Source organism: Paraburkholderia sp. EB58 (genome assembly GCF_050436665.1).
Classification (GTDB): domain Bacteria; phylum Pseudomonadota; class Gammaproteobacteria; order Burkholderiales; family Burkholderiaceae; genus Paraburkholderia.
This window is the reverse complement of the sequence record NZ_JBNDMQ010000009.1, coordinates 56737-111893: the sequence shown is the minus strand read 5'-3', so window position 1 is coordinate 111893 and position 55157 is coordinate 56737. Positions and strand designations below refer to the sequence as shown.

Annotated in this window: 58 protein-coding genes and 1 pseudogene (2 of these 59 only partly in view); 26 read left to right on the top strand and 33 right to left on the bottom strand. The window is 62.2% G+C overall.

Annotated elements, in window-relative coordinates:
- The 3 genes from P3T40_RS15325 to rhaM form a co-directional block, all read right to left on the bottom strand.
- Positions 1 to 923 carry the 5' portion of a sugar ABC transporter ATP-binding protein gene (locus P3T40_RS15325; protein WP_429268564.1) on the bottom strand. It extends 607 nt beyond the left edge of the window, so 923 of the gene's 1530 nt are visible here — the first part of the coding sequence; the start codon lies at positions 921 to 923; the stop codon falls past the left edge of the window.
- A 78-nt stretch (positions 924 to 1001) separates the two neighbouring features.
- Entirely contained in the window at positions 1002 to 1895 is an 894-nt protein-coding gene (locus P3T40_RS15320) for an amidohydrolase family protein (RefSeq protein WP_429268563.1), read from the bottom strand.
- Between the two features lie 64 nt (positions 1896 to 1959).
- The gene (rhaM, locus tag P3T40_RS15315) at positions 1960 to 2283 is read right to left on the bottom strand and encodes an L-rhamnose mutarotase (protein ID WP_429268562.1); all 324 of its coding nucleotides are present in this window, start codon (positions 2281 to 2283) and stop codon (positions 1960 to 1962) included.
- Between the two features lie 196 nt (positions 2284 to 2479).
- Here rhaM and P3T40_RS15310 point away from each other — a divergent pair, with 196 nt between their 5' ends.
- Complete coding sequence (locus tag P3T40_RS15310; protein ID WP_429268561.1) at positions 2480 to 3484, top strand: LysR family transcriptional regulator; 1005 nt, start codon at positions 2480 to 2482, stop codon at positions 3482 to 3484.
- Between the two features lie 11 nt (positions 3485 to 3495).
- On the opposite strand, the gene P3T40_RS15305 is transcribed toward P3T40_RS15310, so the two are convergent.
- From P3T40_RS15305 to P3T40_RS15280, 6 genes are all read right to left on the bottom strand, one after another.
- Entirely contained in the window at positions 3496 to 4278 is a 783-nt protein-coding gene (locus tag P3T40_RS15305; protein WP_429268560.1) for an SDR family NAD(P)-dependent oxidoreductase, read from the bottom strand.
- 99 nt (positions 4279 to 4377) lie between these two features.
- A complete protein-coding gene (gene rhmD, locus P3T40_RS15300) occupies positions 4378 to 5556 on the bottom strand; it encodes an L-rhamnonate dehydratase (protein ID WP_429268559.1) in 1179 nt (392 codons plus the stop codon).
- A gap of 62 nt (positions 5557 to 5618) precedes the next feature.
- Positions 5619 to 6893 carry an MFS transporter gene (locus tag P3T40_RS15295; RefSeq protein ID WP_429268723.1) on the bottom strand — a complete coding sequence of 425 codons (1275 nt, stop codon included), beginning with the start codon at positions 6891 to 6893 and terminating at the stop codon, positions 5619 to 5621.
- 269 nt (positions 6894 to 7162) lie between these two features.
- Positions 7163 to 7915, bottom strand: a complete 753-nt coding sequence (locus tag P3T40_RS15290) for an SDR family NAD(P)-dependent oxidoreductase (RefSeq protein WP_429268558.1) — start codon at positions 7913 to 7915, stop codon at positions 7163 to 7165.
- A gap of 179 nt (positions 7916 to 8094) precedes the next feature.
- The gene (locus P3T40_RS15285; protein WP_429268557.1) at positions 8095 to 8712 is read right to left on the bottom strand and encodes a rhomboid family intramembrane serine protease; all 618 of its coding nucleotides are present in this window, start codon (positions 8710 to 8712) and stop codon (positions 8095 to 8097) included.
- Positions 8713 to 8773: 61 nt separating this feature from the next.
- Positions 8774 to 9334, bottom strand: a complete 561-nt coding sequence (locus P3T40_RS15280; RefSeq protein WP_429268556.1) for a Uma2 family endonuclease — start codon at positions 9332 to 9334, stop codon at positions 8774 to 8776.
- A gap of 371 nt (positions 9335 to 9705) precedes the next feature.
- Here P3T40_RS15280 and P3T40_RS15275 point away from each other — a divergent pair, with 371 nt between their 5' ends.
- A complete protein-coding gene (locus P3T40_RS15275; protein WP_429268555.1) occupies positions 9706 to 9915 on the top strand; it encodes a hypothetical protein in 210 nt (69 codons plus the stop codon).
- Between the two features lie 6 nt (positions 9916 to 9921).
- Here P3T40_RS15275 and P3T40_RS15270 read toward each other — a convergent pair whose 3' ends face one another.
- Entirely contained in the window at positions 9922 to 11454 is a 1533-nt protein-coding gene (locus P3T40_RS15270; RefSeq protein WP_429268554.1) for a sensor domain-containing diguanylate cyclase, read from the bottom strand.
- Between the two features lie 344 nt (positions 11455 to 11798).
- Between P3T40_RS15270 and P3T40_RS15265 the strand changes: the two genes are divergently transcribed.
- The 6 genes from P3T40_RS15265 to P3T40_RS15240 all read left to right on the top strand — a co-directional run bounded on the left by P3T40_RS15265 (position 11799) and on the right by P3T40_RS15240 (position 15407).
- Entirely contained in the window at positions 11799 to 12353 is a 555-nt protein-coding gene (locus P3T40_RS15265) for an RNA polymerase sigma factor (RefSeq protein WP_429268553.1), read from the top strand.
- Positions 12350 to 13270, top strand: coding sequence for an anti-sigma factor family protein (locus tag P3T40_RS15260; protein WP_429268552.1), 921 nt, complete (start codon positions 12350 to 12352; stop codon positions 13268 to 13270). Before P3T40_RS15265 ends, P3T40_RS15260 begins: the two co-directional genes overlap by 4 nt.
- A 255-nt stretch (positions 13271 to 13525) precedes the next feature.
- Entirely contained in the window at positions 13526 to 13948 is a 423-nt protein-coding gene (locus P3T40_RS15255) for a CHRD domain-containing protein (protein WP_429268722.1), read from the top strand.
- A 156-nt stretch (positions 13949 to 14104) separates the two neighbouring features.
- The gene (locus tag P3T40_RS15250; RefSeq protein WP_429268551.1) at positions 14105 to 14440 is read left to right on the top strand and encodes an ArsR/SmtB family transcription factor; all 336 of its coding nucleotides are present in this window, start codon (positions 14105 to 14107) and stop codon (positions 14438 to 14440) included.
- The gene (locus tag P3T40_RS15245) at positions 14437 to 14964 is read left to right on the top strand and encodes an SRPBCC family protein (protein ID WP_429268550.1); all 528 of its coding nucleotides are present in this window, start codon (positions 14437 to 14439) and stop codon (positions 14962 to 14964) included. Before P3T40_RS15250 ends, P3T40_RS15245 begins: the two co-directional genes overlap by 4 nt.
- Positions 14965 to 14981: 17 nt before the next feature.
- Entirely contained in the window at positions 14982 to 15407 is a 426-nt protein-coding gene (locus tag P3T40_RS15240) for a DUF1801 domain-containing protein (protein WP_429268549.1), read from the top strand.
- Positions 15408 to 15438: 31 nt separating this feature from the next.
- Here P3T40_RS15240 and P3T40_RS15235 read toward each other — a convergent pair whose 3' ends face one another.
- From P3T40_RS15235 to P3T40_RS15215, 5 genes are all read right to left on the bottom strand, one after another.
- Entirely contained in the window at positions 15439 to 16473 is a 1035-nt protein-coding gene (locus P3T40_RS15235) for an NAD(P)-dependent alcohol dehydrogenase (protein WP_429268548.1), read from the bottom strand.
- Positions 16474 to 16739: 266 nt separating this feature from the next.
- Complete coding sequence (locus P3T40_RS15230) at positions 16740 to 17135, bottom strand: hypothetical protein (RefSeq protein WP_429268547.1); 396 nt, start codon at positions 17133 to 17135, stop codon at positions 16740 to 16742.
- Between the two features lie 74 nt (positions 17136 to 17209).
- On the bottom strand, positions 17210 to 18178 hold the full coding sequence (locus tag P3T40_RS15225; RefSeq protein WP_429268721.1) for a hypothetical protein: 969 nt from the start codon (positions 18176 to 18178) through the stop codon (positions 17210 to 17212).
- A 651-nt stretch (positions 18179 to 18829) separates the two neighbouring features.
- Positions 18830 to 19738 carry a hypothetical protein gene (locus P3T40_RS15220; RefSeq protein ID WP_429268546.1) on the bottom strand — a complete coding sequence of 303 codons (909 nt, stop codon included), beginning with the start codon at positions 19736 to 19738 and terminating at the stop codon, positions 18830 to 18832.
- Positions 19735 to 20589, bottom strand: a complete 855-nt coding sequence (locus P3T40_RS15215) for a DUF2092 domain-containing protein (protein WP_429268545.1) — start codon at positions 20587 to 20589, stop codon at positions 19735 to 19737. The genes P3T40_RS15220 and P3T40_RS15215 overlap by 4 nt, the downstream gene beginning before the upstream one ends.
- 657 nt (positions 20590 to 21246) lie before the next feature.
- On the opposite strand from P3T40_RS15215, the gene P3T40_RS15210 reads away from it, so the two are divergent.
- Entirely contained in the window at positions 21247 to 21651 is a 405-nt protein-coding gene (locus P3T40_RS15210) for a helix-turn-helix domain-containing protein (protein ID WP_429268544.1), read from the top strand.
- A gap of 25 nt (positions 21652 to 21676) precedes the next feature.
- On the opposite strand, the gene P3T40_RS15205 is transcribed toward P3T40_RS15210, so the two are convergent.
- Complete coding sequence (locus tag P3T40_RS15205; protein WP_429268543.1) at positions 21677 to 21961, bottom strand: hypothetical protein; 285 nt, start codon at positions 21959 to 21961, stop codon at positions 21677 to 21679.
- Positions 21962 to 22410: 449 nt separating this feature from the next.
- On the opposite strand from P3T40_RS15205, the gene P3T40_RS15200 reads away from it, so the two are divergent.
- From P3T40_RS15200 to P3T40_RS15185, 4 genes are all read left to right on the top strand, one after another.
- Positions 22411 to 23064, top strand: a complete 654-nt coding sequence (locus P3T40_RS15200) for an NADPH-dependent FMN reductase (protein WP_429268542.1) — start codon at positions 22411 to 22413, stop codon at positions 23062 to 23064.
- 279 nt (positions 23065 to 23343) lie between these two features.
- Positions 23344 to 23562, top strand: a complete 219-nt coding sequence (locus P3T40_RS15195; RefSeq protein WP_429268541.1) for a transcriptional regulator — start codon at positions 23344 to 23346, stop codon at positions 23560 to 23562.
- A gap of 185 nt (positions 23563 to 23747) precedes the next feature.
- Positions 23748 to 25202, top strand: coding sequence for an indoleacetamide hydrolase (gene iaaH, locus P3T40_RS15190; protein ID WP_429268540.1), 1455 nt, complete (start codon positions 23748 to 23750; stop codon positions 25200 to 25202).
- Between the two features lie 146 nt (positions 25203 to 25348).
- On the top strand, positions 25349 to 26080 hold the full coding sequence (locus P3T40_RS15185; protein WP_429268539.1) for a CDP-diacylglycerol diphosphatase: 732 nt from the start codon (positions 25349 to 25351) through the stop codon (positions 26078 to 26080).
- A 3-nt stretch (positions 26081 to 26083) separates the two neighbouring features.
- Here P3T40_RS15185 and P3T40_RS15180 read toward each other — a convergent pair whose 3' ends face one another.
- The gene (locus tag P3T40_RS15180; RefSeq protein WP_429268538.1) at positions 26084 to 26578 is read right to left on the bottom strand and encodes a MarR family winged helix-turn-helix transcriptional regulator; all 495 of its coding nucleotides are present in this window, start codon (positions 26576 to 26578) and stop codon (positions 26084 to 26086) included.
- Between the two features lie 218 nt (positions 26579 to 26796).
- Here P3T40_RS15180 and P3T40_RS15175 point away from each other — a divergent pair, with 218 nt between their 5' ends.
- The 4 genes from P3T40_RS15175 (at position 26797) to P3T40_RS15160 (ending at position 29802) form a co-directional block, all read left to right on the top strand.
- Entirely contained in the window at positions 26797 to 27885 is a 1089-nt protein-coding gene (locus P3T40_RS15175; protein ID WP_429268537.1) for a fatty acid desaturase, read from the top strand.
- A gap of 295 nt (positions 27886 to 28180) precedes the next feature.
- Entirely contained in the window at positions 28181 to 28387 is a 207-nt protein-coding gene (locus tag P3T40_RS15170) for a hypothetical protein (protein ID WP_429268536.1), read from the top strand.
- Positions 28388 to 28649: 262 nt separating this feature from the next.
- Positions 28650 to 29432, top strand: a complete 783-nt coding sequence (locus tag P3T40_RS15165; protein ID WP_429268535.1) for a DUF899 domain-containing protein — start codon at positions 28650 to 28652, stop codon at positions 29430 to 29432.
- A gap of 97 nt (positions 29433 to 29529) precedes the next feature.
- Positions 29530 to 29802, top strand: a complete 273-nt coding sequence (locus P3T40_RS15160) for a DUF2934 domain-containing protein (RefSeq protein WP_429268534.1) — start codon at positions 29530 to 29532, stop codon at positions 29800 to 29802.
- A 44-nt stretch (positions 29803 to 29846) separates the two neighbouring features.
- On the opposite strand, the gene P3T40_RS15155 is transcribed toward P3T40_RS15160, so the two are convergent.
- Entirely contained in the window at positions 29847 to 30137 is a 291-nt protein-coding gene (locus P3T40_RS15155; RefSeq protein ID WP_429268533.1) for a hypothetical protein, read from the bottom strand.
- Positions 30138 to 30557: 420 nt separating this feature from the next.
- On the opposite strand from P3T40_RS15155, the gene P3T40_RS15150 reads away from it, so the two are divergent.
- Positions 30558 to 32354: a thiamine pyrophosphate-requiring protein gene (locus tag P3T40_RS15150; protein ID WP_429268532.1), complete on the top strand. Its 1797-nt coding sequence runs from the start codon at positions 30558 to 30560 to the stop codon at positions 32352 to 32354.
- Positions 32355 to 32481: 127 nt separating this feature from the next.
- On the opposite strand, the gene P3T40_RS15145 is transcribed toward P3T40_RS15150, so the two are convergent.
- On the bottom strand, positions 32482 to 33732 hold the full coding sequence (locus P3T40_RS15145; protein ID WP_429268531.1) for a phosphatidylserine decarboxylase family protein: 1251 nt from the start codon (positions 33730 to 33732) through the stop codon (positions 32482 to 32484).
- A 129-nt stretch (positions 33733 to 33861) separates the two neighbouring features.
- Positions 33862 to 34698 (bottom strand): CHAD domain-containing protein, encoded by an 837-nt coding sequence (locus tag P3T40_RS15140; RefSeq protein ID WP_429268530.1) that lies wholly within the window; start codon positions 34696 to 34698, stop codon positions 33862 to 33864.
- Between the two features lie 142 nt (positions 34699 to 34840).
- On the opposite strand from P3T40_RS15140, the gene P3T40_RS15135 reads away from it, so the two are divergent.
- From P3T40_RS15135 to P3T40_RS15125, 3 genes are all read left to right on the top strand, one after another.
- The gene (locus P3T40_RS15135; protein WP_429268529.1) at positions 34841 to 35224 is read left to right on the top strand and encodes a DUF3022 domain-containing protein; all 384 of its coding nucleotides are present in this window, start codon (positions 34841 to 34843) and stop codon (positions 35222 to 35224) included.
- A gap of 90 nt (positions 35225 to 35314) precedes the next feature.
- The gene (locus tag P3T40_RS15130; protein WP_429268528.1) at positions 35315 to 35476 is read left to right on the top strand and encodes a hypothetical protein; all 162 of its coding nucleotides are present in this window, start codon (positions 35315 to 35317) and stop codon (positions 35474 to 35476) included.
- Positions 35477 to 35718: 242 nt separating this feature from the next.
- The gene (locus tag P3T40_RS15125) at positions 35719 to 36510 is read left to right on the top strand and encodes a phosphate/phosphite/phosphonate ABC transporter substrate-binding protein (RefSeq protein WP_429268527.1); all 792 of its coding nucleotides are present in this window, start codon (positions 35719 to 35721) and stop codon (positions 36508 to 36510) included.
- Between the two features lie 11 nt (positions 36511 to 36521).
- On the opposite strand, the gene P3T40_RS15120 is transcribed toward P3T40_RS15125, so the two are convergent.
- The 4 genes from P3T40_RS15120 to P3T40_RS15105 all read right to left on the bottom strand — a co-directional run bounded on the left by P3T40_RS15120 (position 36522) and on the right by P3T40_RS15105 (position 42315).
- On the bottom strand, positions 36522 to 38567 hold the full coding sequence (locus tag P3T40_RS15120) for an acetyl/propionyl/methylcrotonyl-CoA carboxylase subunit alpha (protein ID WP_429268526.1): 2046 nt from the start codon (positions 38565 to 38567) through the stop codon (positions 36522 to 36524).
- Positions 38568 to 38634: 67 nt separating this feature from the next.
- On the bottom strand, positions 38635 to 39420 hold the full coding sequence (locus P3T40_RS15115; protein WP_429268525.1) for an enoyl-CoA hydratase/isomerase family protein: 786 nt from the start codon (positions 39418 to 39420) through the stop codon (positions 38635 to 38637).
- Positions 39421 to 39451: 31 nt separating this feature from the next.
- Positions 39452 to 41059, bottom strand: a complete 1608-nt coding sequence (locus P3T40_RS15110; protein ID WP_429268524.1) for a carboxyl transferase domain-containing protein — start codon at positions 41057 to 41059, stop codon at positions 39452 to 39454.
- 74 nt (positions 41060 to 41133) lie between these two features.
- On the bottom strand, positions 41134 to 42315 hold the full coding sequence (locus tag P3T40_RS15105) for an isovaleryl-CoA dehydrogenase (protein ID WP_429268523.1): 1182 nt from the start codon (positions 42313 to 42315) through the stop codon (positions 41134 to 41136).
- 232 nt (positions 42316 to 42547) lie between these two features.
- Between P3T40_RS15105 and P3T40_RS15100 the strand changes: the two genes are divergently transcribed.
- On the top strand, positions 42548 to 43357 hold the full coding sequence (locus P3T40_RS15100; RefSeq protein ID WP_429268522.1) for a TetR/AcrR family transcriptional regulator: 810 nt from the start codon (positions 42548 to 42550) through the stop codon (positions 43355 to 43357).
- A 27-nt stretch (positions 43358 to 43384) separates the two neighbouring features.
- Here P3T40_RS15100 and P3T40_RS15095 read toward each other — a convergent pair.
- Positions 43385 to 43560, bottom strand: a pseudogene (locus P3T40_RS15095) (4-hydroxybenzoate 3-monooxygenase); the annotation flags it as partial.
- A gap of 156 nt (positions 43561 to 43716) precedes the next feature.
- Here P3T40_RS15095 and P3T40_RS15090 point away from each other — a divergent pair.
- Positions 43717 to 44520 (top strand): DUF72 domain-containing protein, encoded by an 804-nt coding sequence (locus P3T40_RS15090; RefSeq protein WP_429268521.1) that lies wholly within the window; start codon positions 43717 to 43719, stop codon positions 44518 to 44520.
- A 39-nt stretch (positions 44521 to 44559) separates the two neighbouring features.
- On the opposite strand, the gene P3T40_RS15085 is transcribed toward P3T40_RS15090, so the two are convergent.
- The 3 genes from P3T40_RS15085 to P3T40_RS15075 form a co-directional block, all read right to left on the bottom strand.
- Positions 44560 to 45582, bottom strand: a complete 1023-nt coding sequence (locus tag P3T40_RS15085; protein WP_429268520.1) for an aldo/keto reductase — start codon at positions 45580 to 45582, stop codon at positions 44560 to 44562.
- Positions 45583 to 45676: 94 nt separating this feature from the next.
- Positions 45677 to 46543: an NmrA family NAD(P)-binding protein gene (locus P3T40_RS15080; protein WP_429268519.1), complete on the bottom strand. Its 867-nt coding sequence runs from the start codon at positions 46541 to 46543 to the stop codon at positions 45677 to 45679.
- Between the two features lie 49 nt (positions 46544 to 46592).
- Positions 46593 to 46934 (bottom strand): DUF4148 domain-containing protein, encoded by a 342-nt coding sequence (locus tag P3T40_RS15075; protein WP_429268518.1) that lies wholly within the window; start codon positions 46932 to 46934, stop codon positions 46593 to 46595.
- 160 nt (positions 46935 to 47094) lie between these two features.
- Between P3T40_RS15075 and P3T40_RS15070 the strand changes: the two genes are divergently transcribed.
- Entirely contained in the window at positions 47095 to 48009 is a 915-nt protein-coding gene (locus P3T40_RS15070) for a LysR substrate-binding domain-containing protein (protein ID WP_429268517.1), read from the top strand.
- A 417-nt stretch (positions 48010 to 48426) separates the two neighbouring features.
- Positions 48427 to 49185 (top strand): hypothetical protein, encoded by a 759-nt coding sequence (locus P3T40_RS15065; RefSeq protein ID WP_429268516.1) that lies wholly within the window; start codon positions 48427 to 48429, stop codon positions 49183 to 49185.
- Between the two features lie 26 nt (positions 49186 to 49211).
- On the opposite strand, the gene P3T40_RS15060 is transcribed toward P3T40_RS15065, so the two are convergent.
- A complete protein-coding gene (locus tag P3T40_RS15060) occupies positions 49212 to 51029 on the bottom strand; it encodes a putative bifunctional diguanylate cyclase/phosphodiesterase (protein WP_429268515.1) in 1818 nt (605 codons plus the stop codon).
- Between the two features lie 42 nt (positions 51030 to 51071).
- Here P3T40_RS15060 and P3T40_RS15055 point away from each other — a divergent pair, with 42 nt between their 5' ends.
- Positions 51072 to 51368 (top strand): hypothetical protein, encoded by a 297-nt coding sequence (locus P3T40_RS15055; protein WP_429268514.1) that lies wholly within the window; start codon positions 51072 to 51074, stop codon positions 51366 to 51368.
- Positions 51369 to 51837: 469 nt separating this feature from the next.
- Here the strand turns inward: P3T40_RS15055 and P3T40_RS15050 are convergent, their stop codons facing one another.
- The 4 genes in view from P3T40_RS15050 to P3T40_RS15035 are tightly spaced (at most 17 nt apart) and all read right to left on the bottom strand, a layout consistent with a single transcriptional unit that may run on beyond the window.
- Entirely contained in the window at positions 51838 to 52665 is an 828-nt protein-coding gene (locus P3T40_RS15050; RefSeq protein ID WP_429268513.1) for an ABC transporter permease, read from the bottom strand.
- 13 nt (positions 52666 to 52678) lie between these two features.
- Positions 52679 to 53935 (bottom strand): ABC transporter permease, encoded by a 1257-nt coding sequence (locus P3T40_RS15045; protein WP_429268512.1) that lies wholly within the window; start codon positions 53933 to 53935, stop codon positions 52679 to 52681.
- 17 nt (positions 53936 to 53952) lie between these two features.
- Complete coding sequence (locus P3T40_RS15040; protein WP_429268511.1) at positions 53953 to 55014, bottom strand: ABC transporter substrate-binding protein; 1062 nt, start codon at positions 55012 to 55014, stop codon at positions 53953 to 53955.
- A gap of 1 nt (position 55015) precedes the next feature.
- Positions 55016 to 55157 carry the end of an ABC transporter ATP-binding protein gene (locus P3T40_RS15035; RefSeq protein WP_429268510.1) on the bottom strand. Its footprint extends 1058 nt past the window's final position, so 142 of the gene's 1200 nt are visible here — the last part of the coding sequence; its start codon lies off the right edge, out of view — the gene reads right to left on this strand; the stop codon is at positions 55016 to 55018.

Here is a 55157-nt window from a genome sequence, read left to right as displayed (position 1 = left end):
ATGCCGAAGATCGCCCGCGCCACTTCGCTGCGCCCGGCTCCCACCAGACCCGCCAGCGCGACGATCTCGCCGGCGCGGACCTCGAACGAGATGTCCTTGAACACGCCAAGCCGGGTCAATCCGCGCACCGACAGACGCACTTCGCCCGGCGTCACATTCGCCTTTGGATAAAAGCTTTCCAGATCGCGCCCGACCATCTTCGCGACGATCGCGCCAGTCGTCAGATCCGCCGTAGGCGCGTCGAACACCTTCGCGCCGTCGCGCATGATGGTGACGTGCTGCGTCAGCGCAAACACTTCGTCGAGACGATGGGTAATGAACAGAATCGCCACATCGCGCTCACGCAGCTTGCGCACGATGGCAAAGAGCCGCTCCACTTCGGTCAAAGACAGCGCCGCGGTCGGCTCGTCCATGATCAGCACATTCGCGTTTAGCGAGAGCGCCTTGGCAATCTCGATCACCTGCTGATCGGCAATGGACAGACCGCGCACCAGCTGGTCCGCCTGCAGATCGACGCCGAGCGATGCCAGCAGGCCGTCCACCTCGCTGCGCATGGCGTCATACTGAATCCGCCCGATGCGGTCCACCGGTTGCCGTCCCATGAAGATGTTCTCGGCAATCGAAAGATCGAAGAACAGCGTGGGTTCCTGGTAGATCACAGCAAGACCCGCGTCGCGTGCCTCGGCGGGCGTCGCAAAACGACGCGCTACGCCATCGATCACGATCTCGCCGGTGTCGGGCTGATGCACGCCGGCCAGAATCTTCACGAGCGTCGATTTACCCGCGCCGTTTTCGCCGAGCAAAGCATGCACTTCACCCGGCCGCAGCGTGAGATCGCCATCGGATAACGCGCGGACCCGGCCGAACGATTTGCTTGCATGCCGCAGTTCAAGCCGGGGCGCAGCGGTTGTCTGTTCCTGCACTACCTGTCTCCTCCATCGTGCGGCGTCGCCAGGCGCGCCGCGTTTCATCGGGGATGCTGTCTAGCTACGTTTCGTGCGTCAGATTCGATAGATGCGCTCCGCGTTCCGGCAAAACAGTGCGTCTTTTTCGGTTTCGCTGGCGTCCGCGACAATCGAAGCATAGGCGCGCCAAAGTTCCTCATACGTCCCGAACAAGCGATCGACCGGGAAGTTCGAGGCGAACATCGCGCGCTCGACGCCGAACGTGTCGATCGTCTCAAGCACATAAGGACGCAGGCTTTCGACCGACCACTTGTGATCGAACATCGCCAGCCCGCTGATTTTCACGGCCACGTTGACGCAGCCGGCCAACTGCCGCATGCCTTCACGCCACGCGCGATATCCCGTCACGCTGTTGCGGTCCACGAACATGCCCGCGTGATTGACGATGAACTGCGTATCGGCATGAGCGCGGGCCAGCGCAACGGCCTCCTCCATCTGTGACGGATACAGTTGCAGATCGAACGACAGGTTATAGCGGCGCAGCAACGCGAAATTCTCACGCCACACAGGATCGCGCATCAGATGACGGCCGATGTAGTCGAACAGTTTTTTCTCGTGCACATTCAGGATCTGGCGAATGCCGCGCGTATTCGCAAACGCCGCGTGCGCTTCGAGCACCTGCTGGACGTTTGGCGCGGCCAGATCTGCCGCTGCGACGATGCCATTCGGCATGCCGCGCGAGCTCGCTTCGTTCGCTACGCCCTGCAACCAGCGCGTCTCTTCGACCGCATCAGCCGGATCGTGATTCGCCTCGACGTGCACCACTTTGAGAATCTCAATGCCGCCGGCCTCGCCCAACAGATCGGCAATCAGATAGTCGTGCTTCAGTTCGCGCGCGTCACCGACAAACGACACGCCCGGGCTCGCGAGCCACGGGTAATGATGTGTCTTCAGATCCCACAAATGAATATGCGGGTCGATAACTTGCATGGGGCATGTCTCCTTGCATCAGCCTCAATCAACCACGGTGAAGCTTCAATGAGCTTGGCGTCATTCAACTCGGCACCTGCAGTCGAAACACCGGCTCCAGCGCCTGTTGCAAGGGCGTGTGATCCGGAGCAGTCTGCATGATGTCAGCCATGTAATCCCACCATTTGCGCATGACGTCGAGCTCCGGCAAACGGTCCATATGATGATCGTCGGTGCGTGTCAGGATGGCAAAGAGGTGGTCGGTGCCGGCATCGAAGAAGATGCGGTAGTCGCGCACGCCGGCTTGACGCAGTGCATCAACCAGCTCGGGCCAGATCTCCTGGTGCCGGCGCTCGTATTCTTCGCGCATGCCGGGGTTGAGCACCATCCGGAAAGCGATTGTCTCCATTGCGACCTATCTCCAGTCGTGACTATTTATGTGTCGGGGCGCTTTCTTGGCGAAGCGCCTGATCGGACTATAATTCGTGGATCGATAGCCTTTCAATCCGTTGTTGGGATTGGGCGATCCAGAAACCGAATCGCACGGCCGCCACAGCATCTGCCAACCCGCTCTGCCAAACCGCTCTGCCAACCGCATTTTTCCCATGAGCCAGAACGCCGCAACCGTCGCCCTCGTCAACCGGCTCAAATTCAAGCATCTGGCGCTGCTCGTCGCGCTGGACGATGCCCGCAATCTCCACCAGGCCGCTGACGCCGTCAATGTCGCTCAACCCAGCGCGTCCCGCATGCTGGGAGATATCGAAGAAGCGTTCGGCTTCCTGCTCTTTGAGCGCAACGCGCGCGGCATGACACCCACGCCGCTCGGCGTCGTCACCCTCGCCTACGCGCGGCGTGCGCTGGCGGAGCTGACCCGCTTCGCCGAAGACCTCGACGTCAAACGCAAGGGCGGACACGGCCAGTTGACCGTCGGCGCCATCATGGGCGCGGCACCCGACCTGCTGGCCATGGCCGTCGCCACTCTGAAAACTGAGCGGCCGCTGCTCAATGTGCGCATCCTCGGCGAAACCAGCGATCAGGTGGTCCAGTTGCTGCACCGCCGCGAAGTGGACCTCGCGCTCGGTCGGCTCACCAACCCCTTGCAGCACAACGATTTCAGCTTCGAGCCGCTCGCGCGCGAAACCTTGCTGCTGGTGGTGCGCACGGCCCATCCGCTGGCGCAGCGCACGTCCATTAACTTGCGCGAACTGATCGACTGGCCGTGGGTCGCGCAGCCGCTCACCAGCCCGGCGCGCGTGCTGTTCGAAGAAGAACTGGCCCGCGCAGGGCTTGCGACACCGGTCAATCTGACCGAATGCGCGTCGATCTTCGCTACGCTGCAACTGCTCGAAAACTACGATGCCGTCGCGATGCTGCCCGAATCCGTGGTGCGCGACCACGTGCGCGGCAAACTGTTGGTGGCGCTGCCCGTCGAAATCGGCAAGAGCCTCGCCGGTTTCGGCATCCTCACGCGCAAGGAAGAACCGCTCGCCGCGCCGGCGCTGCATTTTATTGAGCTGCTGCGCAGCGTCTCTCTCAAGCTTGCCCGCGATGCTACCGCCCAACCACATGCCACGACCAACGGCGATGCCGTGCCGCTCCCTGCTCACTGAGCGAGGCGTGTTCACTGCAGGTTGACGAACAGGCCGCCGTCCACCAACAACGCCGCGCCCGTCACATAGCGGGCACGGTCCGAAGCGAGGAACACCACGCAGTCCGCGACATCCTCAGGACGCCCCAGTCGGCCTAGCGGTATACGCTTTTCGAAGTAGGCCTTCTTCGCTTCGTCGGCGAGGTCCTCGGCGTTCAGGTCGGTCGCGATGGTGCCCGGCATCACCGAGTTGCAGCGAATCCCGTACGGTCCCAACGCAATCGCACACGACTGCATCAGCGAATGCACGCCAGCTTTGGTGGGCGTGTAATGCGTCTGCATGCCGCCGCCCACCAGCGCGCTAATCGAACTGGTGGCGACAATCGCACCGCCCGTTCCTTGTGCTTTCATCTGCTGCGCCGCTGCCTGGGTCACGAAGAACGCGCCGTTCAGGTTTACCGCCACGGTCGTCTCCAGCACCTCAGGCGGCATGTCGAGAAACGCATGGAACGGACAGATGCCCGCATTGCTTGCCAGTACGTCGACTTTGCCGAAGGCCTCCACGGTGCGCCTGACCAGTTCCGCACCGGTCTCGTGCGCCGCCACGTTACCTTCCACGGCGATCGCACGCCGGCCCAACGCCTCGATTTCGGCCAGCACTTCTTCTACGGCGGAACGGCGTCCATACGATGCGTCGTTGTCGCCCCAGTAGTTGATCGCCACGTCGGCGCCGTCACGGGCGCAAGCCACAGCGATGGCCCGGCCAATGCCGCGCGATCCGCCTGTCACGATCACTACCTTGTCCTTGAGCAGCACTTCTTTCTCCTTGATCGATTGAGCTGTCGCACTCTTCTTCAGTCCATCACCTTGCGGCTGAGCTTCAATGCGCGCGCTCCAGCGTGCACCGAGCGTCGCTTAACGCGGATACGGCCGCACCAACGCACATTCCGGATTGAGCCGCACGCCAAAACCGGGCGTGTCCGGCACCTTCATCCGGCCGTTGACGGGCACCGGTTCGTCGAGCAGCAACGGCGTGAACATCGGCACCACCTCATCGGCCTTCGGCGCCATCATCAGAAACTCCGCGAACGGCGAGTTGTGACGCGTCACGACGAAGTGATAGCTGTACACCGACGAGCCGTGCGGCACCACCATTACGTTGTGCGCATCGGCCAGCGCGGAAATCTTGATCAGCTCGGTAATGCCGCCGCACCAGCCCACATCCGGCTGGATCAGATCGCAGCAGTTCATTTCCAGCAGCATGCGAAAGCCCCAGCGCGTCGCCTCGTGTTCGCCCGTCGAGACCATCATGCCGCGCGGGACGTTGCGGCGCAGTTCGGCGTAACCCCAGTAGTCATCCGGCGGCAGGGCTTCCTCGATCCATTTCAGGCCGTACTCATGCGCCGCTTGCGCGAGCCGCGTCGCATACGGCACGTCCAGACTCATCCAGCAGTCGTACATCAGCCAGAAATCATCGCCGACGCGGCTGCGCATGTCGGCGAGGCGCTCGATGTTCTTCTTGAGTCCCTCCTCGCCCTCAGCCGGCCCGTGTTGCAAGGGCAGCTTGCCGCCGATAAAGCCCATCTCCTTGGCCAGATCGGGTCGCGCGCCGGTCGCATAGAACACCAGCTCGTCGCGCACCGGGCCGCCCAATAGTTGATACACCGGTTCCTGGCGAATCTTGGCGAGCAGATCCCACAGTGCGAGATCGACGCCGGAAATCGTATTCAGCACCACGCCCTTGCGGCCGTAGTAGAGCGTGGAGAAGTACATCTGATCCCACATTTTCTCGATATCGGTGACCAGTTGGCCTTCGAGGAAACGCGCCAGATGCTTCTCGACGATAAACGCGCCGATCTCGCCCCCGGTCGTCACCGCGAAGCCGACGGTACCGTCGCTCGCTTCGATCTCGACCACCAGCGTGCCGAGCACATTGATGCCGAACGACTGGCGGCTTTGCCGATATTCCGGGTAGCGCGCCATTGGCGTCGAAATGTGATCGTCGATCCAGTGACCGTCCGGCTGGTCGTGATAATCCGCGCCGCCACCACGGACAATAAAGGCACGCACGTGCTTGATAGTAGGCATGGCCATAAGAAAGGCTCCGTTTTTAGTGCAGTAAAGCGCGGCCGTCGATGGTTAGCGGGCGCGGTGTATCAGTGGTGAATGAGTGGCGTAAGCGACTCGGCCGCTATGCCGTTCTCCCGGCGAAACAGCGTGCCGATCAGCAACGCCGCCAGCAGGCTCGCCGCGCCGAGTACCAGCAGACCCGCCGAGGTCGAAGCAAAAGTGTGTTCCGCCGCGGTGCGCAGCGACGGCGCGATAAAGCCGCCCAGGCCGCCGAGCGAGTTGATCAGGGCGATGCCGCCCGCGGCCGCCGCACCCGTCAGATAGCGGGTGGGGAAAGCCCAGAACAACGGCTGCGCGGCGATAAATCCGCTCGCCGCGCAACACAGCGCAGCGAGCCCAAGCAACGGACTCTGCGACAATCCGGAAGCGCCGATCCCTAGCCCGGCGAGCACCAGCAGCGCGACGGCCCAGCGGCGATGCCCGCCGGTGCGATCCGCGCGGCGCGGCACGAGCCAGGTCACGCCGAGCGCACACAGCCACGGCAACGCCGCCACGAGTCCGACTCGCAAGCCCACGGTGGTACCCAGCAACGCCGCGACCTGTTGCGGCAGATAGAAGATCACCCCGTACACGCTCATCTGGATCAGCAGATAGATCGCCGAAAGCGCCAGCACGCGGCGATCGAGCAGCGCGGCAAAGAGATTGCGCGGTCCGTGTGCCGAGGCGTTGAGAGCGTCCTCGTCAAGGGCGCCGCGCAAGGCGACACGTTGCGCACTGTCGAGCCAGCGCGCGTCTTCGGGCCGGTTGTCCAGGTACCAGAACGCCCACACACCGACCGCCGTCGCCATGCCGCCTTCAATCAGGAACAGCCACTGCCAGCCGGCCAGACCTGCTGCCCCATGCAACTCGAGCAACAATCCCGAAAGCGGGCTGCCGAAGATAAACGCGAGCGGCGCGCCGAAATAGAACACCCCGACAGCGCGTGCCCGCGCCGACTGCGGGAACCAGTGTGTGAGGTAATAGATCACGCCCGGAAAGAACCCGGCTTCCGCGACGCCGAGCAGAAAGCGCAGCGTGTAAAAGGCCGTGGGCGTGTGGGCGAAGCACATCGATGCCGAGACCAGCCCCCACGTCACCATGATCCGGCACATCCACACACGGGCGCCGACACGATGCAGCAGCAGATTGCTTGGCACTTCGAACAATGCATAACCGATGAAGAACACCCCGGCGCCGAACGCAAACGCGGCATTCGACAAGCCGGTATCGTGCTGCAGCGCTTTTTGCGCGAAGCCGATATTGGCGCGATCGAGAAAGGCCAGCAAATACATCAGCAATAGAAACGGCAATAGCCGCCGCATCACCTTGCTGTTGATCGCCTCGAGCGAAGCGGGCGAATTCGGATTCACTGTGTCTCCTGTCGTGCTGGCCGGATCCGGTCGTGCGGCGTGGCGTGGGTGTCACGTCCAGCGCGGCCGGTCCATCAGGCCCGTCTAAGCGGGCTCACTGGGCCGACAACATGCTGACGGCCTCATACACAAAACGAGCCATGCTGCGCATCAGGTGGGCCGCCTGCGTGGCTGAGCAACCGGCACCGGCCAGGCATCAAGCGCAAGCTTGAGCGCCCGTGTCAGTACGTCGCCCGGCCGCCGGACAGATCGAACACCGAGCCGGTGCTGAACGCGCAATCTTCCGACGACAGCCACAAGATCAGCGAGGCCGCCTCTTCGGGTAACAGGAAGCGATTCATGGGAATCTTCGAGAGCATGTAGTCGATATGCTGCTGCGACATCGAATCGAAGATCTCGGTCTTGGCAGCCGCCGGCGTGACGGCGTTGACGAGGATGTTTTTGGTGGCCAGTTCTTTGCCGAGCGATTTGGTGAGACCAATCAGGCCGGCTTTCGACGCGCTGTAGTGCGACGCGTTCGGATTGCCCTCCTTACCGGCCACCGACGCGATATTGACGATGCGACCGTAGCCCTGCTTCAGCATCTGCGGCACGACCGCGCGGCAGGTCAGGTACGGGCCGATCAGATTCACGTCGATCACCCGACGCCAGACGTCAGGCTCCAGCTCCCAGGTCGTGCCATTGCCACCGGTGATGCCGGCGCAGTTGATCAGCACGTCGATCGTGCCGTGACCGGCCAGGGTTTGCGTGACCGCATTGGCCACCGAGGTTTCATCCGTCAGTTCGACGACCGCCGACGACACCTTGCCCAATTCGGCCAGTTCGCCCTGGCTGCGCTCGAGCCGCGCCGCGTCGACATCCCAGAGGGCGACCGAAGCGCCCGAGTTCAGGGCGCGCTGCGCCACTGCATAGCCAATGCCGCGCGCACCGCCAGTAATGACGACAGTACGCCCCTCCAGATCGATTCGGTTCATTGCTTGTCTCGCTTCCGTGACCGGGTTCGTGCTGCGTCCCGGTATGGTTGTGTTGGTGTCAGCCAATATACGGCGCAGCTGATACCTGAACAATTCGAGTATTGGAAGGTGCGATAACAAAAGTGGATCGCGGGGAGGTGCGACCGGTCACGTCAGCGAATGCGCCCAGCTTTCCTGCCTCACGAAAACCGCGCACCGCGGGCCGCTGCGCGCGCGGCAAGGATGCCGCCCAGTGCGCCACCGAGATGGCTTTGCCATGACACGCCAGGGTACAGCGGCATCACGCCGAGGAACATGGTCAGCCCGTAGCTGCCCGCCACGAACAGCGCCACCAGCAGCGCGAGAACGTGCTGTGTGTAGTAGCCTCGTGCGACCAGGTAGCCAGCGTAGCCGAACACCAGCCCGCTCGCGCCGATGTGCACCGTGTAGGGCGCACCAATCAGCCAGGCACACAGGCCCGCGCCCAGCATCGCACCCATTGTCGCCTGCCAGAAGTTCGCGATGCGGGGCCACATGCACAGCCAGCCCAGAATGAGCAGCCCACCCGTGTTGGCGACCAGGTGCATCATGCTTGCGTGCAGCCACGGGGCAAACAGGATGCCCTGCAGTCCACTGAGCGTGCGCGGCACCACCCCGTGCCGGTTCAAATGCAGGAACGGCAGCGCCGCCGACAAAAGATAGGCCACCCACATGGAGCCGACAAAGGCGGCGAGAAGGACAATACGTGACTTGAGCTGCGCGAGGAGCGAGTCAGCGGTGGAAGCCGCGCGTGCGAGCCGTATCGAGTCTTGCGGCATTACCGGCCACTCCGAACGGTAGCGGGCACCCTTGCGCGCGAACTGACGGTGTTGCCGTGTCTCAACGACGAACTTCAGTAGCCTTGACTGCTGCGCCGCGCTCGTCGAAATACATGGGGTCGAGCGGTACGGTCAAATCGAACATCGAGGTTTTGCGGCGGCCGGTGGCTCCCCAATAATCGACCTGCCCGCTCTGGCCGATGACAATGACTTCACGGGCCCCGCCTTCGAGATAGGCCATGATCCTCCTGTCGATGTCGTGCGTCCGGTCACTATCCAGAAGCACCTCGACACAAAGGTCCGGGACAAACGGCGCCGGGTCGTCGCGATCGAAACTTTCCCACTTGTCACATGGCATCCATACGACGTCCGGGACCCTGATGCCAAACGATGGAGTGGTGACTGCGACCGACATAGCCGCAAGGTGACCGATCTGCTCGGTCAGATGACAGTAGACATCTGTAAGCACTATCTGGCGTCTGGCTGACGGGGCGCGATTCACTATCGCTTCGCCGAGTTCGTCTAGTTCATATCTGTGGCGCCCCGCTGGGTCTGCTTCGGGAACAACGCGGTGCCATGCGGCGAGAAGTTCGTAGCGGTCCAAAAGTGCTGGTGTGCCCATAGTCGTCTCGCTGGGAAGTCACGTAAGCGTAAACCCTCCGGTAATGACTTGACAATTGTTATATCCTTGCGCGCCGCACAATCGGAGCTATGCTGGTTACGATGCAGCAAGCACGATATTGCGCCGCGGGTACTGGCCAATTTTAGCCCTCTCTCCCCGCGCTGTAAGCCGTTTCACTTCAATGCTCATCTCGTTTCTGAGACTTATTGTGCATTGCACCAAAATGATAAAAGTAAGCACGCAATGGGCGCCTGACAATTTGATGGATTAGGATGTCAGGTCCGAGAGGCGACGCGGAGGGGACGCAGGCACAGCCTTGGGATTAAGTCCCCTCAGCAGACGCCCTACCGGTTGACGACAGGAGGTCCAATATGAAACTCGACGACGCCACTTTCCGCCGATTGCGACGTCTCGCTCCGGTTCTCGATGACGTGCTCAACGCAGGAGAGGTCGAGCACGCGTACCAGGCCATGGACCTGGCATCACTTGGTCAGTTATGCTTACAAATGGTCGACGCGTACCACGACCAACACCCGCTCGAGCTTGCGCAAGCGCAAGCCGACGCCGGTGAGTCGCAGTAGCACATACTAGGACTTCACCCGGTTCCGGCCCGCCGACTTCGCCGCATAGAGCTGCGCATCCGCAGCAGCCATCAGTCCCGACGCGCTGCCTCCCTGCGCGGGCAAGCAGGTGGCGCACCCCACGCTAACCGTCACGGTGCCGTGCTCACTCTCTCCGTAGAAAAGGCTCATACCCTGCACCTTTCTGCGGATCTTTTCCGCTACATTCGCGGCCCCTTCGGCCGAGGTATCTGGCAACACCACCGCAAACTCCTCGCCGCCATAGCGCGCGACCAGACCCACCGGACGTCTCACGACCGAGTCGATACACTCGGCCACCGCAGCCAGCACTTCGTCACCGGCGGCATGACCGTAGGTATCGTTAAAGCCCTTGAAGTAATCGACGTCGACGAACAGCACCGACATCGGGCTGCCGTTACGCCTCGCGCGCAGCCACTCTTCGTCGAGCCGGCTGTCCAGAATCCGGCGATTGCTCAGGCCGGTCAGCGGATCCGTGGCCGCGAGCCGGACCAGTTCCGCCTGGGCCGCCACCTTGTCCTGCAGTGTGAAGGCGAGCAGCCACGACACCACGACAAACACCGTGCCTAACGCCAGGGTCAGGCCGCCGGCAATCAGGCTGCGCCGCCGCCATTCGGCGAACACGTCGTTCACCGCCGGCGCCACCACGGCAATCAACGGCGTCGACGGCACGTGCGCATAGGTAAAGATGCGCCGCACGCCGTCGACGGTGGAGTCCGCCGTATAGGAACCCTCGGCTTGCGACGCCATCATTGGAAACGTCGGCGACTTCGCGATGCTCGTGCCGATCTCCTGCTGCGAGAACGGCTTGCGCGCGAGCATTGTGCCGTCGTCGAGAACGATAAAGACAGAGCCCGCGTGGCCGATGTTGATCTTGTCGAGCAGCCGCTGAAAGTACTCGATCCGGATAGCCAGCAGCGCAACACCTGCAAAGGCGCCCTCCTGCGTATTGATGCGCCGGGTCAGACCAATCGAGAGGTTGCCGCTGCGCAACCGCGAGCGAAACGGATGCGAAACGAACAGGCCCACGGATGGATTGCGCTGTTGCACGACGAAGTAGTCGCGGTCGTCGAGCCGCACCGCAGGGTTGAGTTCGCCGTCCTGCGACGCGAGTACACGGCCATTGACGTCCAGCACATAGGCGCCGCCCAGGTAGGCGGCGGTCGTCGCCCGGTCGAACAACACCGATCGCCGCAGGTCGGCGGGCAGGCGCCAGGTTGCCGGGTTTTGCGCGCTGTCGACCATCGACTGCAGCGACAGGTCGTAGATCTCGACGTTGCGTTCCACGTCGCTGGAGATCAGCGATACCAGGTTCTGCGACGTCTCGTGCGCGTGCTTGAGCGCGTCTGCCCGGCCATCGTAGAGCGTCACAAAGGTCAGACTTGCCATGGCCACCGCCACCGCGGTCCCCGCGATACCGGCGAGGAACGGATGGCTGCCTACCTTCTGCGTGATCGCCGCTCCGTACGTGCGCCTCGCTTTGCGCCAGCGCCGACGCAGGGAAAACACTCGATGCGTCACCCGTCCTCCCTCGTTGTGAACAGCCGAGTCGTTATATGGATTGGTCCATCTAACGAGCCGGAAGGTTCACCAACCGAGTATTCAGGCAGACCATGGACGCATGCAAGCCCGGCCTATTCTTCGGCAAGACTGACGGACACATTACAGCAGCATGCCGCGCGAATGCCATTGTTTGCCGCTAAAATCCTACTAGGTATCCTGGTGCGAACATTCAGCAAGCGGCCAGGCTATCGGGCCGACCAGCACCTGCCCAGACCCACCCGGGCCACCACGCAGCGGACCGCGCTTCAGCGCCAGCCGCAATGCGTGCCTCGCCCCAGAGACACCGGACCCAGCAAGGAACCATGTCGACGACCGGTTCGGATTTACCCAGCCTGCTCCCGGCCCTGTTGCCGCGATTGTGGGCGTTCGCCTTGCGCATTTCGGGCGACCGGCACGATGCCGAAGACCTGGTGCAGCGCGCCTGCGTGCGCGCGCTCGAACGCGCGCATCAGTTGCAGCCCGGCACCTCGGCATTGAGCTGGATGTTTGCCATCGTGCATTCCACCTGGATCAACGAGTTGCGCGCCCGTAGCCGCCGCAACCGCTCGAGCACGGAATGGGACGACGACATGCTGGAAACCATCGCCGATCCGGCCATGCGTACACCGGAGGAAAACGCCATCAACAACCAGATTGTCAGCGCCGTCGGCCGATTGCCCGAAGCGCAGCGCATGGTGATGCTGCTCGTGGCTGTCGAAGGGCTCAGCTATGTCGAAGCCGCCGAAGTGCTCGAGGTGCCGATCGGCACCGTCATGAGCCGCCTGTCACGCGCACGCCAGACCATCGGCGCGCTGTTCGGGGTGCGCGACAGTCAAAAAACGAAAGTAGCAGTCGCTAGTAAGGACCCGGTCTCATGAAGATGGACTCTATCCTGCTGATGGCATACGTGGACGGCGAACTGTCCGCCGAGGAATGCCAGGAGGTCGAAAAGGAGATCGCCGTGTCGCCTGACGCCGCCGAATTCGTCGCCCAGTTGCAGAACGCACGGTTGCCCTACGCGGAAGCCTTCGCGCAGCAAAAATTACCTCCAGTGCCGGACAGCCTGACTGAGGCGGTCGCGGCAATGGCGCGTGCCCATGCGCAACGCACAACCACGCCAGGCGCCAATGACGCCACCGTCGCGCCCAGCGTGTTCACCCCGCCCTCCGCGCCTGTGCGCTCACGGCTGAGGATCGCGCCGCAGTGGCTCGCGGTAGCGTTCGTGGCCGGGTTGTTCTGCTACGGCGTCGGCATGCGCTTCCTGCCGGGCGTCGGCGCGGGGTCGAACAGCACACACACGGCGACGCTGACGGAGGCTAACCCCGACGCTTCGAGCTGGGTCGCGGCGGCAGCGGGCTATCAGCAACTCTATTCGCGTGAGACCGTGGCGCAGGTGCCGGTCAATGCCGAAGTCACGGCGCAAACCGTCGACGAAATCCAGCATCAGGACGGCCTGAATGTGCGGATTCCGGATCTCAGTTCGGCGGGGCTGACCTTCAAGCGCGTGCAGCGATTGCGCTATGACGACAAGCCGCTGGTCCAGATCGTCTATCTGCCGCAGCAAGGCGGCCCGATTGCGCTATGCGTAATGAAGGAAGCGAAGGCTGACGCTGCGCTTGCCGAGCACCGCATCGACAGCATGAATGTTGTGACCTGGCGGCACGCCGATCTCAGCTATGCGCTGATCGGCAAACCCGAAGGAACCGATCTGTCGGCGCTGGCCAAACATATCTCCGATAACAACGTGCAGACGCTATTCGGCGACGCGGCTATTTCGATGCTCGCGGCTAACTGAATGTAAGGTGGCGGGCCCTGCGTGTGCTGACGTTGCGTCGCACCCGCAAGGCCGACGCACGTCCCAGCGGCGTTGTCGCGCCAACGTCGCTCGCCCACACACCCGCGCAAAAAAAGACCGTCACGCCACGGAATAAGCCGCCAGCAGCAGGCGTTCAACAGAGTAACCAGCGACGCTACGCATCGCCCCCGGGCTCGCGTGCGTCGAAGGTTATCTTCTTTCCATTCCACGAGACGTCTTATGAAAATGAATCGAATGCTCACGGCTATGGTGTTGTCGCTGAGCCTCGCGGCACCTGCGCTCGCGGTGGCCGACACGCTCAATCTGAAAGCCGACCTGCTCGCCTCCACCGAAGTGCCGCCCAAAACCAGCGACGGACATGGCGAACTGACGGCCACCTACGACACCTCGTCGAAAGTGCTGCAATGGAAGGTCACCTACGCTGACCTTACTGGCCCAGCCAGCATGGCGCATTTTCATGGCCCTGCGCCCGCCGGCAAGAACGCAGGCGTCGTAATTCCGATTCCGATGGACAAGCTGGCTAGCCCGATCGAAGGCCAGGCCACCCTCACCGCGGCGCAGGAAAGCGACCTGCTCGCCGGCAACTGGTATTTCAACGTGCATACCGCGAAGAATCCGGGCGGCGAAATTCGCGGCCAGGTCGAACAGGCCAAGTAAGCACACTTCGCTCTTCCCCCTGTGCAGTGCAGCTGATCGATCCGCCGGTCGGTTGCACTGCGTGATCCGTACACCCCCTCGCACCCCCTCGCAACAACCGCCGCACAACAAGCTCGTCGCTTGACACGTATATACCTCGTCAGGTATATAAGCAAAATGGAATCGACATTTGCCATCATCGCCGAGCCGAACCGCCGCGCCATCCTGAGTCTGCTGGCCTCCGCCGAGCGGTCCGTCGGTGATATCGAGGAGCAGTTAAGCCTTTCGCAGCCCTCGGTTTCAAAGCATCTACGAGTCCTTCGGGAAGCCGGATTCGTGGAGTCGCGCGTCGACGCACAACGGCGTCTATATCGCATCAAACCGGAACCGCTGATGGAGATCGACGCGTGGCTCGAGCCGTTCCGCCGATACTGGTCGGTGCACCTCGACGCGCTCGAACGCCATCTCGATCAGATAGATCCTGTACCGCAACGAAAAGGGAAGAAACGATGAGCAATCGCGATGAATATATGCCGGGCCCTGCCGCCGGCGCCGAAGTCCGCAAGGATGGAGAAAAGTGGACACTGGTTCTGGTCCGCGAATTGCGTCATTCGCCGGAGAAAGTGTGGAAAGCATTGACCGACCCGGCCAGTCTGCGTGAATGGGCGCCGTTTGATGCTGACCGGAGTCTCGCTGCGGTCGGCCCCGTCAGGCTTTCGACGGTCGGAACGCCGGCCCCGCAGGTCTCGGAAACGCAGGTCACGCGCGCCGAGGCACCGAATCTGCTCGAGTACCGCTGGGGCGACAACGATATGCGCTGGCAACTTGAGCCGCTCGGCGACGGCACACGTCTCACGCTTTGGCACAACATCGATCGCGGCTTCATTGCGATGGGCGCAGCCGGGTGGCACATCTGCCTCGACGTGCTCGATCGCCTCGTTGCGGACGAACCCATCGGACGCATCGTCGGTGGCGAAGCCATGAAATTCGGCTGGCCGCGGCTGAACGACGAGTACACGAAGCAATTTGGGCTCTGAGCCCTCAGGAGGAGTACATGAAAGAATCGGATTCGAACGAGGAACAGTCAGCATCCGAGCTGATCGACCAACGAATCGCCGATCTCGCAGACTGGCGCGGGGCAACCTTGAGCCGGATGCGCGAGCTCATCAAAGACGCAGACCCGGACGTCGTAGAGGAATGGAAGTGGCGGGGCACGCCCGTGTGGTCGCACGATGGGATCATCTGCACCGGCGAGTCTTACAAAGCGGTCGTGAAGTTGACCTTCGCCAAGGGCGCGTCGTTGAAGGACCCGTCGAAGCTCTTCAACTCGAGCCTCGACGGGAACACCAGGCGTGCAATCGACATCCACGAGGGCGAAGAAATCAACGCGGATAAGTTCAAGGCACTCATCCGCGCCGCCATCGCCCTCAATACATCCGCTGCAGCGGCAAAGCCGAAGCGAGCGAAGAAGGCGACATAGGCAACTTGCGTCACTTACGCAACGCCGTCGATCACTCCAATACGATCTGCACCTTCACGTCCGTGGGCTTGCCGCTTGCCGCTTCTTCGAAGGCCTTGATGCCGTCCGCGAACGGGAACGTGCGTGAGATAAACGGCTTGATATCGAGCCGCCCCGATGCGATCAACTGGATGGCCCGCGGGAACATGTTGGCGTAGCGGAACACCGACTCGATCCGCACTTCCTTGATCTGCACCGCAACAATATCGATCGGCACCGCCTTTTGCGGCATGCCGACGAGCACGAGGCAGCCACCGGGACACAGCAGATCGACGATGCCTTCGAATGCCTTCTCGTTTCCACTGGCTTCGAAGACAACGTTCGCGCCCCACCCCTCGGTGAGTTCGGCGACGACGTCCTTCGGTTTCCGGTCACGGATATTGACCGCCGTCACGCCCTGCACGCCGCCGATCAGCTCGAGTTTCTCGGGTACCAGATCGCACACGATAGCGCGGCTGCAGCCGCCGGCGAGCGCGGCCAGGGCACACATCATGCCGATCGTCCCCGCGCCCAGAATAACGGCCACATCCCCCGGTTTTATCTTCGCCTTGGTTGCCGCCTGCATGCCAATGGCCAAAGGCTCGACAATCGCGCCCTCCGCGAAACTGACGTTATCCGGCAGCTTGAAAGTAAACGCAGCGGGATGCACGACGAACGGCGTGAGGCAACCATGCACGGGCGGCGTCGCCCAGAAACGCACGCTTGGATCGAGGTTATACATGCCTTCGCGCGATGCCCGCGACGCCATGTCCGGCACGCCGGGTTCCATGCAGACGCGATCGCCCACCTTCAGGTGCTTCACTTCGTCACCGATCTGGATCACGGTACCGGCGGCTTCGTGACCGAGCACCATCGGTTCATTGACGACGAATGGCCCGATGCGGCCATGCTGATAATAGTGAATATCGCTGCCGCAAATGCCCACCGTGTTGATGCGAATGCGCACATCGCGCGGACCGACGACTTGCGGCAAGGTAAACGGGCGCAAGCTGATACGGCGTGCTTCTTCGAGAACCAGTGCTTCCATGATTGAAGCCCTCTGCTATGGGACAAAACGGAATGAGATCAGACGGCCTGAAAAGCGCCGTCTAGTGCAAAGACAACCCGATAGTAATTCACCGCCCCGGATACCGTCCTTTATTTCACCGCGCGCATTGTGGGCTGCGTCGCAGGCTACGACGGCTTGAAGAATAGCGGCCAGCGCGTTTCGCAGCCAATTGAGGGCCCACGCCACTAATTGGGAAAAGAGCGACATGCCGTAACGAGGCTGTGCCTGACCAACCGGCCACGCCCCTATTGCGACGGCTGCGCGTCGTGGTTAGTGGGCTTGGGCAGCCGCCTGGCGAGGCTGCGCAGCGTCGCGCAGACGAGGCGAACGCGTGATTCGTAGTCCTGCGGGTCGCTCACCCGCAGCGACTGGTACTGGAGCAGCATCGGCTCTGCCCTTTTCCAGCCATAGTCCCATTCCGTGTCGAACCCGGCCGGAGCCGACAGCGAGCGCCTGAGTCTCTCCTTGTAATCCGCGACCTGCGCGGACGTATAGCCACACAGCTCGTGCCCAAGGTGCGCGCCACGGCCGGCCGATTGGATCCGGTCAGCGACTGCACCGGTATCTTCGTAAGCATTCGCCGTACACACGCAGCACGCAGCCAGGCACAGCGTGACGATGCCGCGACCTGTAGTGGTCATTGAGGACCTCCTTCAGCAATACGCCTGCCGCGGATGCGGAAAAACCACCGCTCTGCTGGCTTGAATACTCACGCTCAGAACCGGTAGCCGGCACCTGCAAATATCACATCGGTATCGCGGTCGTAACGCGTCACCACCCGGTTCCGTTCGAGCCGCGCGTCCCAACGTTGGGTAAAGCGATACGAACCTGCAATGGTAACGAGCCCGGAGACTTTGCCAGCTCCCGGTCCCGGTGATTCGCTGTTCTCGTTTTCATTGATCGCGTAGTAGACGCCGGCGCCTGCCGCGAGCGTGACCTTGTCGTTCAGGAACGCACGGGTTGCCCATAGCTGGCTGGTCACGCCGTCCCGGCGCGCCAGCTTGCTACTGCCTTCATGCAGATAGCCGAGCGTCACATCGAGATATTTGGCAAGGCCGCGCCGGTATTCGATGGCGCCGCCCAGCGCCGACGGCGAACTCGTCGAGTTAACGATGGTTTTGCCCAGATACACGGCGACTTCGTTGTTCGTCACCTTCGTCGCGCTGCCGGCCGCCCGGTCACGCGGGCCGGGGGTGTCCGGTGCGTCGAGTTGATAGCCCACGCCGAACATGACACTGGTTGCATCCGGACCGCGCTGCACATGCACGCGATTGAGCTGCAACTGCGTAATCCAGCGGTTCGATGCGTAATACGCGGCACGTACGCTGTAGACCACGCCCCAGCCGTGGGTGTCGGAATAGCTTCCGCCTTGCCCGGCTGTGGTCGTATCGAAGTAGCGATAAGGGCCAATGCCTGCCTGCAGAACAAACTTAGGATTACCAACCGGAATGCGTCCCCATAGCTGAAGCAGTTGGCCATCGCGATGATGGTCTGGAATATGTCCTTCGTTCAGCCATGAGAAGCTGCCCGCAAAGTACTGGCCGAGCCCCTCCTGGTAATTGAAAGCCCAACTGTAGGTATTGGCGTCGCTCGCCCTCGAACCCCCGCCGAACAACGAAAACTCCTGGGCTTCGGCGCCCGGTGTGCCGAGCAGTCCGCCTGCGACCAGCGCGACGCCCAGCAAGGTGTTGCAAACCGGACGCGCAGAGAATCCTCCCGCGCCGGCCTCAGTCTGCCTTGGCACGTCTTCGGGCGAGTCTTCAGGCGCGTCTGCAACGGCGGCACGAGCATGCCGGTACACCTGCTCACGCGCCTCGCGCGCGAATTGCTGCTTTTCTACCAGCTTGAGCTTGCGCGTGCGGTCCGCACCCAGCACGGCGTAATAGCGCTCGGCGTGCACGCGCTTGAAGCGCGCATAGAAGTCCGGCCCGGGCAGACCGGAGTCGGTACTAAGAAGCGCGCCATAATCCGCGAGCCGCGGGTCACAGATGGACGACGTCGCCTTCTCCAACGCCGTATAGCGCCTGTTCAGAGGGAGATTGGGTGGAAAGATCGCATGGAAGCTGCCGTACGGAACGAGCTTCCTGCGCCGCGCTGCCCGCAGGAGCAACTGGGCAATCCGCGCCTCGAATTCGATATCCATATTCAGTCCTTGTCATAACAGCGAGCGGGGGCAGGAACCGCTACAGCGCGCAGCCAGGACCTAGCCGACGCGCTGCCTCCCTGCACCCGTTTGCCCCTTCGATGTTCGTTACTTCACGTGCGGCGTCCGGCGCCAGCAGCCGGGACGAAAGACGTTCACCCACCTGGCACGCTGGCGCTGGTGGTTCAGCGTTTACCTCGGGGCCGTGACGACCACGTACTGCACGGTTGGGCCCACGTATTGAGGCTGGTACCAGTTGGGACCGCACTGCTCATACACCACGCCCGCGACCATGACGTTGTTGCAGCTCGGCGGAAGGGCCGCGACGGTCGTCCCCACTACGACAGCAGTCGTCACGCCCACGGCCACACCGACCGCCACAGGATCGACATACCATCCATCGTCATGGTGATGGTGGTCGTCGTCGTGATGGCCATCGTCGTGGTGGTCGTGACCGTCGTCGTGGTGGCCGTCGTCATGGTGATCGCTGCCGCCGTTGTCGTGATGATCGCTACCGCCGCCATTGCTGCCGCCGTTATCGTGGTGGTCACTGCCACCGCCGTTGCTGCCACCGTTGTCGTGGTGGTCACTGCCGCCGCCATTGCTGCCGCCGCCGTGCGAATTCTGGCCGCCTCCGCCACCACCGTTGCTGCCACCGCCGCCGTTGCTACCGCCACCGCCATTGCTATTACCGACGTGCGAGCTCTGCCCGCCCCCACCGCCACCGCCACCGTGTGAGTTCGACCCGCCGCCTCCTCCACCTCCGTTCGACGGCTGGCCGCCGCCGTGCGAAGGTTGACCGCCGCCATGGGAAGAGCCACCGCCGGGCGCTCCTCCGAAATTGCCGCCTCCGTGGGAACCGCCCCCGCCACCCTGAAAGCCGCCGCCTCCTCCGCCATGGAATCCACCGCCTCCGCCTCCCTGGAAGCCTCCGCCCCCACCTCCCTGGAAGCCCCCGCCTCCGCCGCCGTGGAAGCCCCCACCGCCTCCGTGGATACTGGTGCGGGCCCGGCCGCTAATCCCAAAGGCGAAGGTCGTGGCCGAGGTCGCCGAAAAGGCAAGGGCGAGCGCAATAGCAGTCAGTCGCGTCAGTGGTTTCATTGCGCGTCTCCCTGTTGATCGTCGTCCGATACAGCAGGCGGCCGCATCGGAATCTCGTGCGCGCCCGGGCCAGGATGGAACGTGAAGGTGCCGGCGTCGAAGGTGGGATTCAGCGTCCATTCATAGTTGACTGCGTGCCGCGGCCGCGATGGCTGGGTGGTGTCAGTGACGACAAACCGGCACGGCAACGGCCGCGAACCGCTCTGGATCCAGAGCTCCCAGTCGAGGCCCGGCTGCTGATACGCATAGTGGTTGCACCACTTGCCATCGACCTTATCGAGCCCGATAAACAGCGCGCTCGTCAGCGCCTTTTCGTCATCCGATTGCTCGCCCCAGTAAAACAGGTCGACGAGTGGAAGCTGGACCCCGTATTTCTCGTCGGCGTCGACAATCAACTGGTGGATGGTGGGCGGCGCCGGCACCTTGCTGTAGTAGTGATGCGTGTCGTTGAACAATACGAAAGTGTGGCCGTCGTAGATCAGGCCCTTTGGCGCACGGCTACCCGTGATAACCACTCTAACCTTGTTCGGACGCTGCACCGACATCTCGGTGCGGTGCAAAAAGCCGATGTTCTGCCCGGTGGTCAGTACCGCGTCCGTCACGCTGTCCGCCTGGATACGGAAGCTCTTCAAGGTGCGCAGATAGTTGCCGAGCTTGTTCAGGGCATCGACGGCCTGGGGCTGCAACTCCGCTTGCGCTTGCCCCGGTGTGGGTTCGTCGCTCCCGGACGCTGGAGCCTGGGCCAGCGCGACCGATGCGCCAGCCATGGCGGCTAGCGCGGAGCCTATCAGGACGAAGCGCCCGACCCGCAAGGCGCTTTCGCCGCCCCACCGTGAAATGAACAGGTTCACTATGCTCTCCTAAATCACTGAAACGTTGCGCTAACTGAGCATCCAACTGCGCCGCCATTCATAAAATTAAATAATGGCGTCCGAACCGGCCAGGACGATGCGGATTTCGCGCGGCAATTGCTATCCAGCACATAAAACGCGTGCGCGAAAAAATCAAACTTCCCGTTTCACTCAGGGGATAACAACCGGCAGAATGTGACGGGACAGAAATATGCTAAAAATGACCGAGTAGAGTTTGAAGGCACCTGCGCATTTAACCAACATACAACAGTGGATGATGGGCCCTGCAACGTTGCTCAAAGAGACGCAGCAGGCGCGCGATGAAGTGCGTACGGAATAAATTTCTAGTAAAACTTCAGATGAAAAAACGTTACTGGATGCTAGCAAACGTCTTACTTAACATCAAGCATCAACACGGTGATTTTAAAATTCGTAACGATGAGGTGGATTGTTTCAATAAATGTGACTGGAAACCCGCCTATTGCAATGCTGGAGCCAGGTGAATTAAAACCTCAAGTACAGTTATTTTCATTCCATCTCAACACATCCAATAAAAAATCATTTATTAGTGGTGAGGTCCGGCTCGCGTGGTGTGCTTTCCGGATGATGAGAGGCGCCCTAGCTGTTTGCCCCGGACTTTGATGGACGGCCAATCGCATGCGTTCCCGAACCGAAGAGCTTCCAACTGTTGCACGGCGCATGAGCGCGGCGCAGATGCTGCTGGCCGGCTCGTCGGTGAGCGCGGTAGCCACGGCCCTAAACCTGTCTACGGCCACGGTCAAACGCTACAAGGCCATCCTGGACGACGGCGGCCTCGATGCGCTAAAGAAAATGAGTGTCGGCGGCCGCTCGTCCGCGCTCGACGCCGCGGCTCTGGAATGGATTGCGGCCGCGTTAAGCGGCTCCGCGCAAGAACATGGCTTTCCGAGCGATGCCTGGACCAACGCGCGCTTACGCGCGCTGATCGGGGCGAGATTCGGAGTCCAGTACTCTCGCGTCTACACTTGGCAGATTGCGACCAATCTGGGCCTCGGCCATCGGCTTTCGAAATCGAGCCGATGAACGTGCGACACCTCGCCCCCTCTCCTCACGAACGCCAGATCTCCTTTAATCTGCCGAATTCAGCAGGCCGGGTGTAGGACCGATACAGTTCGCCCACGGTACCGATTGCCAGTGCCGGCTTGAGCGTCGCGCCGGGCAGCGCCTGGGCGATCCAGTCGTAGGCGTTCATCTCGCGCTGCTCGGCATGCACGGCGTGCGTCAACGCGATGAGCGCCTTGTCGGCCGAGTGGTTTCCGAGGTCCACGAAGCAACTCTCGAACGGGTGCTTCGCTGCAATCGTGGGGCGCAAATCGGGGACTCGGTTGCTCACATTCCTCTCCTACACGGGTTGTCCCTTCCCATGTACCAGATGGATGTGACAACCCGTCGAATGGGCCGCAGGAATTCGCAGGCCTGGCGAAAATGCTGTCCTGGTCGATCATCCCGCAAAGGCAACGCAAAAAAAGGCCCCATTATCTTTCGATAGCAGGGCCGAATCCCATGTCAAGGAGTAGTCATGGAGGAGACGAGCCGATCATAACCGCACGCGAGGCGCGTCTCCAACCAACCGTTTTCGCTATGCTTATCCGTGCCCGCTTCACGTGCATTTTATGGCGGCCCTGCATGGATAACCCTCCCGGCGTATATCGTTAGAACGAAAAGTCGCTTCGTGCTGCTACTATCGGTCTCTAAGATGGCGGTTTAAGTCCAGTTTGCGTCGGCACGCCTGCACGCAGCCTCGTGCGACGCCACGACAGCCGCTACCGAAGGAGCATTTCGTTGACCAGTTTCGATCAAAATCGCCGGCCGCTCGTTATCGGCATCGGCGGCACCACGCGCGCGGCGTCGTCCACCGAGCGTGCCCTCGGTTTTGCCCTGCGTGGCGCAGAAGCCGCCGGCGCGCGGACCCGCCTGTTCGGCGGCACCTTCCTGCATAGCCTGCCGCACTACGCTCCCGAAGACCCGCAACGTACCGACGCGCAGCTCGAGCTGATCGAGGCCGTGCGCCAGGCCGACGCGCTGATCATCGCCACACCGGGCTATCACGGAGGCGTCTCCGGCCTCGTAAAGAATGCGCTCGATACGCTGGAAGAACTGCGTGCCGACGAGCGCCCCTACCTCGATGGCCGCGCAGTCGGCTGCATCGTCACGGCCTACGGCTGGCAGGCCGCCGGTTCGGTACTCACGTCCTTGCGCTCGATCGTCCACGCCTTGCGCGGCTGGCCCACGCCGTTTGGCGCCGGCATCAATACGCTCGAGACGCGCTTCGAATCCGTAGACAGCTGCTCCGACCCGAAAGTAGTCGAGCAACTCGCCACAGTCGGCCAGCAGGCCGCGCAGTTCGCCCTTGCGTTCAGCGCGCACCACACACCGTCGCATCTCAGCGCGGCCCCCGAAGCGCGCACGGCCAAGGTCCTGACGCTCGCCAGTTGAGTACGCAGCGGCTGCAGGGCCGCATTCGCGCGGCACAGTTCGTGTGCCAACCAACAGACAGGCCGTACGGCTCGCCGGATAGTGTTATTAACGCATCCGGTGCCGCCTCAGCCGAATCCGCGAAGACCGTTCCAGGTCCACCGTGATTTGCTTGCGACGAAAGATTGGTTCACTCGCGAGGCCGCCAGGCCTACGCTTGTTCCTGCCCGCCCACCACCCGGTCGGCACTATGCGTCAAGCTTCCTTTGCAACGCATGCGGGCAGACCATCGCCATAAACATGAATCGACAAGCTATCCAATACAAAGGTTACGAGGTTGCCCCGGTCGCACAGCAACTGCCCAACGGGCTGTATGCGGCGAATCTCACCATCGGGAAAGCCACTGCGGACCACACCCGCGCTTACTCGTTCGATGCGCTCGACTATTTCTTCGACGAAGAGCACGCGGTAGCGTATGCGTTTCGCTGGGGACGCATGTGGGTCGACAGCCATCAATGACGGCACGTTTTAAGCGGCTGTGACAGAATAGGCGGCACGTCCCGCCTTGTTGCGACCGCCATGTCCGATACGCTGAGCCATGCAGGTGCCGCCGAGGGCCGCCCCTGGCGCAGCTGGATCTTTCGCGATCTCACTCGTGTGGAAACTACGCACTCCCTGACCGGGCACACCAGGAGATCTCACGCATGACATGGACCGTCGACGAACAGTTGGCCCTGACGGCAACGCAAGCCGTGGCTGCAATCCAGACCGGCCAGCTGAAAGCCACGGAATATATCGCCACGTTACTCGCGCGCGCCGCCGCGCTGTCGACGCTCAACGCCCTGACCGCGCTCAATATGGAAGGCGCACTCGCCGCCGCGCAACGGCTCGATGCGTTGACGCCTGAAGCACGCGCGGCGTTACCGCTTGCGGGCTTGCCGATCGTCGTGAAAGACAACATCAACACCCAAGGACTCATGACTTCGGCGGGCACGCCCGCGCTGGAGACCTTCGTGCCGCGCGAGAATGCGCCCACGGTGCAGCGCCTGCTCGACGCCGGCGCAATCATCCTTGGCAAGGCCAACATGCACGAACTGGCCTTCGGCATTACCAGCACCAACCTCGCACCGCATGCCGGGCCGGTTCGCAACCCGTACGATCCGGGGCTGATTCCGGGCGGCTCGTCGGGCGGCACCGCGGTCGCCATCGCCGCGCGTATCGTGCCGGCCGGTCTCGGCACCGACACCGGTGGGTCCACCCGCATTCCGGCTGCCTTGACCGGCACGGCCGGGTTTCGTCCGTCGGTCGGCAACGGTGGCGCAGAGCGCCGCTATCACGATCCGAACGCCGTGGTGCCAATCAGTCATACGCGCGACACCGTTGGCCCGATGGCGCGCAACGTCGCCGACATCGCGCTGCTGGACGGCGTCGTAACCGGCGCGGGGCCCTTGCCCGACGTGGCACTGAATAGCTTGCGCATAGGCCTGCCTGCACCGCTGTGGGAAGACCTGGAGGATGCGCTGGAAGACGTGGTACGCGCTGCGCTGCCGCAACTGGAGGCGGCAGGCGTAACGTTCGTGCAGGTGGAGATGGATGAACTGCTGGATCTGAACGACAAGGTCGCCTCGGCGGTCGCAATCCACGAGGCGCACGACGACGTGCCCGCGTGGCTGGTCGCCAACGATGCGCCGGTCAAGACGCTCGCGGAGGTGGCGGCACGCATTGCCAGCCCGGATGTGCGCACCATCTACGATGCGGTCCTCGCGGACCCGCTGGCCCAGCAGTACCAGACGGCGCTCACCGTATGGCGGCCGCAGCTTCAGGCACTGTATGCGCAGACCTTTGCTGCGCACCAGCTCGATGCGCTGCTGTTCCCCACCACGCGCCTGGCCGCCGTGGCGATCGACGACCTGGCCGGCTCGTCCGCAGTGTCGATCAACGGCGGCGCACCCGTCGACGAAATGAGCGCCTACCTGCGCAACACCGATCCGGCCAGTAACGCCGGCATTCCGGGGCTGTCGCTTGCGGCTGGCTTGACCGCGGAAGGCCTGCCGGTCGGGCTCGAGCTTGACGGCCCGCTCGGCAGCGACCGGCGGCTGCTGGCAATCGGCGTGGCGTTTGAAGAGGTGCTCGGCGCGCTGCCGGCGCCCACGCTTTGATGAACGCACGGAAGGTTTTGCCGGCAGATGCCGGCCGCTCGCCGCGTTCGCTGGGTTCGCTGGGGTCAGGGCGCGCCGCGTGGCGAGGAACGTCCGGGATGCCTGTAAAAGGGATCAGCCGTCGTGCCCGTCGCGTCATGAGTCGCATGGTTGCCCTCATCGCAATCGCCGTCGCGGCAAGCGGTTGCGCAGAAATTGCGGCCGCCGATCCCGATGCGCTATGGAAGATCGTCGGCGGACAATGTGTGCCCGAGGCGCAAGCGAGCGGCCGGCCTGGTCAATGCACCAGCGTGAATCTCGCTGGGCACTACGCGATTCTGAAAGACATCTTCGGGCACACGCAGCACCTGCTAATTCCGACTGAGCGCGTCAGCGGCATCGAAAGTCCAAGCATTCTGGAGGCCAATGCGCCGGATTACTGGGCAGATGGCTGGAGTTCGCGCAAGGTGGTGGAAGCATCGCTGAAGCAGCCGCTCGCCGCCAATCAGTTCGGACTCGAAATCAATTCGGAATTCCGCCGTACGCAGCAGCAACTGCATATTCATATGGACTGCATGCGCACAGATGTCATCGATGCACTGGCCGCCTACCGCCGCGAAAAACCGGACCAATGGCACTGGGCAACGCTCGACGGGGTGCGCTACCGGATCATGCGCGTCACCAGCCTGACGCAGGACAACGATCCGTTCCGGATCGTCGCGCGCGATCATCCGGATTCGCAAGCCATGGCCACGCAGACGATCCTCGTGACCGGCGCCGGTCCTTCCACCGCTCAGGACGGCTGGCTTGTGCTCAATAGCGGCCTCGACGTCGACAACGGCACCGGCACCGCGGAAGGCCTGCTCGATCACGCCTGCCGGCTGGCCGACGCGCAGTAGCGCCTAGTCCGCCTCGCTCGTGCCGCCTTCCACGGCAAGACTCACGAGCCAGCGGCGAATCACGCTTTCCTCATCCGCGTTGAAGCCATCGAGCATTTTCTGCTCGATGGCTTCAACGCGCGAGCGGCATTGCTTGAGGAGTGCCTTGCCCTCATCCGTGACGTCGATATGCTGGATGCGGCCATGCACCGCGTGCGGCCGCCGGGCGATGGCGCCGCTGCGCAACAGGTTCGCGACGATCACACTGACCGTTTGCGGCGTGAGCATCGCGAGGCGGGCCAGGTCCGCATTGGACAGGCCAGGATACGCGACCAGCATGGTCAGCACCATGAATTGAGGCGGCGTTACGCTGAGATCGGCGAGCGCGCGCTCCATGCGCAGCCGGTTTGCCGCGCCGGCCTGGCGCAGCAGATAGCCAATATGGCCCTCCTCGCCGCGTTTGCCCTCGCCGATGCGGGGAATGTCTTGCGGGTCAGTTGGTGTGGAGGGCTTTCGCATGGATATCAGAATTCGAATATTAACGTTCGTGCTCTGATATTAACCGGTAACGGGGCGGCGGAATAGTTCAAGAGGCCCGCCACCACGCCCTAAGCGCTTTTTCGCAGATGCTTTGCGCAAGAAAATGGTTCGTCGCGGACAGCGCGCCCAGTAGGATCGGCCTTAACGCGTCTCCTGACGTCTTTCCGAATCCTAACCCGGCCCTACCTGTACTGCCGATGGCGATCTATCTCGACGACACGCAACGCAAAGCCCTGGCCCGCCTGAGCGCGAGCTGGACCTGGCGCACGGAGTGGCCGACGTGGCTGTTGATCGTAACGATATACGGTGGATGGTTCGGTGTCGCGACGCATGCGAGCAGTCTCGGACTGCCCGTCACCATCGCTCTGCTTGCGCTGTTGAGCGCGTGGTATATGTCCCTGCAGCACGAATTGCTGCACGGCCACCCGACCCGCTCGCGCCTGATCAACGGACTGCTCGGCTTCGCACCGCTCGCCGTCTGGTTCCCCTATGGCATCTATCGCGATTCGCATCTGCGGCATCACGACGATCCACATCTGACCCGCCCCGAACACGATCCGGAAAGTTACTTCGTTAGCAGCAAAAAATGGCGCCGGGCCGGAGCCGCGACGCGGGCGCTGCTGATGCTGCGCAACACCTTTGCCGGACGGCTCGTGGTCGGTCCCGCCTTCGCAATTGCCGCTGCCATCATTGATGCCGCTCGCAAGGCCGCTCGCGGCGACTGGCGCGACGTGCTGCTCTGGATTGCCCATGGCGCGTCCGTAGCCGCGCTCGCGTGGTGGCTGCAGACTGATTGCGGAATATCGGCGTGGCTGTTTGTGCTGGGCGTGGGCTACAGCGCGCTGTCGTTAAGCTCGGTCCGGTCTTTTCACGAGCATCGGGTGGCAGAAGCCGTTGAGCACCGCACCGTGCTGAACGAAGCCGCGTGGTACTGGCGCCTGCTGTTCCTGAACAATAACTATCATTTAGTACACCATGACTTACCGCATGTCCCCTGGTATGCGCTTCGGGAAGTCTATGAAACCTCCCGCCAGCAATACATAGAACGCTCGGGCGGGTTTCTGGTGAAGGGTTACAGCGAATGGTTGAGGCGCTGCGCATTCGCTCCGGTTGCACATCCGGCGCATGGCAATCTGTCCGGTTTCGTCCACACGAATGCGCCTGTTCCCGTCAGTCTTTCGCGTAAATTGCGGGCAAAATTCATGGTGATTCTCCGCCGAGGAGAATTGCATGAAGCTCACACACGCGCTAGCGCTGAACGCCAAACCACCACACAAGCCTTATAAGCTCGGTGAGCGCGACTCGGTGCATCTGCACGTCCCGGTAGCAGGAGCCTGTGGTAGGCGATGAGCGCGTGGCAAGCCATTAAAAACATAAAAAAGGCGAAGCCACGACGCTCAGGCACGTAGCCTCTCATTTTCGGCTAATTTTCACGCTCCACAATGGCTCTGTGCCATATCCGCGCTATCAGGTGCTTGTCGCGACACGACTCGCGGCGCGTGCTCCAGATGGTGCGAGCGCAGATTGAAAACGACGCGCGTTATGGCCGTCCGAAACAACTCGCAAACTTCAGGAGCGTATATGAAACTAACTGCAATTCAGCAAGCCGATTTGATTGGTGCATCCATTGGCGGTATCGAAAGGGTCGATGCCGTGATTCGAAAGTTGAAAGAGGAGTGCCCGAACGCCTTCCATACAAATACGACACTGGTTACGCGCGTTTTCGTTCACAGGCCGGGAGAAGAAACGCCGTGCAGGGGTTTCATTCATGGCTCGACGGCGCGCTGAAACGCCTTCCCAAGCGGCTTGATCGGAGAAGCGCCGAGCGATGCATATCGGCGCTTCGATCAAAGCTGCGTACGCTGGCTAGTGGGTCGCGATGACCGTAGTTAGTGATCCCATCGGAATACCGTCACACTTGTTACTCCCCACGTTCGGTTTTCGGTGCCAAGCTATCTCATGGCCAACAACGGGCGATGAGCAACCACTCCAGTCGCGCTTCAGCCACGCGGCGCAGGAATTCGCCCAAAACCAGGAGATTGCAGAAGCCATGACTACATCATCCAGGAACGAAGGGAAAGAAGGACAGACTGCCATGCACACACCGCCGGTCGTGTCTTCTGAAGCATGGGAGGCGGCCCGCCAGCAATTGCTTGTGAAGGAAAAGGCGCAGACCCACGCCCGTGATGCCTTGGCCGCCGAGCGCCGGCGAATGCCATGGGTGGCCGTCGAAACGGCGTATACGTTCGAGGGGCCTGCGGGCAATGTCAGTCTGCTCGACCTGTTCGACGGCCGGCGTCAGCTGATTGTCTACCGGGCCTTCTTCGAGCCGGGCGTGTTCGGTTGGCCGGAGCATGCCTGCCGGGGCTGTTCCATGGTGGCCGACCAGGTCGCCCACCTCGCCCACCTGAATGCCCGCGATACCACGCTCGTCTTCGTCTCGCGCGCGCCCCAGGCGGACATTGCGGTGCTGAAGGCGCGGATGGGCTGGGAGATGCCATGGTTCACCCTCACGGACCGCTTCGACGCTGACTTCGGCGTCGACGAGTGGCATGGCACCAACGTGTTCTACCGCGACGGCGACCGCGTGTTCCGCACCTACTTCATCAACAACCGCGGCGACGAGCAGATGGGGGGCACCTGGAATTACCTCGACATGACGCCGCTGGGGCGGCAGGAGGTCTGGGAAGACTCGCCCGAAGGCTATCCTCAGACCGCAACCTACAAGTGGTGGAACTGGCACGACAGCTACGTCGCAGACGCCGCGCCCGACAAGAAGTGGGTCGAGGTGTCGGACGCCGGCGAGGCGGCGTTCCGGAACAAAGACGTATAGCGGCGGCCAGGTCGGAACGCCAATTGCTGCTTCTCCATGGGGGCGCTGTGCCCCCGCGGTGCCCCTCTACCCCCGTGCAACATGGAGAAAACTCACTATGGATTCCGACCTCGAATCCCGCATCCGCTCACGCGCTTACCAACTGTGGCAAAACGATCCGTCGCCCGATGGCAAAGCAGACATGCATTGGGAAATGGCCCAGAGGCAGATCGAAGCCGAAGGCGATCTGACGCAAGAAAACGCCAGCCCAAATATCGACCAATCTGCTGATCGGGAAAGCGGCGAGCGTCCAGCGGCCGAAGAAAAATTGCAGGACCTCTCTGCCGATTCGTCGCCGCGTGCCCGCACGGGCAAACGTCAGCGCGCCTGACACCATCACGCGGGCTACCTGTGGCGGCGGCAGGTTGCCCGCCCCTACTCAAGATGAGCCGCCATGACCAACCATATGTCCCGCTCCCCATCGTTCACTTCTATTGCGAGCGCGTAGGGGTCGTCGGGACTGCAGGTCCTGGCAAGAACGCCTTGGGCCAATTCGCCATTGTCCAAAACGCGCCCGGTCAGACAGCGCACCTCCTGTTTTCCCTCGAACATCGGTCGGCTTTGACGGTAGACGAGCGGTTCGCGCTTCCATGCTTCAAAGCAGTCCTGCACATGCTGGAAGTCGCCGCCGCAGATGTTGAGCTCGTAGTGCACGATCCGCTCCATGACACACCTCCTTCACCTCTTTCCATTGCAACCATTGCGTTGCGAGCAATTGCGTCCGGACACGTGCGCTTACGCATCAACCGTTCCAGGGCGTGTCGGTGCAGGTATCCGAGTTGAACCCACGGGCGCTCGGCGCGAAGGTTGCTTATGTCAGGTGCGCGAGCCGCGTGTAGTTTTTCCCTCGCCGATTGAACCTTTGACAGCTAGGCGGGTACGGCAGCCGCCTCTGTAGACCATAACGATGCGTCAAAGCATCGACGCATGCTGATCGACAGGAACATCCGTTGCTGGGCAGGTCATGCGTGCCGCGGCACGCAGTTGCTCCCGAGCACGCCCGGTCGCTAAATTGCCAAACTGGTGTGCTGACGCCATGGCGCGGCGCACGGTAGCCGTGCAGTTCATCGTTCTGTGGAGATCGTAATGAGCCAGACCGTCGGTGACTTCATCGTTGAACGACTGCACGCCTGGGGCGTGCGGCGCATCTACGGCTATCCTGGCGACGGGATTAACGGCGTATTCGGCGCGCTGAATCGCGCCAAGGGGAAGATCGAGTTCGTACAGGTGCGTCACGAAGAAATGGCCGCATTCATGGCGTCGGCACACGCGAAATTCACCGGCGAACTCGGTGTGTGCATCGCCACTTCAGGGCCGGGTGCGTCGCACCTGATCACCGGCCTTTACGACGCCCGCATGGATCATATGCCCGTGCTGGCCATCGCCGGCCAGCAGGCGCGTGCCGCAATGGGCGGCCACTATCAGCAGGAACTCGATCTGGTGTCGATGTTCAAGGATGTTGCCGGCGCCTTCGTCGCGCAGGCGGGTGTGCCCTCGCAGGTACGCCATCTGGTCGACCGCGCGGTGCGCACGGCACTCGCCGAGCGCAAGGTCACGGCGCTTGTGCTTCCCAACGATCTGCAGGACCTGCCCTATGACGCGCCGGGGCGCAAGCACGGCACGCTGCATTCGGGCATCGGCTTCCGCGTGCCGCGCGTCGTGCCCTACCCTGATGACCTGCAACAAGCCGCCGAGGTCCTCAACGCCGGCAAGAAAGTGGCGATCCTGGTCGGCGCGGGTGCGCTGCACGCCACGGACGAAGTGATCGCCGTGGCGGAGAAACTCGGTGCCGGTGTCGCCAAGGCTCTGCTCGGCAAAGCCGCGTTGCCGGACGATCTGCCTTGGGTGACCGGTTCGATCGGTCTGCTCGGCACCAAACCCAGTTACGACCTGATGAGCGAATGCGACACGCTGCTGATGATCGGCTCGGGCTTCCCGTATGCGGAGTTTTTGCCGAAGGAAGGCGCTGCGCGCGGCGTGCAGATCGATACGAAGGCCGACATGCTGAGCCTGCGCTATCCGATGGAAGTCAATCTGGTCGGCGACAGCGCAGAGACCCTGCAGGCGTTGCTGCCCTTGCTCGAACAGAAACAGGACCGCAAGTGGCGGGAAAAAATCGAAGGCTGGACTGCGGACTGGTGGAAAACGCTCGACAAGCGCGCACATGAGGTCGGCAAGAACGGCGTCAACCCACAGCGCAGCGTCTGGGAACTGTCGTCGCGCGTGCCGGCCAATGCCATCGTCACTAGCGATTCCAGCTCGTGCGCCAACTGGTACGCGCGTGATCTGAAAGTGCAGCGCGGCATGATGTGCTCGCTATCCGGTGGACTCGCGTCCATGGGTGCCGCGGTGCCCTACGCGATCGCCGCGAAGTTCGCTTATCCGGAGCGGCCCGTGGTTGCTCTGGTTGGCGATGGTGCAATGCAGATGAGCAACATGGCCGAATTGATCACCGTTGCCAAGTACTGGAAACAGTGGGCCAATCCGCGCTGGATCTGCGTGGTGCTGAACAACGGCGACCTGAATCAGGTGACATGGGAGCAGCGCGCCATGGAAGGCGACCCGAAGTTCGAGGCATCGCAGGATATCCCGTCCGTACCGTATCACCGCTTCGCTGAACTGATCGGCCTGCGGGGTATCTACGTGGACGACGCGGAGCGCATGGGCGACGCGTGGGATGAAGCGCTCGCCTCCGACCGCCCGGTAGTGCTCGAAGTGAAAGCCGATCCGAACATTCCACCTTTGCCGCCGCATATCACGCTCGCCCAGGCCAAGGCGTTTGCGTCCACCCTCATGAAGCGCGATCCGAATGAAGGCAACGTGATCGTCGAAACCGCGAAGCAGGTGCTGGATGCGGTGATTCCGGGGCATCGGGACAAATGACAGCGGCCGGCTCGCCAAACGCGGTGGGCGGCGCGAACGCAAGAGGCGCAGAATGAAAACACGCGCTGCGACGAGCCGGTGAAATCGCGCATCGGGCTGTGGGCGCGAGCGCTCGTGAGCCGAACGGCTACTGCGCCGTCGCGATATGCGTATTGACCTTGATGGGAAGCCGGTCATCATCAAACGGCGGCTTCGGCACGAAGCTGCGGATCACGCCGGGTTCAAACACAAGACAGTAAGTCGAGCCACCGTACTGGAAGTAACCGAGCTCGTCGCCCTTCGCGACACGCTGGCCGGGCAACGCCTCGATCACGCAAGACGAAACGTCCGCCATGCCGACGAACACGCAACCCACCTGGCCGATGGCGGGATCGTCGCAATCAATGACAATTACCGCACGTGCGGCAACCGCGGTGATGTAACCCTGCGAGTCGTTCAGTCCTCCCGGGTCTTCGCCTTCGGAGTCAGCGTCCGAGTAATAGCTGCCATCCACGGTATACGCTTTCGAAATGACGCCGCTAACGGGCGCGTGCCAACGGTGATAGTTGTATGCGCTGAGAAACGCCTGATAAACCGAGCCGCCGATAAAACGTCCCGCCAGTTCTGCTTGAGACGACGTGAACATATCCTGAAGCGAGTACGGCTGGGACTTGATCCAGAACGTGTCGTGAAGCTTCACATCTTCCTGAATGTTATATGGCGCAGCCTCGCATGCACTCACGATGACCTTGGGGTTGTCGGACTGGTCGACCGGTCTCGCATCGGGGAGAAATCGACGCGTGAAGAAGGCGTTCCACGACTCAAATCCCCAATAGGGTTTCTGAGGATCGCAAACGAATTGCAACATGCCAATGCGCTTGTCCGCCGCCGGGCAAAACCAGCCGGACGGCTGCTCGGCATTCAGATGCTCACGGGAGTATGGGCCGTCCAGAAAGCCACACCATGTGTTCAGTACGCGCTTGAGCTGCGTGTTGAGTGCGGGATCGCGGAACAGCGCGTAGCCGGACGGCATGCACATTGGCCAGTCGAGCACCGCGTTCAACGGACAATGAATCAGGCTCGTTTCGCTGAAAGGTGGCGCATAGGTCAGCAGATAGTCGATGATCGTCATCAGTTCGTCGATCGTCGAATAGCCGAGCACATATCCGGCGTCACGCGCTTCGCGGATTGCCCGCGTCATATCCATACGCAGCACGGGATCGCCATTCACCAGCGCGGCCAGATCGTCCACCACGCTCGCGCGTGGCGCTGTGGCCGCACGTGCACGTGCCTTCGCGGCAATCTCAGTGCGGAATTTCGCCACATGGGCTTCCTTGCGCGGAAGCCATTCTCCCAGGCGACGTCGTTCGCCCCGCGGTTCGTCAGGTTTGTCTGCCATGTCTTGTCCTGTACATGCTCACTTAGGCGTTCGCCTGCGTAGCTGGTCCGGCGGCCGAATCTTCGCCCCGGTCCAGTACCTTGCGGAGCGAAGCAAACGCCATGCCGCGCTCGTGGCGCCCGCCCACCGCTACAACAGCTTCGAGGCCGCGCGAACCCGACTCTTACGCTGTTTTTCCAACGCCGTAAAAGCAACCTCGACGTCCCGATCATTGCTAAAAATCCCGCGATTGCCGCGCAAGAGTTCCTCACTGGCCACCACGTCGTTTAGCGTACCGAAGCGCTTCTGCAGCTTTTTCAAGCCCTTGAGGGTCTTCAACTGCTTCTTCGTCAGTAAAGGCTCGAAGAACTCGAGCAGGTAGCGAACCTTCTTGCCAGCCTTGCGGACGTCGTGATACGACGCATAGTCGGACCGTTTGGCGTGTGCGGCAAGGTGCATGCGTTTGTTCAGCGACTTCTCGGCAGCAGCGACCCGCTTACGCGCAAACTTCTTTAGCGGCGTCTGCTCGCGCGCCTGATGCCGGAGCGCACCGCTCGCATCGGCAAGCGCGTCCCGCAGCACGGCGTGGATGCCGGCGTGAGACAAGGTTTCGCGGCTGTCGTCCAAAGCGGCGGCACGCGCGGCGCGCAGCCGGTCAGTTGGCGCTTGCCGCGCGCCCAATGATTCGACGAGCAACTCGGACAATATGTCCCAGTCACGGGTTTTTCCGGCAGCGCCTGCGAGGGATTTGAAGCGGTCGCGCTGCTGGTCATCAATCTCCTCACCCAGCAATGGCCGATATGCCCACAAAAGCGATCTCAGCCGACGCAGCGACACGCGCAGTTTGTGAAGCACGTCCGCATCGGAGTTCGCGGCGAGCGCGTCGGCATTTTCAATCGCCGCGTCGGCTAATGGCCGGGCATACGTCGAAAAATGTGACTCGGCGGTGTCCCGTTCGGGCAGGTCGGCCTGCTTTTCGGTTTTCATAGCATCTCCTTGACGTCTCGTAAGGCAAGCAAGAGCGATTCCACCGCGGTATCCGTTTCATCGAATGCTCCGGGTACGCACGGCGTATTGCGCCGCGGCATGCCGTTTGCTCACTCCGTGGGAATCCGATTGGAGTAGAGCCATGAATCAGATCGACAGACAGCAACGCCTCGAGGAACTCGAACTGGCGATAGCCGACATTTTTCCGTCGCCCAAAGCACCCGCCGTCAGCGTTACCGACGAGGAATCGATCGTTTACCTGCAGATTTCCTGGGTGGTGGAAAGCCATGCCGACACGACGCTCGATTCGCGATGTGCATGCACCGTCCGCTTCACGGGTGAGCAGATAGACCAATACGCTGCAATGGATACGGCAAAGCGTCTGCGTGTGCAACAGCGCCTCGAGACACTCATGCGAGAGCGCTTCGAAGCGAATAAGGCGGCCGATCCGCGGCAAGACGACTGCGCGGTCGAGTTCGCGGCCGACGGTGACTTGTTCGATGTACCCGATGATCCGGCGCAGTGACGTTCTGATCGCAAAGAGCTACTGATAGCTCCGCGCGTTGTTGGGGGCTACCGGCAGTCAATCCAACCGTCTTACTTGTGAATAGCACTCATGACGCTGCCGACGTCTCGCGTGGTGACGGGTGGCGCAGCGTTGCCCCGTATGCATGACGATCGTACGAAAGCCGACGGTCAAGTGCTGCCGCCAATCGCTGGTGGCAACATACTGATCGCCGGCATTGGCGTGGCGTTAGGCGGAGCGACTGGCGGTTGAGTGACCGGCTTCGCTTGCTGCGCGACGCAGGCCGCGGTCAGCAGCACGAAGCCGGCTGCGGCCAGAGATCTGGCAGCCAACGAAATAAGACGTGCCGTGTTCCTGGTTGCACAGGACGATGATGCGACTCGGATCATGATCTACTCCAGGTTTGCCCGCACTAGCTGCATCCCGAACCGAGCAAGCAGCGTTCCGCGGGCGCCATACCACGCTTCGCAGCGTCATGTGCCAGAATCGCACCCATGAACCGGATCGCCGCCCTCCCTATGTACAACGTCAGCCCCGCTCTCGCCGCCGATTGGCGCGCGTTGCTGGGTGACGTCCTGCAAGCCGTCGACCCACACGCCCGCATCGTCGATCCGGGCGACGATCTGCACGCCCTGTGGCGCCGGCCCGACCTGCTGATTTCGCAGACCTGCGGCTATCCGCTGATGAGCGGCTTGCATGAGCAGGTTCAGCTGATCGCGACGCCGAAGTTCGACGCGCCGGGTTGCACGGAAGCGGACTATTCAAGCGTACTGATCACACGCTCTGGCGCGCCGTTCGACACACTCGACGCCTGCCGTGGCGCACGTGCCGCGTACAACCAGGACGACTCGAATAGCGGCATGAATGTGTTCCGTCACGCAGTCGCGCCGCTTGCGAAGGGTGGAAGATTTTTTAGCGAGGTGATACGCACCGGATCACATCTCGGCTCGTTACGGGCGGTGGCAGAAAACCGCGCGGACATCGCCGCAATCGACTGCGTGACCTTCGCGTTCGTGCGTGACGAAATGCCGGAACTCGCGCAACAGGTGAGGGAAATCGGCTGGACCGCTGCGTCACCCGGTTTGCCGCTGATTGCCGCAAACACTGTGCCGCAGGGCGTTATTGAGTCATTGCGTGCGGCGCTGAACGAAGCCATCGCCGCACGGCCCGAACGTGCCGCACGACTGCGTCTGAAGGGGTTTGCGAGCTTGCCGCCAAGCGACTACGCCCGCATCACACAACTGGAACACGAGGCGCAAGCCTTGGGCTATGCGCGCCTCGCCTGAACTGCAACACGTCACGCCGCGCCAGACAAACCAACCTCAAGCACCAGCAACTGCGCGCCATCCGCCACCTGATCGCCGACGGCATACAGCACTTCCGAGACCGTACCGGCCGCCGGCGCACCGATCGTGTGCTCCATCTTCATGGCTTCCATCACGATCAGCGGCGTGCCTTTCTCGACCACCGTACCCGGCTCCACCAGCACAGCGATCACCTTGCCGGGCATCGGCGCGGTGAGACGCCCTTCCCCGTGTTCGGCATCCGCGGCATGCGCAAGCAGGTTTTGCCATTCGAAGGCCTGCGCCTCGCCCAGGCAGAACACATGAAACACGTCGCCGTCCACGAATACGCGTCCCGTGACATGTGAGTCGCCAATCGTCGCGCCGAACTCATGCGCGCCCGTGCCGCTCCACCACGTAAAGCCGTCGCGCTGACCCGCGTATTCCAGCGTTTGTGCGCCGCTATCACGGCTATCGCGGGCGAACGTCACGGCAAAAGCGGTTTCGCTATCGATATCGCGCCAGGCGAGCGTCTGCGTATAGCCGCCGTTCAGGCGCCAGTGCGACAAGGCATCCCACGGCGACGCGCCATGCGCGGTGCCGCCTTCACGCGTGAGCAACGCAGCGCAGGCGAGCGCCAGCGCTTCACGGAAGGGCTTTTTCACCGGCGCGAACAACGCATCGTGATGCCGCTCGATCAGGCCGGTATCGAGATCGCCGCTCGAGAAAGGCTCGCTTGCGACAATACGCTGCAGGAACTCGACATTGGTATGCGGGCCCACCACCTCGCAAGCCCGCAATGCGCGGCTCATTCGCGCCAGCGCTTCGGCACGCGTTGCGCCATGCACGATCAACTTGGCGATCATCGGATCGTAGAACGGCGTGATCGTGTCGCCTTCGCGCACACCGCTATCGATCCGCACCGGCGCACGTGAGCCAGGCGAATCCGTCGAACTAATCGTGAACTCCACGCCTTCCGGCATGCGCAGATGCTTGAGCGTGCCCGTCGACGGCAGAAACCCGCGCGCCGGATGCTCTGCATAGATCCGCGCTTCGATGGCATGACCGTCGAGTTTCAGTTGCGCCTGCGTGAGCGGCAACGGCTCGCCAGAGGCCACGCGCAATTGCCATTCGACCAGATCGAGGCCCGTCACCATTTCGGTCACCGGATGCTCGACCTGCAGGCGCGTGTTCATCTCCATGAAGTAGAAATCGCTCGAGCCAGTCATGATGAACTCGACCGTGCCCGCGCCCACGTAATCCACCGCGCGCGCCGCAGCAACCGCCGCCTCGCCCATCTCGCGCCGCAATTCGGCGGAGAGCCCTGGCGCCGGCGCTTCTTCCAGCACCTTCTGATGGCGGCGTTGCACGGAGCAATCGCGATCGAACAGATATACGGCCCCGCCATGCTGGTCGGCAAACACCTGCACCTCGACGTGGCGCGGCCGCGTAAGATACTTCTCGATCAGCACCCGGTCGTTACCGAAGCTGCTGGCCGCCTCGCGTTTGCACGAAGCGAGCGCCGCCGCAAAATCTTCGCTGCGCTCGACCACCCGCATGCCCTTGCCGCCGCCCCCCGCGCTCGCTTTGAGCAGCACCGGGTAGCCCATCGAATCCGCTTCGCGCTGCAGCAGTTGCGCGTCCTGATCGTCGCCGTGATAGCCAGGCACCAGCGGCACAGCCGCTGCATGCATCAGCGCCTTGGCGGCCGCTTTCGAACCCATCGCCGCAATCGCTTCGACCGGCGGTCCGATAAAGACGATGCCTGCTGCTTCACAGGCCTGCGCAAAATCTTCGTTCTCCGATAGAAATCCGTAGCCCGGATGCACCGCCTGCGCGCCGGTTGCGAGCGCCGCGGCGATGATGCGTTCGTAGCGAAGATAACTCTCAGCCGCGGTCGAACCGCCGATATGCACCGCTTCGTCACACGCTTCGACATGCTTCGCGTTGGCGTCCGCGTCGGAATATACCGCCACGCTTGCGATGCCGAGACGCTTGCAGGTCGCGGCAACCCGGCAGGCAATCTCGCCGCGGTTGGCGATCAGAATCTTGTTGAACATGAGGTGTCTCGCTGAGTTGTCCTGTTCAGGACCGTTGTTCTGCGGTTTTTCGTGGCGTGCGGCGACGTCAGTTGCGCCACGCGGGCGCACGCTTTTCAAGGAACGACGCCACCCCTTCGCGGCCCTCTGCGCTGGCGCGCACGCGGGCAATGCGCGAGGCCGTGTCTTCGATCAGCGTCTCGTCCAGTTCGCGCCCCGCGATATCCTGCACGAGCTGCTTGCAGGCTCGCACCGCGTGGGGGCCGTTGGCGCACAGCGTCTCGGCCAGTTGCTGCACGGTCGCATCGAGCTTGTCGTCGCTCACCGCTTCGCTGACGAGTCCCAGACGCAGCGCCGTCGCGCAGTCGAACAGTTCGGCGGTGGTGAAATAGCGGCGCGAAGCCTGCTCGCCGAGCGCGCGAATCACGTAGGGGGCGATGGTCGCGGGAATCAGGCCGAGGCGCGCTTCGGAGAGGCAGAAGCGCGCCGTATCCACCGCCACCACGATGTCACAGGCGCAGATCAGCCCCATGCCGCCCGCGTAGGCATCGCCATTGACGCGCGCGATCACCGGCTTGCTGCAGCGGTAGATCGCCGACAGCATCGCCGCGAGACGCAAGGCATCGGCACGGTTCTCTTCATCAGAGTAACCGGCCATCTTCTTCATCCAGTTCAGATCCGCGCCCGCGCAAAACGCCTTGCCGTTGGCGGCCAGCACCACCGCTCTTACGTCATCGCGCCCGTTCAGCGCCTGAAACGCTGCGGTCACTTCCGCGATCATCGTTTCGTTGAACGCATTGCGCACGTCGGGACGATTCAGCGTCACCGTCGCCACCGGGCCGGCAAACGTCAGGCTCAAAGTTTCGTATTGCATATCAATCGACTCCTTCGCTCGGGGCCCGCCGTTACATTCTGAACACGCCAAACCGCGTGTCTTCGATCGGTGCGTTCATCGTTGCGGACAGCCCAAGGCCGAGCACATCGCGAGTTTGCGCCGGGTCGATCACGCCGTCGTCCCACAGGCGGGCGCTCGCATAGTACGGATGGCCCTGGTGTTCATATTGCTCGCGAATAGGCTGCTTGAACGCCTCTTCCTGCTCGGCGGTCCACGTGCCGCCCTTGCCTTCGATGCCGTCACGCTTGACCGTCGCCAGCACCGACGCCGCCTGCTCGCCACCCATCACCGAGATGCGCGCGTTCGGCCACATCCACAGGAAGCGCGGCGAATAGGCGCGGCCGCACATGCCGTAGTTGCCCGCGCCGAACGAGCCGCCGATGATCACCGTGAACTTCGGCACCTTGGCCGTCGCCACCGCCGTCACCATCTTGGCGCCGTTGCGCGCGATGCCTTCGTTTTCATACTTGCGGCCCACCATGAAGCCCGTGATGTTCTGCAGGAACACGAGCGGAATCTTGCGCTGGCAGCACAGTTCGATAAAGTGCGCGCCCTTTAACGCCGACTCCGAAAACAGGATGCCGTTATTGGCGATGATGCCAACCGGATGACCCCAGATATGCGCGAAACCGGTCACGAGCGTCGTGCCGTAGCGCGCCTTGAATTCGTCGAAGGCGGAATCGTCGACGATACGCGCAATGACTTCGCGGATATCGAACGGCTTGCGCGTGTCGACGGGAATCACGCCATACATGCTCTTCGGGTCGTAGCGCGGCGGCTTCGGTTCCTGCAGCGCGACCGGCACCTGCTTCGTGCGATTCAGATTGCCGACGATACTGCGCGCAATTCCCAGCGCATGCGCGTCGTTCTGCGCCAGATGATCGACCACGCCCGACAGACGTGTATGCACGTCGCCGCCACCCAGGTCTTCCGCGCTGACCACTTCGCCAGTCGCTGCCTTCACCAGCGGCGGGCCGCCGAGAAAAATCGTCCCCTGGTTCTTCACAATGATCGACTCGTCGCTCATCGCCGGCACGTACGCGCCGCCCGCCGTGCACGAACCCATCACCACCGCGATCTGCGGAATGCCGGCCGCGGACAGGTTCGCCTGGTTGTAGAAGATGCGCCCGAAGTGATCGCGATCGGGGAACACGTCATCCTGATTCGGCAGATTCGCACCGCCGGAATCCACCAGATATACGCACGGCAGATGGTTTTCCGCTGCGATCTCCTGGGCGCGCACGTGCTTCTTCACCGTCACCGGATAATACGTGCCGCCCTTCACCGTGGCGTCGTTGCAGACAATCACGCATTCCTGACCAGCGATGCGGCCAATGCCGGTGATCACGCCGGCACCCGGCGCATCGTCGTGATACATGCCGAACGCCGCCAGTTGCGACAGTTCCAGGAACGGCGTGCCCGGATCGAGCAGTTGAGCGATCCGGTCGCGCGGCAGAAGCTTGCCGCGCCCCACGTGCTTGTCGCGCGCGGCCTGGCCGCCGCCCAGCGCGAGCTTTTCGACTTTGGCGCGCAGGTCGGCAACCAGTGCCTCGAGCGCGGCCGCGTTGTTGCGGAAATCGTCCGAGCGCGGATTCAGCTTTGTTTCGATGATCGGCATTGCGTGGCTCTCCTGTGCGCCGCTGTTCTATTCACCGCCCGGCTATGCCGTGCGGCCTGAGTGGCACGAGTCAATCAAGCCGTTTCTGCAAACAGTTCGCGGCCGATCAGCATGCGGCGGATTTCGCTGGTGCCCGCGCCGATCTCATAGAGCTTCGCGTCACGCCACAGACGTCCCACCGGATACTCGTTGATGTAACCGTTGCCGCCGAGAATCTGGATCGCTTCGCCGGCCATCCACGTGGCTTTTTCAGCGGTATAGAGAATCACGCCCGCGCAGTCCTTGCGCATCTGGCGCACATGTTCCGAGCCCAGCGTGTCAAGCTGACGACCAACCGCATACAGATACGCGCGGCACGCCTGCAGCGTGGTGTACAGATCAGCCACCTTGCCCTGGATGAGCTGGAATTCGCCGATCGACTGACCGAACTGCTTACGGTCGTGAATATAGGGGACCACCGAGTCCATCACCGCGACCATGATGCCGGTTGGGCCGCCCGCGAGCACCGCGCGCTCGTAGTCAAGCCCGCTCATCAGCACCTTCACGCCGCCGTTCAGTTGACCGAGGATGTTCTCTTCCGGCACTTCAACGTTCTCGAACACCAGCTCGCCCGTATGCGAACCACGCATGCCGAGCTTGTCCAGCTTCTGCGCAACCGAAAAACCCTTCATGCCTTTTTCGACGATAAACGCCGTAATCCCGCGCGGGCCGGCTTCAATATCCGTTTTTGCGTAGACCACCAGCGTGTCGCAATCCGGCCCATTGGTGATCCACATCTTGGTACCGTTCAGCACATAGTGGTCGCCCTTCTTGTCGGCGCGCAGCTTCATGCTGACCACGTCCGAGCCAGCGTTCGGCTCGCTCATGGCGAGCGCGCCGACGTGTTCGCCGGACACCAGCTTCGGCAAGTACTTCTGCTTTTGCGCCTCGGTACCGTTGCGGTGGATCTGGTTCACGCACAAGTTCGAATGCGCGCCATACGACAGGCCAACCGAAGCCGACGCCCGCGAGATTTCTTCCATCGCGATCATGTGCGCCGTATAGCCCATGTTGGCGCCGCCGTATTCCTCCGAGACAGTCATACCGAGCACGCCCAGATCGCCGAACTTCTTCCACAGATCCATCGGGAACTGGTCGGTACGATCGATTTCAGCGGCGCGCGGCGCAATTTCTTTCGCCGCAAAACCCGAGAGGCTGTCGCGCAGCATTTCGATCTCTTCACCAAGCGGGAATTGCAAACCGGGCAGGTTACTCATTGCAGTGTCTCCAGGAATTCGTAGGCGTTCGTGCGCGGTAGGCGGCGCTCGCGGGCGCGGCGGCCTCGCGCGGTTGCACAAGGCGAATTTCACGCTAGATTTACGTATACGTCAATAGGTATTTTTGAGTGATACTCAGATATCTGTCAGGCGCCTTTAGTCCTTGTGTCAGCGTGCTAAACTCAACGCCACCGGGATCCCAGAATCTCGAAACTTGAACTGGACTCAGATGATGGCCACACCGAAGGCCGTAACCACGTCGGAAGCGCCCGCGTCGCGCCGCCAGCCGGCCGGCCGTAAATCGCAGCAGCGCGTGAAGGAAATCCTTCAGGCCGGGCGCGACGTGTTCTCCGAGAAGGGCTACGAGCGTGCCACGACGGCAGAGATCGCCCAGCGCCTCGGGATCTCCGAGGCAACTGTATTCAGCTACTTTCGTGGCAAACGCGAGTTGTGCGCGCGGGTGATCGGCGATTGGTACGACGAAATCATCGAGGCGATCGAAACCGGTCTGCCGCGCGACGGCAGCGTGCGCCAGCAGTTCGCCTTCATCGTGCGGACGCACCTGCGGCTGATGCTGGTGAACGGCACGGACCTGTGCGCGCTGGTGCTTTCGGAAGGCCGGGCGCGGCATCACGAACTCAGCGAAACGCTTACGGATATGCAACGGCGCTACACGGCGCCGCTGATGCGCGTGCTCGCGCATGGCCAGGAAACCGGCCAGGTGCGCGCGGATGTGCCGCTACGGCTCTTGCGTTCCATGGTATTCGGGCCGATGGAGCACGTCTTGTGGGACGCCACGCTCGCTAATCGCCGCACGGATATCGAAGCCACTGCGGACAGCCTGATCGAGGTGTTATGGGCCGCTTTGCAGCCGCCCGATGCGGCGCTGGCCGCGTTGGTGCAGTTCAGGCACGAGGTAGGCGAAGCGAGCCGGCGCCTCGAAGCCGCGGAGGCGGCTGAGGCAGCGCAGAAGGCAGTGGCAAGCGAAGCCGCGCCGGCCGCGCGGCGCAGCAGGAAGGTGGATGGCGCAGGTAGCGCGTAGCGGCGCGCTTCCGGCAAGCGCGTTGCGCTATACCGGCGCCATACCCACGTAGTTTTCCGCCATTGCAGTAGCCGCCGCACGCGAGGTCGTGACGTGCTCCAGTTCCGCCACCTGAGGCTGTTGCTCATCATGCACGTCATCCAGTACGAGAAATGCTCGGCACGCCAGATGCGCTTGAACGAAGCGGGAGACGGCTTTCTCAGACCTTACGCGTCGAAACGACGGCTGCGTTAAGCTATGCGCTCGCCGAGTTGCACGACGAATTCACCGCAGATCGATCGTGTGGCATCGAGCTTGCTGTGTTTACTTCCGAATCCGCCGCCCCGCAAGGCAAACGAAAACAACGAGGAAAACCGCATATGGCAACGCGCACGAAACCGCGAATCCGGGTTGGCATTGGAGGCTGGACCTACGCCCCATGGCGTGGCGTGTTTTATCCGGAAGACCTGACGCAAAAGCGCGAACTCGAATACGCAAGCCGCCAGCTGACCACGATCGAAATCAACGGCACCTTCTACGGCTTGCAAAAGCCGGAGAGCTATATGAAGTGGCACGACGAGACGCCCGACGATTTCGCGTTCTCACTCAAGGCACCGCGCTACGCGACGAACCGGCGCGTGCTGGCCGAAGCTGGCGACAGTATCGAACGCTTCTTCGGCAGCGGCCTTGTGCATCTGAAACACAAGCTTGGGCCGATCAACTGGCAATTCGCCACGACCAAGCAGTTCGATGCAGAGGACTTCGAAGCGTTCCTGGCCTTGCTACCGAAGAAACTGGACAGCCTCACGTTGAGGCACGCCGTGGAAGTCCGCCACGAGAGTTTCCGCAACGAAGCGTTCGTCGCGCTGGCGCGCAAATACAGCGTGGCGATCGTCCTCGCCGGCGACAGCGACTATCCGCAGATCGCCAATATCACCGCGCCGTTCGTGTATGCGCGCATCATGGGGACTTCCGAAAAGCAGGCCCAAGGCTATTCGAAGAAGGCGCTCGATGCGTGGGCGGAGCGGGCACGCCAGCTCGCCACAGGCACCGTCCCTGAGGATCTCGAACCTGTCGAGGCGAAGGCCACCGCAAAAAGTGAGCGCGATGTTTACCTCTACGTAATTAGCGGCTTCAAGGAGCGCAATCCGGCCGCGGCGAAAGCGATTATTGAGCGGCTTTGATAGCCGCGGCTACATTTGAACGACGGCCGCGGCACGTAATCAGACCACTACCCGATCCTTGTCATGGAACTGCTGCATCCAGTAAGGATACGGCAGGTTCGGCTGCGAAACCTGATTCAGACGTTCGGTCTGCGCTGCGGTCAACGCAATTTTCTGAGCGTCGAGGTTAGCGGTCAGTTGGTCGGGCGTGCGCGCGCCAACAATGACGGAACAGACTTCGCGGCGCGCCAGAATCCAGGCCAATGCCACCTGCGCCGGTGAGGCGTTCAATTCCGTAGCGATGTCGCACAATACGCGCACGACAGGATCCGCCTTTGCCGGATCGATCGGCGGAAAATTCAGCTTGGTTCGACGCCCGGTTTCGCCGCTGCTTCCCTGCGTGTACTTACCGCTCAGGTACCCGCCCGCGAGCGGACTCCACACCAGAAGCGCAACACCATTCGCTTTTGCCACGGGCGCGATGTCATGCTCGACGTCGCGGCTCGTCAGCGCATAGTGAACCTGATTGCTGACGACGCGGGCCCAGTGCGTGCGGGCGGTAATTCCCTGTGCGCGCTCCAGGTCGCCCGCGCTGAAATTGCAGACCCCGACGTGACGCACCTTGCCCTGCCTCACAAGGTCGTCAAGAGCACGAAGCGTTTCTTCCAGCGGAACAAGTTCATCGCGATCGTGCAGTTGAAACAGGTCGATATGATCGCGGCCGATACGCCGAAGACTCGTCTCCACCGACCGCATGATGTGCGAGCGGCCGAGCCCGACGTCGTTGGGGCCGACTCCTGTGCGCAGCCGAACTTTGGTCGCGACCAGCATGCGCGACTCGTCGAGTCCAAGATCAGCCAACGCCTGACCGACGACCACTTCAGACTGCCCTTGCGAATAGGCGTCAGCCGTATCGATCAGGTTGATACCGCGGTCGACGGCCATCGCGACAAGCCGCGTGACCTCTCCACGGTCGAGACCGGCAATTTCGCCCCAGATTCCGGTACCGGCGCCAAAGGTCATGGCGCCAAGGCAAAGACGGGAAATGCGCAGGCCTGACCTGCCGAGTGTGCTGTATTCCATAGCGAACCCCTTGATATGAATCCTTTGATGAACGATGAGCGGAAAGCGCCCGGCGACGCAACATCCTGTACGTGCCGCCGGATGCGCCCGCGCGTTAGGCCGCCTGCGAAACGAGGCCTCGCAGAACGGTTTCCAGTTCCACTTCGCCCTTGACGATGTCGGCTTCCTCGCCTTCGAAGGCAATGAATCCTTCATTGAACCCGTCGAGCATACGCATACGCGGCAACGGTTCCTTCATGCCTTGGGACCGGAACAGCCCGTCCCATGTTTCGCGCGGCACCACCTCCGCACGAACCGGACGACCGAGTACCTGGGCAAAAGCCTCGGCCAGGTTGTTCGGGCTCACACGCTGCGGCCCCTCCAGTTCGACGACCCGCACGCCGCGCCAGGTTTGTTGAAGCAGTTGCGCGGCAACGCGACCGACGTCCGCGGTCGCGACCATCGGCACAGCCTTGTCGAGCGGATACAGAAAGCTGGGGATCATCCCTTCGTCCCGGGCCGGCGCAACGTCCCATGCGGCATTTTCCATGAACCAGCCGGGCCGCAGGAATGTCACGGGCATCGGTAAATCGCGAAGCGCCTGCTCCATCAGCGTCCGTTGCGTAAGCAGATTGGTCTCGGAGGCCTGCGCGCCGATCGTCGACAGGCAGACCACCTTGCCAGGTGCCGCCGACTGAAGCGCCCCGCGCACGGCGTCAATGACAGTACGTGCCTCGGGGAAGCCCGGCGACGGATCGAACTCAGACGGCGGCAGAATGAACACGCCTTGCGTGCCCGCGAAAGCGGCGGTAAGGGACGCCGCATCGTCCATGTCGGCTGTCACCACTTCACACCCGCGCTCCACCCACGAACGAGCCCGGGCGACATCGCGTACAACCGCGCGCACCGATTGGCCCGCTGCGAGCAACGTGCGCGCCACCGCACCGCCAACTTTTCCAGTGATCCCTGTTATTGCATACATTGCAGCTTCTCCTTGCGTAGATTTCGTTTTCTGTCACCTGACGTGCCAATCAGTGATGCGCGTAAAGCGGCTCGATCGGTGCATTCGCGAGGGCCGCTCCTGCGGTGGCGCGGTTGCCCGACGCGAACGAACCGCTGGGCGCACCGCCCACGCCACTGCCGACGATTGACCCGGCACCCTTGTGCGAGGCCACAGCCGCTTCGGCTGCCTGAATGTCGGTGGGGTAATGCAGATCATTGGCGCGGGCGGGCCAGTAGCCGACGCCTTCCAGTTGTACGAGTTCTGCGCGCACCTGCGCACGAGTGACAGTCGGACTGGATTCCTGAGCGTATCCAGCGACAGGGAAGGCGATGGCCGCCGCGATGGCAAGCACGAGATGACGGGTATTCATGGCAATGCTCCTTTGAATCGTTGAGGTCCAAATGGACCGTTGGGATGCATTGTGGGCAAACGCGACGAGAAACTAAATGACACGAATGACACTTGTGAAATGACAACCAGTCACTAATGGGTCATAGTGCGGTTTTTGACGCACTGTGCGTGGAGCGCCTATGAGATCGTCCAGCGAGAATCTCTCTAGCGGTATCAGCGTATTTGCTGCCGTCGTCGATGCGGGGACGTTCGCAGCCGCGTCCGAATTGATGGGTATGTCGCCACCCGGGGTTAGCCGGGCCATCGCTCGACTCGAAAAGCGGCTGAAAATACGGCTGTTCAATCGGACGACCCGCGCCGTTTCCCTCACTGAGGAGGGCCGACGGTTCTACGAGCAGGTCATGCCGCACTTGAGGGGAATGGAAGAGGCGGCCGCAGCCGCGGCAGGAGGCGTCGTAACAGTACGCGGGAAGCTGCGAATCAATCTTGATCCGGCTTTTCTGCGCATCGTTCTGAGCCCTAAGCTCGACGAATTCATGGATGCGCATCCTGAACTTGAACTCGAGTTCATTGCGAGAGATCAGCTTGGCGACCTCATCGTGGACGGCTTCGATCTGGCCTTGCGATTTGGCGAACCTCGCTCATCCAGTCTGATTGCGCGAAAGCTTCTGGACACCGCAGTTGTCACCGTCGCAGCACCCTCGTACCTCGCTCGCCGGGGGCGGCCAGCGGAACCTCAAGAGCTGGGTCGCGGAGTGCACCGGTGCCTCGAATTCCGGAACCCGGAAACCGGAAAGCCGTATCCGTGGGAGTTTCATCGCAAGCGCAAAAAGCTGGTTGTCGAAACCAATGGACGGCTTACGGTGAACGATCCGAGCGCACTCCTCAACGCGTGTCTGGCCGGCTCCGGCGTCGCGCAGATGCTACTGCTCGGAGCGGAACCTCTGATTCGGGAGGGACGGCTTGTCAATCTTTTCCCAGACTGGCCGGATGAGCGCTTCCCGCTCTATGCGTACCATCCATCGCGGCACCATACGCCGGCCAAGACAAGGGTATTCCTTGACTTTATCGTCGCTTTGACGAGCACGGGTTAGCAAGTCGAAGCAGGACGGTGATCGACATTCCGCGCGAATCCACCTGTAGCACCGTGACGATACTCATCAATATCCGCCACTGCCACCACTACCGCCACTACCGCCACTGCCGCCGCTGCCACCGCTGCCGCTACTACTACCACTGCTGGACGTCGTGTCGCCGTGCGTGCCCGTGTTTGACGAGCATCCCGCTGCGGCGACCGCCAGAACTATCAGGAATGCTGCAAATAGCCGCGTTGATTTCATGATCACCTCCGCTGAGCGCGGCGAGCGCGCTCGTTGTCTGCCAGCAAGCGTCAACGTCATGGGTAAACGTAAGGCGGAGCCACTCTATTCCATCGAGATCTGCGGGAAAGATGGAATAGACGGCCCCGCTGATTCGTTTAGACACCATGCCCTAACCGACGGCAGACTTCGATGAACATTCGTCAGCAGCACTTCATTCGGCCTGGCGGCGCAACGCTGCTGATGGTATTCGTCGCATTGGTCGCTGGCTGCGGAGGCGGTGGCGGTGGTGGTGGCAGCAGCACAAGCAGCACGTCGATGGTCTCGATTGCAGGTACGGCGGCAACCGGCAAGGCGCTTGCAAACGCGACGATCAGCATCGACTGCGCGCGGGGCTCGATGTCGGTCGCGGCAGACGCGAACGGAAACTACCACGCGACGCTCAGCGCAGTGACGCCATGTGTAATCTCTGCGACCTCGGGCGGGACGATGCTGCATTCTGTGGCGTTCGCTGGCGGCACGTACAACGTCACGCCGGAGACGGATCTGTTGCTGTCGTTTCTGGCGGCCCAACTCGGCACGAATGAAAGCGGGCTCATCGCCGGCTTCGCGCTAAACGCGCAATTTCAGCAGACGCTGCAGAATCAGACCGAGGTTCTGACTGCGCAGACCGCCGTGGTCCAGAATCTGCAGCAGATGTATGGGGTTACGCTTTCCACCCCCAATTTTCTGACCACCTCATTTGCCGTCGGTCAACCCGGGGAGGACAGCGATCTCGAAGCGCTCCTCGCTCACGGCGCGATCGACGCCAATGGCGAACCGGACGCCGCCGCGGTCACACTGATGTCCACGATGGGGGCCGCACATCCCATCGCGCCGCCGGCCTCCAGCACAGGCGGGACCGGTGGGACCGGGGTGGGTGGCACGGGGAGCGCTGGGGGCATGATGTGAACAACGGGACAAACAATGCCCTTGGGTCAGAGTAATTTCACGGCGAGGTCCTCCGCAGAATAGCTACGGCTGGATCCGGAAGAACGCGCACGAAACAAAGCGGTGAACTCTTCCGCGGGTAGAGGTCGTGAGAAAAGATAGCCCTGCCCAGTCTGGCAGGACCATTCCCGAAGCAACGTTGCCTGTTCACGCGTTTCAATCCCCTCGGCCGTGACGGACAGTCCGAGAGACTGCGCCATGGAGATGATTGCGCGAACGATCGCATCGTCCTCGGCACTCGTGCCAATGCCCTGAACGAAGGACCGGTCAATCTTCAGAATATCCAGCGGCAACCTGCGAAGATAACTCAGCGACGAGTAGCCGGTACCGAAGTCATCGATTGCGATCGTGATGCCAAAGTTTTTCAGCTTCCGGAGCGTCTCGATACTTCTTTCCGTATCCCGCATGATCAGGCCCTCCGTGACCTCCAGTTTCAGCGAGGCAGCCTCGATGCGAGCACCAGACAGCGCTGCAGCCACATCGGCAACGAGGTTGGGATCATCGAACTGCCTGGGGGAGAGATTGACGCTGATCTGCAATGGCGGCTCAGTTGGAAACTCCCGCTGCCAGCGGGCGACCTGCCGGCAAGCCTCTTCCAGCACGTATCGTCCGAGCGGAATGATCAGACCGCTTTCTTCTGCAATCGCAATGAACTCGGACGGCGGCAACAAACCGCGCGTGGGGTGCTGCCACCTCACGAGCGCTTCCATTTCATGGAACCCTTCGGCCTGAAGCTGCACGATGGGCTGGAAGTGCACGCGCAGTTCGTGATGCTCGATCGCGAAGCGCAGGTCTGTTTCAATCTCCAGCTTTTTGACCGCCTCCGCGTGCATGTTTTCTTCGAAAACCACATAGCGGCCCTTCCCGCCGTTTTTGGCCCGGTACATCGCCACGTCGGCATCCCGCAACAACGTGTCAGCATCGCCACGGCCGTGGCCGGCGTGCGCGAATGCCAGCCCGACGCTCGCGCCGACGATATATTGTTTGTTATCGAGGTCGAACGGCTGGCTGAATTGCGCAAGGATATTTTCCGCGACCAGGGTCCCTTCGCTCGTCGCTTCACTCCCCAGGTGTTCCAGCAGGATGACGAACTCGTCGCCGCCCAGCCGCGCGACGGTATCCGACGGACGAACACATCCTTCGAGGCGCTTGGCCGCAGCGATCAGCAGACGGTCTCCCGCATGATGTCCAAGGCTGTCGTTGACTCGTTTGAAGTTATCCAGGTCGATGAAAGCGACCCCGATCATTGCATTACGCCTTCGCGCGCGGGCTTCCGCCTGGCTAATACGATCAAGCAGCAGTGCGCGGTTCGGTAATGAGGTGAGCGTATCGTAGAACGCCCTTCGCGCCAGTTGCTCCTCGAAGTTCTTTCTTTCTGTGGTGTCGCTCGCCGTCGCCACGATCGCGCCGACCGCCGGCTCATCGAGCAGATTCGTCAAGGTGAGCTGAATATAGCGCCAAGCATCGTCCTCGCCTCGAGTACGGATTTCGATGGACTTCGTGGATCGAGCCGTCGACGACACGGTCTGCAACAGACCCTCCAGCGTGGGACGGTCAGAGGGATGGATCGGATCGAGCAGACTAGTGCCGACGAGCTGGCCCAGATTCTTCAACGGATCCGGCCTTCGCGTCGGCGCCTCGTAAGTCACCATCCCGTTGATATCGGAAACGAGTATCGCATCCGATGTGTTTGCGACAAGCGCCTGCAGCCTCTGTTCGCTCGTGCGCAGCGCATCCTGGGCCGCCGCATCCGCATTCTCGCGAATACGCCGCAGCATCTGAAGAAACAGCAGCGTCAGCCCCACCCCGATCGCCAGGACCACCGGCGTCGATATCAGGACGATGCGTTGCACGGCAACGAGCCGGTCGAGTTGCCTCGTTGCATCGTCGCGGTGCTGTGCCGCGGCTGCGAGGACCTTTTCCTCGATATCGTCGAAGAGCGGATCGGCCGAATCCTCGTCGATTTCATTGGCTCTCGCGATGTCGTGATCATCGACGGCCTTGAACATCGGCTTTGCGAACGATCGATACTTCGCGTGCTTCTCCAGCAAGCCGAGCAGCATGGTGGTGCTACCAGGCTCAAGTGCCAGCGCCTTCTTCAGCGAAGCATCCAGTGCTGCACCAGCCTCGCTGTGCTCGCGTAGAACCTCCGGACGTGGGTCCAGGAAGTACTTGCGTTCGGCCGATTCTTCCCATGCGACGCTGTAGCGGGCTTCCTCGAAAGCTTTATCCGCCTCGTTGGCAGCTTGCGCGGCAAAACCTGCGCTCAAGCTTTCATAGGCTCCCCAGAAGGCCAGAAGCGGCACGCTCAACAGAACGAGGACAAGTCCAAATACCGCGGTACGCCGCGCGGGGGGCACGTTCAAGGACGGCTGCGCAAGGCGGTCGGCTCCTCCGTTGCTTCGCCACAGGTAACGATGCCTTTGTGTACCGTTCGGTCTGGTCACCATTGCTCTCCGGTCCCGGTCCACGTTTTGTCGGACCACCGCTTGTTAACGGCACGCACGGGCCTTTCTAAAGGTCTCGTGCGGGTGGATTGCCTGCCTGGTGTTTTACCTGGGTGGCCGGGCGCATCGGCATGCTGCAAGGCATGCCGATCGCCGGCGTCAACAGTCAGACTGACGACGCGGCGGCCGCCCTGCCCCGCAGCCAGTTCATCGCGCTGAAGAGTAATGTCGCGAACACGATCAGCACCGTCGCCACCGCGAGGATCGATGGGTCGATCTGGTCGCGGATGCCGCTCCACATCTGACGCGGCACCGTACGCTGCTCAGGACCACCAATGAACAGGATGACGATCACCTCGTCAAACGACGTGGCGAACGCAAACACACTGCCCGTCGCGACAGCCGGCGCGATCAGGGGCAGCGTGACGCGGCGGAACATCGTCCACGGTCGCGCGCCGAGACCAGCGGCGGCGCGCAGCAGGCTCTGGTCAAACGACAGCAGTGAGGCCGTCACCGTGATCACGACGAACGGCGTGCCAAGCGCCGCATGCGCGAGCACCACGCCCGGATACGAGTTGACGAGTCCGCGCGGCGAGAAGATGAGATAGAAGCCGGCCGCGACCACGACAATGGGGATGATCATCGGCGAAATCAGCAGCGGCATCACGATCGAGCGAAACGGGAATACCGATCGGCTCAACCCGAGCGCCGCGAGCGTGCCAAGGCAGGTCGCGATCAGGGTCGCGACCGCGCCGATGCCGATGCTGTTCGCGAATGCTAGCTGCCAGTCGTGCGAGCCGAAGGCCTGCTGGTACCAGCGCAGCGAAATGCCGTCCATCGGATAAGAAAAGAACGAACCCGAGTTGAACGACAGCGGCACGATCGCAAGGATTGGCGCGACAAGAAACAGGAAGATCAACGCGCAATGCACGCGCAGTCCCATGCTTGCGATCCGCTCGGTGAGGGTTTGGGTTTGGTGACGTGGAGGTTGCATGCCGGTCTCCCCGCTAGCCGAATCGCAGCCGGTCGATACCGACCAGCCGGTTGAAGACGAAATAGAACACCGCCGTAAAGATCACGAGATAACACGACAGCGCGCCCGCGAGTCCCCAGTTGAGCTGCTCGTTCGTCTGCGAAGCGATCAACTGGCTGATCATCTCGTCCCCCGCTCCGCCGAGCAACGCGGGTGTGATGTAGTAGCCGAGCGCGAGCACGAAAACGAGAAAGCAGCCCGCGCCAACACCCGGCAGCGTCTGCGGAATATAGACCCGAATGAACGCCGTCACCGGATGCGCGCCCAACGATTGCGCGGCGCGCACGTACACCGGCGACACGCCCTTCATCACCGAATAAATCGCGAGGATCATGTACGGCAGCAGAATATGCGTCATGCCGATCAGCACGCCGGTGCGGTTAAAGATCAGCGGCACAGGATGGTGGATGAGGCCGAAGCGCAGCAAGGCGGTATTGATGACGCCGCCCGGCTGCAGCAGGACATACCACGCAGTCGTGCGCACCAGCAGCGAAGTCCAGAACGGCACGATCACGAGAAGCATGAGCCGGTTGCCCTGTTTCGGGGGCAACGTGGCAAGCAGATACGCGACCGGGTAACCAAGCAGCAGGCACAACAGCGTGACGGTCCCGCTGATCTGGACGGTGCGCACGAAGGCGGCGCGATAGATGGCGCTGTCCGCAGGCACCGACGTCACTGAGCCGTCCGGCGCGACCTGCGCATCGATCGCGTTGAGCAGGTAGTCGGGCGTCGGCGACGTGGCGGCGCGTTTCAGCAGCCGCCATGTTTCGGGCTCGCCCCAGCGCGGATCCATCTCGATCAGCGCCGGCTTCCACGCATCGGGCGTCTGCGAGCGGGTCTCGCGCGCTGTCTTCATCAGCAGGCTGCGAAATTCCGGCTGATAGAAGTTCATCCGGCGCGCGAGGTTGCCGAGTTCGCCGCCTTCGGCGGACTGCCGCAAACCCTGCCCGAGCGCCGCAAATACCGGCTCGCCGGGTACGCCGTTGCCATCCCACGCGTGCAGCGCCGCCGTCAGTTGCGGCATGCTGCCGCGCACTTCGGGATTCTGCACGCTGCGCGCAAGCAGGCTGGCGATGGGTGCGATAAAGGTGGCGAGCAGGAACACGAGCAACGGCAAGGCCAGCAATAACGCCTGCATGGCGGCCTTGCGACGCGAGCGTTTCCAGGCATGACGATCGCCGCCGGAGTTGCCGGCGCCGATCGTTACCGTAGGTTGCAGTGACGTGTTCATCGTCTCGCCCATTGCCGTTATTGCGTGAGCCACACCTGGAAGCGCTTGTTGATCGCATCCGCGTTGTCGGCCCAGAACGTTGCGTCGATCTGCAGCGGACGCTTGAAGTTGGCCGGCGCGGTAGGCAGATCGCCGAGGCGGCTCTTGTCGATCAGCGGAATCGCGTCCTTGCGCGGCGGCGCGTAGGCGATGTACTTCGACAGATCCGCGTAGGCCTGCGGGGTGGATGCGGAGACGATAAACTTCGCCGCGTCGGCAGCGTGCTTCGCACCCATCGGAATGCCCCACCACTCATAGTCGTACACCTGTGCGTCCCAGACGACCTTGAACGGCTTGCCGTCCTTGTGGGTCGCATCGTCGATACGGCCGTTATAAGCCTGAGTCATCACCACCGCGCCGTCCGCGAGCAGTTGCGGCGCCTGCGCGCCGGCATCCCACCAGACGATGCTCGACTTGATCGTGTCGAGCTTCTTGAAGGCACGGTCGACGCCTGCAGGCGTGCCGAGCACCTTATAGACTTCCTTCGGCGCGACGCCGTCGGCAATCAGCGCCCACTCCATCGCCACCTTCGGCGATTTGCGCATGCCGCGCTTGCCGGGATATTTCTTCAGGTCGAAGAAATCGTTGATGGTGGTGGGCGGCGTCGTCAGCTTCGTCGTGTCGTAGGCAAACACGGTCGACCACACCATCGCCGAGACGGCGCAATCGCTGATCGAGCCGGGCAGAAAGTCGCTGGTATTGCCGAGCTGCTTGCGGTCGAACTTCTGCAACAGGCCTTCGTCGCACGCCGTGATGGCGTCGTTGGTTTCCAGGTCGATCAGGTCCCACGTGGGGTTCTTCGCCTGTTCCATCGCGGACAGCTTCGCGAGGCCGCCGTCGTACGATTCCGTGGAAAAGCCGATGCCGGTCTTCGCTGTGAACGGCTCGAACCAGGCCTGTTTGGCGGCGGATTCATAAGCACCGCCAAACGTGACGACTGACAGCGTGTCAGCCGCGTGCGCTGTCGAGGCAAGGACGGAGAGGACTGTGACAGCGGTGAGAACAGCGCCGTGCGGGATACGGGAGCGAGTAGCGTGCATTTTAGTTGACTCCTGCGATGAGTGGCGATGCGGACGATGAAGGCGAAAATGTGGCGCGGTCGCCGGAAGCGACCGCGACGCGTGACAAAACGGCGGGCAGTATCTTGCAGTCGTCGCGGCGCCATGTCACCGCCACGGTATGG

Excerpts from the sequence above, each read along its gene's own strand:
- P3T40_RS15320 (WP_429268563.1), bottom strand. The coding sequence starts at position 1,895 with ATGCAAGTTATCGACCCGCATATTCATTTGTGGGATCTGAAGACACAT.
- rhaM (WP_429268562.1), bottom strand. The coding sequence starts at position 2,283 with ATGGAGACAATCGCTTTCCGGATGGTGCTCAACCCCGGCATGCGCGAA.
- P3T40_RS15310 (WP_429268561.1), top strand. The coding sequence starts at position 2,480 with ATGAGCCAGAACGCCGCAACCGTCGCCCTCGTCAACCGGCTCAAATTC.
- rhmD (WP_429268559.1), bottom strand. The coding sequence starts at position 5,556 with ATGGCCATGCCTACTATCAAGCACGTGCGTGCCTTTATTGTCCGTGGT.
- P3T40_RS15295 (WP_429268723.1), bottom strand. The coding sequence starts at position 6,893 with ATGCGGCGGCTATTGCCGTTTCTATTGCTGATGTATTTGCTGGCCTTT.
- P3T40_RS15290 (WP_429268558.1), bottom strand. The coding sequence starts at position 7,915 with ATGAACCGAATCGATCTGGAGGGGCGTACTGTCGTCATTACTGGCGGT.
- P3T40_RS15285 (WP_429268557.1), bottom strand. The coding sequence starts at position 8,712 with ATGCCGCAAGACTCGATACGGCTCGCACGCGCGGCTTCCACCGCTGAC.
- P3T40_RS15280 (WP_429268556.1), bottom strand. The coding sequence starts at position 9,334 with ATGGGCACACCAGCACTTTTGGACCGCTACGAACTTCTCGCCGCATGG.
- P3T40_RS15275 (WP_429268555.1), top strand. The coding sequence starts at position 9,706 with ATGAAACTCGACGACGCCACTTTCCGCCGATTGCGACGTCTCGCTCCG.
- P3T40_RS15265 (WP_429268553.1), top strand. The coding sequence starts at position 11,799 with ATGTCGACGACCGGTTCGGATTTACCCAGCCTGCTCCCGGCCCTGTTG.
- P3T40_RS15260 (WP_429268552.1), top strand. The coding sequence starts at position 12,350 with ATGAAGATGGACTCTATCCTGCTGATGGCATACGTGGACGGCGAACTG.
- P3T40_RS15255 (WP_429268722.1), top strand. The coding sequence starts at position 13,526 with ATGCTCACGGCTATGGTGTTGTCGCTGAGCCTCGCGGCACCTGCGCTC.
- P3T40_RS15250 (WP_429268551.1), top strand. The coding sequence starts at position 14,105 with ATGGAATCGACATTTGCCATCATCGCCGAGCCGAACCGCCGCGCCATC.
- P3T40_RS15245 (WP_429268550.1), top strand. The coding sequence starts at position 14,437 with ATGAGCAATCGCGATGAATATATGCCGGGCCCTGCCGCCGGCGCCGAA.
- P3T40_RS15240 (WP_429268549.1), top strand. The coding sequence starts at position 14,982 with ATGAAAGAATCGGATTCGAACGAGGAACAGTCAGCATCCGAGCTGATC.
- P3T40_RS15235 (WP_429268548.1), bottom strand. The coding sequence starts at position 16,473 with ATGGAAGCACTGGTTCTCGAAGAAGCACGCCGTATCAGCTTGCGCCCG.
- P3T40_RS15230 (WP_429268547.1), bottom strand. The coding sequence starts at position 17,135 with ATGACCACTACAGGTCGCGGCATCGTCACGCTGTGCCTGGCTGCGTGC.
- P3T40_RS15220 (WP_429268546.1), bottom strand. The coding sequence starts at position 19,738 with ATGAAACCACTGACGCGACTGACTGCTATTGCGCTCGCCCTTGCCTTT.
- P3T40_RS15210 (WP_429268544.1), top strand. The coding sequence starts at position 21,247 with ATGCGTTCCCGAACCGAAGAGCTTCCAACTGTTGCACGGCGCATGAGC.
- P3T40_RS15195 (WP_429268541.1), top strand. The coding sequence starts at position 23,344 with ATGAATCGACAAGCTATCCAATACAAAGGTTACGAGGTTGCCCCGGTC.
- iaaH (WP_429268540.1), top strand. The coding sequence starts at position 23,748 with ATGACATGGACCGTCGACGAACAGTTGGCCCTGACGGCAACGCAAGCC.
- P3T40_RS15185 (WP_429268539.1), top strand. The coding sequence starts at position 25,349 with ATGGTTGCCCTCATCGCAATCGCCGTCGCGGCAAGCGGTTGCGCAGAA.
- P3T40_RS15180 (WP_429268538.1), bottom strand. The coding sequence starts at position 26,578 with ATGCGAAAGCCCTCCACACCAACTGACCCGCAAGACATTCCCCGCATC.
- P3T40_RS15175 (WP_429268537.1), top strand. The coding sequence starts at position 26,797 with ATGGCGATCTATCTCGACGACACGCAACGCAAAGCCCTGGCCCGCCTG.
- P3T40_RS15170 (WP_429268536.1), top strand. The coding sequence starts at position 28,181 with ATGAAACTAACTGCAATTCAGCAAGCCGATTTGATTGGTGCATCCATT.
- P3T40_RS15165 (WP_429268535.1), top strand. The coding sequence starts at position 28,650 with ATGACTACATCATCCAGGAACGAAGGGAAAGAAGGACAGACTGCCATG.
- P3T40_RS15160 (WP_429268534.1), top strand. The coding sequence starts at position 29,530 with ATGGATTCCGACCTCGAATCCCGCATCCGCTCACGCGCTTACCAACTG.
- P3T40_RS15155 (WP_429268533.1), bottom strand. The coding sequence starts at position 30,137 with ATGGAGCGGATCGTGCACTACGAGCTCAACATCTGCGGCGGCGACTTC.
- P3T40_RS15150 (WP_429268532.1), top strand. The coding sequence starts at position 30,558 with ATGAGCCAGACCGTCGGTGACTTCATCGTTGAACGACTGCACGCCTGG.
- P3T40_RS15145 (WP_429268531.1), bottom strand. The coding sequence starts at position 33,732 with ATGGCAGACAAACCTGACGAACCGCGGGGCGAACGACGTCGCCTGGGA.
- P3T40_RS15140 (WP_429268530.1), bottom strand. The coding sequence starts at position 34,698 with ATGAAAACCGAAAAGCAGGCCGACCTGCCCGAACGGGACACCGCCGAG.
- P3T40_RS15135 (WP_429268529.1), top strand. The coding sequence starts at position 34,841 with ATGAATCAGATCGACAGACAGCAACGCCTCGAGGAACTCGAACTGGCG.
- P3T40_RS15130 (WP_429268528.1), top strand. The coding sequence starts at position 35,315 with ATGACGCTGCCGACGTCTCGCGTGGTGACGGGTGGCGCAGCGTTGCCC.
- P3T40_RS15125 (WP_429268527.1), top strand. The coding sequence starts at position 35,719 with ATGAACCGGATCGCCGCCCTCCCTATGTACAACGTCAGCCCCGCTCTC.
- P3T40_RS15120 (WP_429268526.1), bottom strand. The coding sequence starts at position 38,567 with ATGTTCAACAAGATTCTGATCGCCAACCGCGGCGAGATTGCCTGCCGG.
- P3T40_RS15115 (WP_429268525.1), bottom strand. The coding sequence starts at position 39,420 with ATGCAATACGAAACTTTGAGCCTGACGTTTGCCGGCCCGGTGGCGACG.
- P3T40_RS15110 (WP_429268524.1), bottom strand. The coding sequence starts at position 41,059 with ATGCCGATCATCGAAACAAAGCTGAATCCGCGCTCGGACGATTTCCGC.
- P3T40_RS15105 (WP_429268523.1), bottom strand. The coding sequence starts at position 42,315 with ATGAGTAACCTGCCCGGTTTGCAATTCCCGCTTGGTGAAGAGATCGAA.
- P3T40_RS15100 (WP_429268522.1), top strand. The coding sequence starts at position 42,548 with ATGGCCACACCGAAGGCCGTAACCACGTCGGAAGCGCCCGCGTCGCGC.
- P3T40_RS15090 (WP_429268521.1), top strand. The coding sequence starts at position 43,717 with ATGGCAACGCGCACGAAACCGCGAATCCGGGTTGGCATTGGAGGCTGG.
- P3T40_RS15085 (WP_429268520.1), bottom strand. The coding sequence starts at position 45,582 with ATGGAATACAGCACACTCGGCAGGTCAGGCCTGCGCATTTCCCGTCTT.
- P3T40_RS15080 (WP_429268519.1), bottom strand. The coding sequence starts at position 46,543 with ATGTATGCAATAACAGGGATCACTGGAAAAGTTGGCGGTGCGGTGGCG.
- P3T40_RS15075 (WP_429268518.1), bottom strand. The coding sequence starts at position 46,934 with ATGAATACCCGTCATCTCGTGCTTGCCATCGCGGCGGCCATCGCCTTC.
- P3T40_RS15070 (WP_429268517.1), top strand. The coding sequence starts at position 47,095 with ATGAGATCGTCCAGCGAGAATCTCTCTAGCGGTATCAGCGTATTTGCT.
- P3T40_RS15065 (WP_429268516.1), top strand. The coding sequence starts at position 48,427 with ATGAACATTCGTCAGCAGCACTTCATTCGGCCTGGCGGCGCAACGCTG.
- P3T40_RS15050 (WP_429268513.1), bottom strand. The coding sequence starts at position 52,665 with ATGCAACCTCCACGTCACCAAACCCAAACCCTCACCGAGCGGATCGCA.
- P3T40_RS15045 (WP_429268512.1), bottom strand. The coding sequence starts at position 53,935 with ATGAACACGTCACTGCAACCTACGGTAACGATCGGCGCCGGCAACTCC.
- P3T40_RS15040 (WP_429268511.1), bottom strand. The coding sequence starts at position 55,014 with ATGCACGCTACTCGCTCCCGTATCCCGCACGGCGCTGTTCTCACCGCT.